The sequence below is a fragment of the Flavihumibacter solisilvae genome (assembly GCF_000814475.1).
GTDB classification, from domain to species: Bacteria; Bacteroidota; Bacteroidia; order Chitinophagales; family Chitinophagaceae; genus Flavihumibacter; species Flavihumibacter solisilvae.
Map to the genome: position 1 here is coordinate 57,672 of NZ_JSVC01000019.1, position 56,610 is coordinate 114,281.

Annotated in this window: 63 protein-coding genes and 1 other RNA gene (2 of these 64 running past the window's edge); 17 read left to right on the top strand and 47 right to left on the bottom strand. The window is 48.0% G+C overall.

Annotated features, from left to right (window positions below):
• The 3 genes from OI18_RS16625 to OI18_RS16635 all read right to left on the bottom strand — a co-directional run.
• Positions 1–749 carry the 5' portion of a Y-family DNA polymerase gene (locus OI18_RS16625; RefSeq protein ID WP_039141854.1) on the bottom strand. Its footprint begins 754 nt before the window's first position, so the window shows 749 of its 1,503 coding nt (coding positions 1–749); its start codon is at positions 747–749; its stop codon lies off the left edge, out of view.
• Positions 750–751: 2 nt separating this feature from the next.
• The gene (locus OI18_RS16630; RefSeq protein WP_039141856.1) at positions 752–1,480 is read right to left on the bottom strand and encodes an ImuA family protein; all 729 of its coding nucleotides are present in this window, start codon (positions 1,478–1,480) and stop codon (positions 752–754) included.
• A gap of 138 nt (positions 1,481–1,618) precedes the next feature.
• The gene (locus tag OI18_RS16635) at positions 1,619–2,197 is read right to left on the bottom strand and encodes a Crp/Fnr family transcriptional regulator (RefSeq protein ID WP_039141858.1); all 579 of its coding nucleotides are present in this window, start codon (positions 2,195–2,197) and stop codon (positions 1,619–1,621) included.
• 82 nt (positions 2,198–2,279) lie between these two features.
• On the opposite strand from OI18_RS16635, the gene OI18_RS16640 reads away from it, so the two are divergent.
• Positions 2,280–2,984, top strand: a complete 705-nt coding sequence (locus tag OI18_RS16640; RefSeq protein ID WP_039141859.1) for an HAD family hydrolase — start codon at positions 2,280–2,282, stop codon at positions 2,982–2,984.
• Here OI18_RS16640 and OI18_RS16645 read toward each other — a convergent pair.
• Both OI18_RS16645 and OI18_RS16650 read right to left on the bottom strand, forming a co-directional pair.
• Positions 2,981–4,699, bottom strand: coding sequence for a CocE/NonD family hydrolase (locus tag OI18_RS16645; protein ID WP_039141861.1), 1,719 nt, complete (start codon positions 4,697–4,699; stop codon positions 2,981–2,983). The two genes, OI18_RS16640 and OI18_RS16645, sit on opposite strands and share 4 nt — an antisense overlap.
• Before the next feature lie 3 nt (positions 4,700–4,702).
• Positions 4,703–5,083, bottom strand: coding sequence for an EthD family reductase (locus OI18_RS16650; protein WP_052273316.1), 381 nt, complete (start codon positions 5,081–5,083; stop codon positions 4,703–4,705).
• Between the two features lie 72 nt (positions 5,084–5,155).
• Here OI18_RS16650 and corA point away from each other — a divergent pair, with 72 nt between their 5' ends.
• The gene (gene corA / locus OI18_RS16655; RefSeq protein ID WP_039141862.1) at positions 5,156–6,130 is read left to right on the top strand and encodes a magnesium/cobalt transporter CorA; all 975 of its coding nucleotides are present in this window, start codon (positions 5,156–5,158) and stop codon (positions 6,128–6,130) included.
• Here corA and OI18_RS16660 read toward each other — a convergent pair whose 3' ends face one another.
• The 21 genes from OI18_RS16660 to OI18_RS16760 all read right to left on the bottom strand — a co-directional run bounded on the left by OI18_RS16660 (position 6,131) and on the right by OI18_RS16760 (position 23,691).
• Positions 6,131–7,198 (bottom strand): linear amide C-N hydrolase, encoded by a 1,068-nt coding sequence (locus OI18_RS16660; protein ID WP_082038013.1) that lies wholly within the window; start codon positions 7,196–7,198, stop codon positions 6,131–6,133. It lies immediately after the preceding gene.
• An 11-nt stretch (positions 7,199–7,209) separates the two neighbouring features.
• Positions 7,210–7,707, bottom strand: coding sequence for a VOC family protein (locus OI18_RS16665; RefSeq protein ID WP_039141866.1), 498 nt, complete (start codon positions 7,705–7,707; stop codon positions 7,210–7,212).
• A gap of 27 nt (positions 7,708–7,734) precedes the next feature.
• The gene (locus OI18_RS16670) at positions 7,735–8,214 is read right to left on the bottom strand and encodes an SRPBCC family protein (RefSeq protein WP_039141867.1); all 480 of its coding nucleotides are present in this window, start codon (positions 8,212–8,214) and stop codon (positions 7,735–7,737) included.
• A gap of 17 nt (positions 8,215–8,231) precedes the next feature.
• Complete coding sequence (locus OI18_RS16675; protein WP_039141869.1) at positions 8,232–8,690, bottom strand: YciI family protein; 459 nt, start codon at positions 8,688–8,690, stop codon at positions 8,232–8,234.
• A gap of 18 nt (positions 8,691–8,708) precedes the next feature.
• Positions 8,709–9,281: a pentapeptide repeat-containing protein gene (locus tag OI18_RS16680; RefSeq protein ID WP_039141871.1), complete on the bottom strand. Its 573-nt coding sequence runs from the start codon at positions 9,279–9,281 to the stop codon at positions 8,709–8,711.
• 4 nt (positions 9,282–9,285) lie between these two features.
• Positions 9,286–10,851 carry a carboxylesterase/lipase family protein gene (locus OI18_RS16685; protein ID WP_039141872.1) on the bottom strand — a complete coding sequence of 522 codons (1,566 nt, stop codon included), beginning with the start codon at positions 10,849–10,851 and terminating at the stop codon, positions 9,286–9,288.
• A 41-nt stretch (positions 10,852–10,892) separates the two neighbouring features.
• Positions 10,893–11,975: a TlpA disulfide reductase family protein gene (locus OI18_RS24290; protein WP_072039034.1), complete on the bottom strand. Its 1,083-nt coding sequence runs from the start codon at positions 11,973–11,975 to the stop codon at positions 10,893–10,895.
• 13 nt (positions 11,976–11,988) lie between these two features.
• Entirely contained in the window at positions 11,989–12,585 is a 597-nt protein-coding gene (gene hisIE, locus OI18_RS16695; RefSeq protein WP_039141873.1) for a bifunctional phosphoribosyl-AMP cyclohydrolase/phosphoribosyl-ATP diphosphatase HisIE, read from the bottom strand.
• 26 nt (positions 12,586–12,611) lie between these two features.
• Complete coding sequence (gene hisF, locus OI18_RS16700) at positions 12,612–13,379, bottom strand: imidazole glycerol phosphate synthase subunit HisF (protein ID WP_039141874.1); 768 nt, start codon at positions 13,377–13,379, stop codon at positions 12,612–12,614.
• A 10-nt stretch (positions 13,380–13,389) separates the two neighbouring features.
• Entirely contained in the window at positions 13,390–14,115 is a 726-nt protein-coding gene (hisA, locus tag OI18_RS16705) for a 1-(5-phosphoribosyl)-5-[(5-phosphoribosylamino)methylideneamino]imidazole-4-carboxamide isomerase (RefSeq protein WP_039141875.1), read from the bottom strand.
• Between the two features lies 1 nt (position 14,116).
• Positions 14,117–14,548 carry a GNAT family N-acetyltransferase gene (locus OI18_RS16710; RefSeq protein WP_082038014.1) on the bottom strand — a complete coding sequence of 144 codons (432 nt, stop codon included), beginning with the start codon at positions 14,546–14,548 and terminating at the stop codon, positions 14,117–14,119.
• Entirely contained in the window at positions 14,545–15,978 is a 1,434-nt protein-coding gene (locus tag OI18_RS16715; protein ID WP_039141876.1) for a pyridoxal phosphate-dependent decarboxylase family protein, read from the bottom strand. The genes OI18_RS16710 and OI18_RS16715 overlap by 4 nt, the downstream gene beginning before the upstream one ends.
• A gap of 12 nt (positions 15,979–15,990) precedes the next feature.
• Positions 15,991–16,581, bottom strand: coding sequence for an imidazole glycerol phosphate synthase subunit HisH (gene hisH / locus OI18_RS16720; protein WP_039141877.1), 591 nt, complete (start codon positions 16,579–16,581; stop codon positions 15,991–15,993).
• Positions 16,582–16,604: 23 nt separating this feature from the next.
• Positions 16,605–17,387: a tryptophan synthase subunit alpha gene (gene trpA / locus OI18_RS16725; protein WP_052273317.1), complete on the bottom strand. Its 783-nt coding sequence runs from the start codon at positions 17,385–17,387 to the stop codon at positions 16,605–16,607.
• A 23-nt stretch (positions 17,388–17,410) separates the two neighbouring features.
• Positions 17,411–18,616, bottom strand: coding sequence for a tryptophan synthase subunit beta (gene trpB / locus OI18_RS16730; protein ID WP_039141879.1), 1,206 nt, complete (start codon positions 18,614–18,616; stop codon positions 17,411–17,413).
• A gap of 3 nt (positions 18,617–18,619) precedes the next feature.
• Positions 18,620–19,138: a GNAT family N-acetyltransferase gene (locus tag OI18_RS16735; RefSeq protein WP_039141881.1), complete on the bottom strand. Its 519-nt coding sequence runs from the start codon at positions 19,136–19,138 to the stop codon at positions 18,620–18,622.
• Positions 19,139–19,774, bottom strand: coding sequence for a phosphoribosylanthranilate isomerase (locus OI18_RS16740; protein ID WP_039141882.1), 636 nt, complete (start codon positions 19,772–19,774; stop codon positions 19,139–19,141).
• Positions 19,775–19,857: 83 nt separating this feature from the next.
• Positions 19,858–20,649, bottom strand: coding sequence for an indole-3-glycerol phosphate synthase TrpC (gene trpC, locus OI18_RS16745; RefSeq protein ID WP_039141884.1), 792 nt, complete (start codon positions 20,647–20,649; stop codon positions 19,858–19,860).
• A gap of 12 nt (positions 20,650–20,661) precedes the next feature.
• Complete coding sequence (trpD, locus tag OI18_RS16750) at positions 20,662–21,654, bottom strand: anthranilate phosphoribosyltransferase (RefSeq protein ID WP_039141885.1); 993 nt, start codon at positions 21,652–21,654, stop codon at positions 20,662–20,664.
• A 5-nt stretch (positions 21,655–21,659) separates the two neighbouring features.
• Entirely contained in the window at positions 21,660–22,244 is a 585-nt protein-coding gene (locus OI18_RS16755) for an anthranilate synthase component II (protein WP_039141886.1), read from the bottom strand.
• Between the two features lie 10 nt (positions 22,245–22,254).
• Positions 22,255–23,691 (bottom strand): anthranilate synthase component I family protein, encoded by a 1,437-nt coding sequence (locus OI18_RS16760; RefSeq protein ID WP_039141887.1) that lies wholly within the window; start codon positions 23,689–23,691, stop codon positions 22,255–22,257.
• Positions 23,692–23,912: 221 nt separating this feature from the next.
• Between OI18_RS16760 and OI18_RS16765 the strand changes: the two genes are divergently transcribed.
• On the top strand, positions 23,913–24,206 hold the full coding sequence (locus OI18_RS16765; protein ID WP_039142231.1) for a GNAT family N-acetyltransferase: 294 nt from the start codon (positions 23,913–23,915) through the stop codon (positions 24,204–24,206).
• Positions 24,207–24,229: 23 nt separating this feature from the next.
• Positions 24,230–24,859, top strand: a complete 630-nt coding sequence (locus tag OI18_RS23895) for an NAD(P)-dependent oxidoreductase (RefSeq protein WP_052273318.1) — start codon at positions 24,230–24,232, stop codon at positions 24,857–24,859.
• Between the two features lie 8 nt (positions 24,860–24,867).
• On the opposite strand, the gene hisB is transcribed toward OI18_RS23895, so the two are convergent.
• The 4 genes from hisB to hisG are packed head-to-tail and all read right to left on the bottom strand — an operon-like array spanning position 24,868 to position 29,209.
• Positions 24,868–26,013, bottom strand: coding sequence for a bifunctional histidinol-phosphatase/imidazoleglycerol-phosphate dehydratase HisB (gene hisB / locus OI18_RS16775; protein WP_039141888.1), 1,146 nt, complete (start codon positions 26,011–26,013; stop codon positions 24,868–24,870).
• Positions 26,014–26,018: 5 nt separating this feature from the next.
• Complete coding sequence (hisC, locus tag OI18_RS16780; protein ID WP_039141889.1) at positions 26,019–27,056, bottom strand: histidinol-phosphate transaminase; 1,038 nt, start codon at positions 27,054–27,056, stop codon at positions 26,019–26,021.
• 13 nt (positions 27,057–27,069) lie between these two features.
• Positions 27,070–28,347, bottom strand: a complete 1,278-nt coding sequence (hisD, locus tag OI18_RS16785) for a histidinol dehydrogenase (protein WP_039141890.1) — start codon at positions 28,345–28,347, stop codon at positions 27,070–27,072.
• A 1-nt stretch (position 28,348) separates the two neighbouring features.
• Complete coding sequence (hisG, locus tag OI18_RS16790; RefSeq protein WP_039141891.1) at positions 28,349–29,209, bottom strand: ATP phosphoribosyltransferase; 861 nt, start codon at positions 29,207–29,209, stop codon at positions 28,349–28,351.
• Positions 29,210–29,412: 203 nt separating this feature from the next.
• Here hisG and OI18_RS16795 point away from each other — a divergent pair, with 203 nt between their 5' ends.
• Both OI18_RS16795 and OI18_RS16800 read left to right on the top strand, forming a co-directional pair.
• Positions 29,413–30,390 (top strand): L-threonylcarbamoyladenylate synthase, encoded by a 978-nt coding sequence (locus tag OI18_RS16795; RefSeq protein ID WP_205410066.1) that lies wholly within the window; start codon positions 29,413–29,415, stop codon positions 30,388–30,390.
• A 58-nt stretch (positions 30,391–30,448) separates the two neighbouring features.
• Complete coding sequence (locus tag OI18_RS16800) at positions 30,449–30,898, top strand: hypothetical protein (RefSeq protein WP_052273319.1); 450 nt, start codon at positions 30,449–30,451, stop codon at positions 30,896–30,898.
• A gap of 38 nt (positions 30,899–30,936) precedes the next feature.
• On the opposite strand, the gene fsa is transcribed toward OI18_RS16800, so the two are convergent.
• The 3 genes from fsa to OI18_RS16810 form a co-directional block, all read right to left on the bottom strand.
• On the bottom strand, positions 30,937–31,587 hold the full coding sequence (gene fsa, locus OI18_RS16805) for a fructose-6-phosphate aldolase (RefSeq protein ID WP_039141892.1): 651 nt from the start codon (positions 31,585–31,587) through the stop codon (positions 30,937–30,939).
• A gap of 74 nt (positions 31,588–31,661) precedes the next feature.
• An RNA gene (ffs, locus tag OI18_RS24295) (signal recognition particle sRNA small type) lies at positions 31,662–31,761 on the bottom strand.
• A 52-nt stretch (positions 31,762–31,813) separates the two neighbouring features.
• Complete coding sequence (locus tag OI18_RS16810; RefSeq protein ID WP_052273320.1) at positions 31,814–33,106, bottom strand: type IX secretion system plug protein; 1,293 nt, start codon at positions 33,104–33,106, stop codon at positions 31,814–31,816.
• A 73-nt stretch (positions 33,107–33,179) separates the two neighbouring features.
• Between OI18_RS16810 and OI18_RS16815 the strand changes: the two genes are divergently transcribed.
• Complete coding sequence (locus OI18_RS16815) at positions 33,180–34,412, top strand: ABC transporter permease (protein WP_039141893.1); 1,233 nt, start codon at positions 33,180–33,182, stop codon at positions 34,410–34,412.
• Between the two features lie 45 nt (positions 34,413–34,457).
• Here OI18_RS16815 and OI18_RS16820 read toward each other — a convergent pair whose 3' ends face one another.
• Positions 34,458–35,186, bottom strand: coding sequence for an RNA methyltransferase (locus OI18_RS16820; RefSeq protein WP_039141895.1), 729 nt, complete (start codon positions 35,184–35,186; stop codon positions 34,458–34,460).
• Between the two features lie 29 nt (positions 35,187–35,215).
• Here OI18_RS16820 and OI18_RS16825 point away from each other — a divergent pair, with 29 nt between their 5' ends.
• On the top strand, positions 35,216–37,585 hold the full coding sequence (locus OI18_RS16825; protein ID WP_039141896.1) for a BamA/TamA family outer membrane protein: 2,370 nt from the start codon (positions 35,216–35,218) through the stop codon (positions 37,583–37,585).
• Here the strand turns inward: OI18_RS16825 and truB are convergent.
• From truB to proS, 3 genes are read right to left on the bottom strand one after another with little or no spacing between them, the layout of a single operon-like run.
• The gene (gene truB, locus OI18_RS16830) at positions 37,573–38,277 is read right to left on the bottom strand and encodes a tRNA pseudouridine(55) synthase TruB (RefSeq protein ID WP_039141898.1); all 705 of its coding nucleotides are present in this window, start codon (positions 38,275–38,277) and stop codon (positions 37,573–37,575) included. The two genes, OI18_RS16825 and truB, sit on opposite strands and share 13 nt — an antisense overlap.
• 31 nt (positions 38,278–38,308) lie before the next feature.
• Complete coding sequence (locus tag OI18_RS16835; RefSeq protein WP_039141900.1) at positions 38,309–39,391, bottom strand: M48 family metallopeptidase; 1,083 nt, start codon at positions 39,389–39,391, stop codon at positions 38,309–38,311.
• A 17-nt stretch (positions 39,392–39,408) separates the two neighbouring features.
• The gene (gene proS / locus OI18_RS16840; protein ID WP_039141901.1) at positions 39,409–40,884 is read right to left on the bottom strand and encodes a proline--tRNA ligase; all 1,476 of its coding nucleotides are present in this window, start codon (positions 40,882–40,884) and stop codon (positions 39,409–39,411) included.
• Positions 40,885–41,004: 120 nt separating this feature from the next.
• Between proS and OI18_RS16845 the strand changes: the two genes are divergently transcribed.
• Entirely contained in the window at positions 41,005–41,820 is an 816-nt protein-coding gene (locus OI18_RS16845; RefSeq protein WP_039141903.1) for a hypothetical protein, read from the top strand.
• A gap of 95 nt (positions 41,821–41,915) precedes the next feature.
• Positions 41,916–43,472, top strand: a complete 1,557-nt coding sequence (locus OI18_RS16850; protein ID WP_039141905.1) for an OmpP1/FadL family transporter — start codon at positions 41,916–41,918, stop codon at positions 43,470–43,472.
• Here the strand turns inward: OI18_RS16850 and OI18_RS16855 are convergent.
• From OI18_RS16855 to OI18_RS16880, 6 genes are read right to left on the bottom strand one after another with little or no spacing between them, the layout of a single operon-like run.
• Positions 43,462–44,844, bottom strand: coding sequence for a GH1 family beta-glucosidase (locus OI18_RS16855; protein WP_052273321.1), 1,383 nt, complete (start codon positions 44,842–44,844; stop codon positions 43,462–43,464). The two genes, OI18_RS16850 and OI18_RS16855, sit on opposite strands and share 11 nt — an antisense overlap.
• A 55-nt stretch (positions 44,845–44,899) precedes the next feature.
• Positions 44,900–45,793, bottom strand: coding sequence for a tRNA (adenosine(37)-N6)-dimethylallyltransferase MiaA (miaA, locus tag OI18_RS16860; protein ID WP_039141906.1), 894 nt, complete (start codon positions 45,791–45,793; stop codon positions 44,900–44,902).
• 23 nt (positions 45,794–45,816) lie between these two features.
• A complete protein-coding gene (locus OI18_RS16865; protein WP_039141907.1) occupies positions 45,817–46,395 on the bottom strand; it encodes an IS1096 element passenger TnpR family protein in 579 nt (192 codons plus the stop codon).
• 38 nt (positions 46,396–46,433) lie between these two features.
• Complete coding sequence (locus tag OI18_RS16870) at positions 46,434–47,852, bottom strand: CCA tRNA nucleotidyltransferase (protein ID WP_039142242.1); 1,419 nt, start codon at positions 47,850–47,852, stop codon at positions 46,434–46,436.
• Positions 47,853–47,884: 32 nt separating this feature from the next.
• Positions 47,885–48,883: a glycosyltransferase family 9 protein gene (locus OI18_RS16875; protein ID WP_039141908.1), complete on the bottom strand. Its 999-nt coding sequence runs from the start codon at positions 48,881–48,883 to the stop codon at positions 47,885–47,887.
• A 19-nt stretch (positions 48,884–48,902) separates the two neighbouring features.
• Positions 48,903–49,391, bottom strand: coding sequence for a hypothetical protein (locus tag OI18_RS16880; RefSeq protein ID WP_039141910.1), 489 nt, complete (start codon positions 49,389–49,391; stop codon positions 48,903–48,905).
• Positions 49,392–49,456: 65 nt separating this feature from the next.
• Here OI18_RS16880 and sucC point away from each other — a divergent pair, with 65 nt between their 5' ends.
• Positions 49,457–50,671 (top strand): ADP-forming succinate--CoA ligase subunit beta, encoded by a 1,215-nt coding sequence (sucC, locus tag OI18_RS16885; protein WP_039141912.1) that lies wholly within the window; start codon positions 49,457–49,459, stop codon positions 50,669–50,671.
• A gap of 60 nt (positions 50,672–50,731) precedes the next feature.
• Here sucC and OI18_RS16890 read toward each other — a convergent pair whose 3' ends face one another.
• Together OI18_RS16890 and OI18_RS16895 are read right to left on the bottom strand one after the other, a co-directional pair.
• The gene (locus OI18_RS16890; protein WP_039141914.1) at positions 50,732–51,004 is read right to left on the bottom strand and encodes a DUF4242 domain-containing protein; all 273 of its coding nucleotides are present in this window, start codon (positions 51,002–51,004) and stop codon (positions 50,732–50,734) included.
• A gap of 35 nt (positions 51,005–51,039) precedes the next feature.
• Entirely contained in the window at positions 51,040–51,945 is a 906-nt protein-coding gene (locus tag OI18_RS16895) for a sugar phosphate isomerase/epimerase family protein (protein WP_039141916.1), read from the bottom strand.
• Between the two features lie 66 nt (positions 51,946–52,011).
• On the opposite strand from OI18_RS16895, the gene OI18_RS16900 reads away from it, so the two are divergent.
• Entirely contained in the window at positions 52,012–52,779 is a 768-nt protein-coding gene (locus OI18_RS16900; protein WP_039141917.1) for a glycoside hydrolase family 16 protein, read from the top strand.
• 19 nt (positions 52,780–52,798) lie between these two features.
• On the opposite strand, the gene OI18_RS16905 is transcribed toward OI18_RS16900, so the two are convergent.
• Positions 52,799–53,023 (bottom strand): SDR family oxidoreductase, encoded by a 225-nt coding sequence (locus OI18_RS16905; RefSeq protein WP_240312789.1) that lies wholly within the window; start codon positions 53,021–53,023, stop codon positions 52,799–52,801.
• A 117-nt stretch (positions 53,024–53,140) separates the two neighbouring features.
• On the opposite strand from OI18_RS16905, the gene OI18_RS16910 reads away from it, so the two are divergent.
• Positions 53,141–54,391, top strand: a complete 1,251-nt coding sequence (locus tag OI18_RS16910; RefSeq protein ID WP_052273322.1) for a S8 family serine peptidase — start codon at positions 53,141–53,143, stop codon at positions 54,389–54,391.
• Positions 54,388–54,630 carry a hypothetical protein gene (locus OI18_RS16915; protein ID WP_039141920.1) on the top strand — a complete coding sequence of 81 codons (243 nt, stop codon included), beginning with the start codon at positions 54,388–54,390 and terminating at the stop codon, positions 54,628–54,630. The genes OI18_RS16910 and OI18_RS16915 overlap by 4 nt, the downstream gene beginning before the upstream one ends.
• A gap of 1 nt (position 54,631) precedes the next feature.
• Here OI18_RS16915 and OI18_RS16920 read toward each other — a convergent pair whose 3' ends face one another.
• A complete protein-coding gene (locus OI18_RS16920) occupies positions 54,632–54,859 on the bottom strand; it encodes a CDGSH iron-sulfur domain-containing protein (RefSeq protein WP_039141921.1) in 228 nt (75 codons plus the stop codon).
• Between the two features lie 51 nt (positions 54,860–54,910).
• Here OI18_RS16920 and OI18_RS16925 point away from each other — a divergent pair, with 51 nt between their 5' ends.
• The 3 genes from OI18_RS16925 to OI18_RS16935 form a co-directional block, all read left to right on the top strand.
• On the top strand, positions 54,911–55,456 hold the full coding sequence (locus tag OI18_RS16925) for a DUF1415 domain-containing protein (RefSeq protein ID WP_039141922.1): 546 nt from the start codon (positions 54,911–54,913) through the stop codon (positions 55,454–55,456).
• Positions 55,457–55,564: 108 nt separating this feature from the next.
• Positions 55,565–56,137: an RNA polymerase sigma-70 factor gene (locus tag OI18_RS16930; RefSeq protein WP_039141924.1), complete on the top strand. Its 573-nt coding sequence runs from the start codon at positions 55,565–55,567 to the stop codon at positions 56,135–56,137.
• A 4-nt stretch (positions 56,138–56,141) separates the two neighbouring features.
• A protein-coding gene (locus OI18_RS16935) for a FecR domain-containing protein (RefSeq protein WP_039141925.1) crosses the window boundary here: on the top strand, positions 56,142–56,610 show its start. Its footprint extends 491 nt past the window's final position; only the first 469 of its 960 coding nucleotides appear in the window; it begins with the start codon at positions 56,142–56,144; its stop codon lies beyond the right edge, outside the window.

The window sequence follows — 56,610 nt, forward strand, 5'->3', positions numbered from 1 at the left end:
ATAGGATCAAGGCTGTAGAGGCGTTCTTGCCATGGCTCTGCGGGCACAACCGGAATGAGATTTTCCTCCTGGTTCCCTAAGGCCATGTCGAGCCTGTCGAGGAGTAACTGACCAAACCTCCGTCGCAGTGAGGCACGTGGAATCCCCAATACCTGGCTGACCTGGCGAAGTCCAAGCTGCTGCAATAAAAGCGTATCTTCTGCCGGTAATCGCAGCGCTTCAGGAGGAAGAGGCAAAAGCGCATCAAGCTGCCTGCCCTTTTCAATGACCCGGGATCCTGATCCAAATCTTGCCATTGCCCAGGCACACCCGATGGTATCAGCCATGGCTATACGAACATCATAACCGAAATCAGAAAGCCGGCCTGCAATTGCATCGACATACCCCTGGTCGCTATTCCAGAGATGAGGGCAACCAGTTGCATCCAATAATATTCCACCAGGTAAATCAACTGCTACAAGTGGTGAAAACCGTATGCACCAAATCGCAATCCTTTTTAAGAGTTTTTCGGTGAAACCAGGTTTATCAATCAGCACTTCGAGATCCGGAACTATCGCTTTTGCATCAGCTACAACCATTCCCGCAAAAACGCCATTGCTTTCTGCAGTGAGATTGCTGGCCGTTATAACCATTCGTCCACCCGAAGCAGCACTTAAAACAAATGGCTTTATTTCAAGTTCCCGCCTGCTTCTCGTAACCCAGTCAGTTGCCAGGTGCGGAAACCATATCGCCACAAATCGCTTCTCCATAATCAACCAATTTTCCGATGAACCTCCTGTATATTTTGCGAAGACTGGGGAACAACCTTAATACCACCATCAACAAATTTCAATTGCCAGTTAAGCGGCTTACCATTCCGGATTTTCAACAGCTGAACATTCCAATGGGGAAAACCGATTCCCGGCAAACCATCTTCCGAATCTGTTGGTAAATGAGTAATCTTCCACCTGGTCACACATGCCGTTGTATTCAGGTTACGGATATTCCGCCTGATTACAAAACCGGTAACCCGGCTATCTTCAACTGCAAGCTGAAGCCGGCGTGAAGCGGTAAAACTCAGTTCCTTTACGTCCCCGATTACAGCCGCAAGTCCATCACATTTTAATGCCTCTTCCATCGCCCATAACACATCATTCTCCTTTTTCAACCGGATAAATATGATTCTTTCGGATGCAACTCCATATGTCGTGAAAGCCGGGGGAAAAAGATGACTGTTTGTACTGATCCAGACCGCAAACCTGCCACCCTGCATCAGCGATGCAAGTACTCCGGCAGTAAATCCGGTAGTAGCAGCATAGTCTTCACTTCCTGCACAAACGAATTCATGTATTACACCCAACGGGAATGACCTGCTTAATAAAGGGTCTGTGAAAGGTTTTGGAAGCACCCCGCAGTCTTTTCCATGAAAGGTCTTATACCCATTCATTGAAAAGATCTGTTCCTTTAAAGCTGCAATAATATCATCGTTAAGATCTGGCATAAGCCCGGTTTCACAATGCAATTTTACTAATTTATTTAGTATTATAAGCACATAATTATACTAAATTAATTAGATTCATAAACTGCAACTTAACGCAATGAAAGTCAAACAATTGAGTTTTCCGGACCTTGGCCAGGGTTAGGAACCATTATCTTTCCTCAGGTTCTTCAGGGCGCGGTTAAGGCTCCTCGGGGTTACACCGAGGTAGGCGGCCATATCATCCTTTGACAGGTCAATTCCGAGCCGGGACTGCAACCCAAGTATTTTCCTCAGGCCAATCTCAATTGTAAATAATTGTTGCGCTGAGGATCGGGTGCTTGTATTTACCAGACGTTCCGCAAGTTCATTTATCAACAATCTGCTGAAGGAGGTATTATTGTCGAGTAATGAGCGGAAATAAGGAACCCTTAAAGCATATACTTCCACATCTGTAACGGCTTCCACACTGCATAAGCAGGGTATATCCCTGATCACTTCAAGCTCACCGGCTACTTCTCCGGAACCAAGGAATTCAACTATGAAATCCTTTCCATTTTCTTCGCTGAGGAAACATTTTACTATACCCGTTTTAATAAACAGTACTCTTGGCAATATCATCCCCTGCTTCAATAACAGGTTTCCCTTCGTGTATGTCTTTAAGGTAATTTCTTCTTTACGATCCTGCTCATCATAAAGCTGAGTGATTAACGCCAGGAAATTCAGGTTGGTTCTTAGCATAGATTATAAGTGCCGGGACAAATGTCCTTTTCAGGGAGATGCTGAAATGCGATTTTTGCTTTGTAAAAAGTACAAAATAACAATGAGGGACAAAATAAAAGTCATTGCTTTTGACGCAGATGACACGCTATGGGTAAATGAGCCTTTTTTCCATGAAACAGAAGAGAAGTTCTGTGCGCTGCTCGAAGATTACCTGCCACATCACAGCATTTCGCAGGAGCTCTTCAAAACGGAAATGCAGAATCTTCATTTATATGGTTATGGTGTAAAAGGATTCATGTTATGTATGATTGAGACCATCAATCGGGTGTCCAACGGCACCGCATCGATCCGGCTTGTAACTGAAGCCATTCAACTGGGCAAGGAACTGCTGGAGAAACCTATTGAGTTGCTCGACGGTGTGCAGGAAGTACTTTCAGCATTGCAAGGCCAATACAGGCTGGTAGTCGCCACCAAAGGTGACCTCCTCGACCAGGAAAGGAAGCTGAAAAAATCCAACCTGCAGAATTATTTCCATCACATTGAAATAATGAGCGACAAACAGGCTGGCGATTACAGGAAGTTGTTGCGCCACCTGGATTGTGAGCCGGCAAATTTCCTGATGCTGGGGAATTCTATAAAGTCAGATATTTTGCCGGTACTGGAACTGGAAGGATTTGCAGGTCATATCCCCTATCATACCACCTGGGCACATGAACGGTATGACAATGAGCTTGAGCACCCGAATCTTCTCCGGTTAAACACATTGTCTGATATCCTGCAATTTGTTGACCGTTCCCTAGATTAGTTTCCACCCGGGACAATCCCGGTTTGCACAGGTACCTTTATGAAGCTTTCACTTGACCAGTGGATCTGCATTGGCACACCTGCATCGAGGACACTTTCATCATTTACGTCTTTTCCGCTACCGTAATTAACCACCTCAAATGGATGCTTGTTCACGTTGAGCACAATGACAAGCCTGCTGCCCTTACTGAATTTCCGGCTGGTGATCCGCGTATTGCTGATTGGTATATTTACTTCCTTACCTGGAACAAGCAATTGTCTCCTGCTGTTTTGTCCCGCATAACTCGCCCTCCCAAGGTAACGGGTGAGATAGAAATACCGGCCATCCGGCATCTGCTCGTAGAAGGCGATGGAAATATCCATATCCTTTTTGTTCACCATTACTTTCAACCGGCCGGAAAAAGCACCGTTGAGCAATACCGGTTCCCGGAAGGCAGGTGATACAAACACGAGACCGCCACCTGGTTCAAGTGTTTCGTTGATGATGAGTGGCGTAAAATAATTATTATGATTCACCCGGTCGCGGAAATCAACCTGCTGGTCGAATGTAAGTGCAGGTAACGGCTTCGATTGTTCGAGGCTGTTAAAACGTCCTTCCTGCGAGCTTCCGAGATAATAAGTCAGGGTATCGTTGCTCATCGCTTCCAGTGTGGGTGCGTGTCCCCATTGGTTCGCTCCCATGATCTCGTAGTTAATACGGTCTTTCAGGATGGATGGTCGCGGCGCACCCTTCAGGATATGATCGAGCCAATCAAACGCTATATCTACCATATTCAGGCGGGCGGCACTGTCAACGGCATAACCCATCAGCGTATCCGCAAACCGTCTTTGACCGCCCCAATGATCATAGGGACCGATCACAAGGTAATGTTCAGCATGGCTGTTGAACTGGTTGTGCCGTTTATAGTATTCCAGCGCACTGATGGCGCAGCCATCATAATACCCGGTTGTGGTTAGGACTGGGATATTGATTTGTCCGTATTGAGACGGGGAAGGCGCGAATGACTGCCAGTATTGATCATATGCTGGATGACGCAACCATTGTTGAAAAATAGGATTCTTTCTTCCGGCGAGACTATCTAGCCGCCGGTATGGAATTCCCTTTTCAAACCATGTAAAAAGAAGATCCCCGTTCAGGCGCGGCAATTTGTAAATGTTGTCGTGGGACCAGCTTAAAATATGTCCAAGCGGAATGTTGTTTTCCATTGGAAAATCGAAACCGGGCATTACCGGCACTTGTGGTACAATCGTTTTGAGGGCCGGATGAAAACGGCTTGCTGCTGCCCATTGAACGTAGCCGGTATAACTGCCACCATACATTCCTATCTTCCCGTTACACCATTTCTGCCTGCTGATCCAGTCTATTACGTCGTAAGCATCATTCCCGTCATTTACGAATGGTATATAATCCGCCAGGTCTGAGCGGATTCCCCTGCAATAAGCAAGCACGCCAACATATCCCTTCAATGCTGCACGACGGGCTACATTGGTATCACCCGGTCCCATGTAGTAGGTGGTATAAAACAATACTGCGGGAAGTGGCTCCCTTATAGCCGGGTCCGTTACAATAATGGCTGAAACATATTTACCATTACGAAGCGGGATCCGAACCGAATCACGAACCAACAACTCGCGGTCCTGGGCAAAACATGGAAAGCTATTAATAACGGAAGCGAATAGTATTGACTGAAAAAGAAGGGAAAACAGTGACTTCATGTTTTAAAATACTCTATCCGTATCAAATTCCACGGACAATTCTTCGACACTGCCAAAAATCATCTGCACGCCGCCGGGTGCGAACTTACTAAAATCAGTGACCATAGCCTTTCCTTCCGGCGAATCCAATGAATGCTGCAGGGAGTGCTGATCAACGAAATAAAGTTCAGACATCCTGTAAAAGGGAGGCTTTTCGCCTGATGGATTACTTACAAAGTTGGTCAGCTCCATTTTCAGGTATCCCTCGAGCCTTTCGGCAAGGGGTAAGTGCGTTTCGAGGAAATACTTGTCAAACGCGGCTGCATCGGCAGGCTGGCTGTACAAAAGAGTTACTTTATACATGGCAATTCCCTCCGTTGGTGTTGTTATATAATTTACGTTCATTTATCGGAAAAATCAATAAAATTTGAGTCCACGGCTTTGTAGATTATAACTTTGTACCAATAACTTCCAGCTATGAAGGAGGTAATTAACTGTGCTGCTTATTCCAATGGCATCAGGGTACCTGATTTCGATATTAATCACCTGGATGATCCCATTTTTGAAACGCAATTTGTATGGGTCGGACTACATGAACCGGGCGAAAAAACCCTTGAACTTTTCCAGAGACACTTCGATCTCCACGATCTTGCGGTGGAAGATGCGCACAACGCCCACCAACGGCCAAAGATCGAACGATACGGTGAAACTCTTTTCATTGTCCTCCGAACAGCCCAGGTCAATCAATTGCAGCACAAGATCGATTTTGGCGAAACGCATTTCTTTATCGGGAGCCATTTTTTACTTACAGTACGCCATGGCTCATCAATTTCCTATTCGGATGTCCGCAGCCGCTGTGAAAGCATGCCATCACAACTTCGCATAGGCCAGGGGTTTGCGCTTTATGCAGTCATGGATGCGATCGTTGACCAGTATTTCCCGGTAGTGGAAGCACTTGAAGAAGAACTGTTGTCGATCGAGGATAAAGTGTTTGCAGATAAGCCATCCCGGGAAACGACACACGATATATATGTGCTGAAAAGACAGATGCTGGAAGTGAAAAGAGCAGTCTCCCCGCTTGTCGACATTTGCAACCGGCTGATGCGATATGACAACTCATTTATTTCCGCTGATACGCAACCATATTTCCGGGACATTTATGATCATGCCCTCCGGATCAATGAGATGGTTGACCATGCGCGTGAACTGCTCAACACTGCGTTAGAAGCCAACTTCTCCCTCATTTCTATTTCGCAGAACGATATTTCCAAAAAGTTTGCGGGCTGGGCCGCCATCATCGCTGTTCCTACGATGGTAGCAGGTTTTTATGGCATGAACTTCAAATTCATGCCGGAGCTGACCTGGCAATATGGATACCCGGTTGTGGTAACCGGCACTATTGTAGCATGCCTGCTTATCTACCTTTTATTCCGGCGTTCCGGCTGGTTGTAATTATTTGCAATGAAATGCAGCCGGAAGTGCAAGGTGTTCATCAACCGATTTCCTGCTGATTTCGATCTGCGGTTTACTTTCCGCAACAGAAACTTCCAATACTTTACGATTGAATGAATCAGTAAAAGGAACAAAACGCGAAGCCACATTACCCTGGAGATGCTGATTCATATCAAGCACTTTTGAACCGGAATTACAATCAAAGCGAAAACTCTCGAAAGGCAAATTCTTGATCTCCTGGTAACCATCAGTTCTGAATGAGATCCGCCTGTTGGCAATATCATAAACGATACTCCACTTCGTAAACCCTTGCTGGGAAACATTCTCCAGTATACTGAATGCATAGTCTACAGGAGCCACATCTATTCTCCGGACATTGTAATCACGGATCATTGAACATGCTTTGGCAAAACGCTGCAAAGAATTATCCTGGAAGTCAAAGCTTGAATTTCCCTGTTGAATATTTGCCGTGGTAACTGATTTGGCAGATTGCTCATAGGTACTGTTGGTCAATACAGGGAAAGGAAGATCTTTTCCGGTGTGAACGGTCAGCCTTCCACCATAAAATTCAATAGTTGCGGCATTTCCCTGTGCGTCGGCTACCAGGTAGTGCAGTGGAGGATTATCCTGTGAAATCCGGATCAATCTGTCTGAAGACAGAACTTCTGCCACGGTGGAATAGTTGTCCAGCTGGAACTGGATCCACTGCAACACACCAAGCGCAGGTCGTTCGTCTGCTTCAGGATATTGCGTTCCGTCGGCCCACATCAGTTCAACAACCAATCCTGTTTCATTCATCCCACCGGTGGGAAATTCTTTTCCATACTGGTTGAAAGTGATGCTCCCGTATTTCGAAGTCCATTTTAAGGGTGATTTATCTGTAGACAGCAGGGACGATTTCGACAATCCGCTCAGGTTAGTTGTAACAAATCCCGATCCCGTTACCCAGTCATAATTGCGGCCAAAAACCAGTTGACCATTCCTTTTTATGAGAAATGTTGTACAAGCTATTGATTGTGTACTTTGGAGTAACATCCAGCAGATGCAAAAAATGATTACCCTTTTCATGTTTCCGCTTTTTAAGGTTTATCCAGTTCTCCAAGCAGGTTATCAATATCCAGCGCCATCGTATACATGTACAAAGATCCATCTTCTTTTTTAGGCCACTGATCCTTAGGCCGGTCCCAATATAATTCTACGCCGTTATCATCCGGGTCATTAAGGTAAAGGGCTTCAGAAACTCCATGATCAGCTGCACCTGTGAGCGTAATTCCTGCAAGGTTCAGGCGATTAAGCGCCACGGCAAGATCCCGCCGGTTGGGATAAAGTATGGCTACGTGAAAGAGGCCGGCATTATGAAGCGGCGCGGGCTTTGCGTCTTTGCTATACCAGGTATTCAGCCCGATGTGATGGTGATACCCACCGGCTGAAATAAATGCTGCCTGGTCGCCATACATAGTAGTGAGCTCAAACCCAAGTACATCGCAATAAAATTTCAACGACCTGGGCAGGTCGGCTACTTTCAGGTGTACGTGTCCGATGGTCGTACGCGCAGGAACTTTATACTGATTATCCATACCTGAATTTACCAAATTACCCACAGATCAACCCCTGGTCCCGGTTTCGGGATAGGTTTCATTCAGCAGCGCTTCAAGCCGGTCAAAGTTCTGTTCATTTGCGTCAACTGCATATTTGCTCACCTTATCCCTTTCCTGGGCAGTATTGAATATCATCCTGAAGGTCAGCAGCGTATCCTCATGGTGGTGATCAAAGCTGGCAATCACGCGGAACGGGGGATTGGAAATATGATCGAGGACTATTCTCTCCGGAACAATGATCTCAATAAACCTGCTGTGGTTGGAATAATTTCCACCTTCCGGGCCATGCATGATAAACTTCCAGTCCCCACCCTGCCTGAAATCAAATTCATGAAATGTGTTGGTAAACCCTTTGGGGCCCCACCACCGCGCAAGCAAATGCGGATCGGACCAGGCAGTGAACAGCAGGTCACGGCCGATTCTGAAAATCCTTGAAGAAACAATCTCCCTGTCGGCAGTTGTTTCATGATCATTCAGGCTATTCATACTAAAAGATTATAGTTTCAGAACGACTTCTTTTCAATTTTTTCGTGCTGCTTCAGGTAAACCGGCAAAGCTGCAGACCCATACCATTCAAACAGCTCGGCATCCAGCAGCTTCTGTTCAACAGCGGGATCGGTCTTCAGTAATTCTTTCGCTTCAGCGATTGACCTGACGTCAAGAATAAAAATTCCGCGATATGCTTTTTCATTTTTTTTGAGCGGACCGGCTACTACAAGTTTATTTTCTGCAGCGAGCCTGTTGATATTTTCGAGGTGACCCCTGAACAGGCTGTCAGTAAGTTGTTTTGATGCGCTGGTATTTGTCCCGGTTTTCAGGATGACGAGCACATATAATTTCATCCCGTAATCATCGCCGCCCAATGAATCGGCAAGTTGCTTATCATATTTGGGGTTCGTGGATTGTGCCTGGGCATTGATGAAAAACAGTGCAGCAGCGAATATTAAAAGCATTTGTCTCATACAGCAGTACAGGTTTTATTATTTGATTACAATATCGAACTTCTCCAACAGAGCGAGAACACCAGGCACAGAAAATACAGCTTTCTTTATTTTATTTTTTTCCGGATCAATTGAAAAGTTGAAGGAAGTACGCAAGTCAGCTTTCTCCAGTAAGGTGTTCTCAAATCGGGTGTTATGCAGGTCACAGCTCTCAAAAACGGAACCACTAAGATCAGCTTCTGTAAAATCTGCTTCATGAATGGTGCAAACTGAAAACCGCGCCTTCTTTAAACTTCGCTTGTAAAAGGAAGAATAATTCAGGATACACTTTTCAAAACTGACGGAAAACAGGACCGTGTTGCATGGTTCGAAATTAGCGCCCTGGAGTTTGCAATCAACAAACTTAATATCATTAAAAGCGGTGTTGTTAAGTTTTACCATGCTCATGTTACAACCGCTGAACTCACATTCTGTAAACTGTAGTCCGGACAGGTCAGCTTCAGAAAAATCACAGTCTACAAACCTGCACAACTCATATGAACCAGCCGGAATCCGCTTTTCTTTATAGTTGATCGATTCAAAAGTTTCGTCTTCAAAATATCCGTTACCCATAGTATTATTTTTTCAGCATCCTGTCCAATAGGTTATAGCGGGCTGCATTTTTATCCTGTATGAGCTTAGTATCGGAATCAATTACCATTAAGTTGACATTTTCCGAAGTACCTACATCGGGCCATAAGGGTAGCCCGAAACCGTTTGGATCACCCGTACTGATGAAATTGACGAAATAGGTCTGCAGGATCACTGAAACTTTATAATCCTCCGGCTGCCAGTCGAACACATTGTTTAGCGGAAGATTTCCCATTGCATATTCAATTTCAGCTGAGTGAACTGCTCCTTTATCAGTCGCGTCTGGCTTCCCCTTGCGCAGAGCAGGACGGGGCCTGGCATACAGGTACCGATATACCTGTTTCGACCCGGCTTTACGATGCATACTGATCCATTTCCAGGTACTGAAACCAATGAACCTGTCACCGGCAAGATCCGTGGCAACCTGTTCTACCTGCTGGTCGGAAGCAGCCTGGTACACCTGTAAAACTTCTGTTGCATTTTCACCATATGCTTTTTGAACTGCTTTCTTATAGGATTCGACGGTTGGCTTCTCATTTCCGACTAAAGCCTGGTAACTCATTTCCTGCGAATTCCATCCCGCGAGTAATGGTACTTTAGCCTGCTCTCCCTGTCGAAAGATCTCAAACGGGTCTTTGGGAAAAAAACGTCCATCTACCGTTATAGGAAACCGGAAAGGGTTGAATGTTGCAGCAAGGGCAAGCAATTTGTCAGCCGGGATTTTCCTGAGGTCTTCCAGGGCAGACACGCCAGTTGTTTTAGCAAACTCCACTCCCCTTTGTTCCCCAACTGAAAGCGGAACAGCAGACAGTGTTCCCAGGACCGATCCGCTCTCCCCGATTGCCCGGGCGAATAAGCCCTTTGATAGCGGGGAGGCCATTTGTGCACTAACCGAAATAGAGCCGGCAGATTCACCTGCGATGGTCACCTTTGAAGGATCGCCACCAAAGGCTGCTATGTTTTTGTTGACCCATTGTAACGCAGCAGCCTGGTCCATCAGGCCATAGTTACCTGAACCCTGGTGGGTTGATTCTTTGCTTAATCCGGGGTGCGCATAGAAACCGAATATGCCTAACCGGTAATTGACAGTGACTGAAACAATACCTTTCCGGGCCATGTTTTCCCCGTCGTATCGCGGCTCGGAACCATCTCCTGCCACAAAACCACCACCATAAAAATACACGAGCACAGGAAGCCGGTCTGAAGGAGATTTTGCCGGAGTCCAGACATTGAGGTAGAGACAATCTTCGCTTATTGAGTCAGAACGGAACACCATGTCACCGAATACCTGTGTCTGCATGGCACGGGATCCAAACCTGTCCGCTTTTCGGATTCCAGTCCAGCTTTTTACAGCCTGCGGTTCGCGCCAGCGAAGTGGACCGACTGGCGGAGCAGCATAAGGCATTCCTTTGAATATACTTATACCGGAACTGTTTACACCTTCTACAATACCATTGGCCGTTTTTACCCGGGGTTCGGAATCGGAAAAGCCCTGCGCAATTGCAGCATTACATACAATTACACAGGCGATCAATGCAGGAATTAGTTTCATGTCAACAAATTAACGCAAAGAAGCGAATGTTGACTTGGGGGTCATTCCTTGCAGCCAAATAACTCACAGAGTTTTTGCTGCAATTCTTCTCCCCTTAAATTCTTTCCAATGATCTTACCATCAGGATCAATCAGGAAGTTCTGCGGAATAGACTGGATGCGATACATAACGGCAACTTCATTTTGCCAGTATTTCAGGTCACTGACATGGGTCCAGGTCAACTGGTCGTCAGCAATTGCCCTGAGCCATTTTTCGCGATTATTGTCGAGGGATACACCGAGGATGGTAAAATTTTTGGAACGGAATTTATCAAATGCTGCCACGATGTTCGGATTTTCTTTCCGGCAGGGACCACACCAGCTTGCCCAAAAATCAACAAGCACGTACTTACCCCGGAATGAAGACAATGTAACAGGTTTGCCGGTCGTATCTGCCTGCACAAAATCCATTGCCGGTAAACCTACTTTCCCAATCTTGCTTACTGCAACCCTTTCAGCAACAAATTTGCCGTAAAAGCTATTCTGTACTTCGGGCGTCATTGCATTCAGGCTCTTTTCAACGACGTCATAATTTTCGATTACCTGGGCTATTGTAGCCCACATAAACGGGGCGATATTCTGGTCGCGGTGGTCGGCTGCAAATTTTTCACCAGCTGCGGAAATCTGTCCAACCAGGGTTTTATATTCAGCCATGAGGCTGTCATTTATACCAAGCCTGTTGACAGTTTCGCTAAGTTTTGCATACCGGCGGAAATATGGTTCAAACACCTGTTGCAGTTTCCTGAATGAATCGTTGGAAGGCGAGCCGTTAAGCTGAATCATTTGCAGGTTAGCAAGATCACCCGACAGCGTCATCTGCGTATTATCGAGAAATAACATGCTTTTTTTCTCCCCGGGCAGGAAGGCAAGGTTATACAGTTTGCATTCCGGTAAACTGCCTTTCATGAGGAAGGTATTGTTCCGGGAAATTGCAGAAGCTATTGTGTCACCAGGTACATCAGGATTTACCAGCACCACGCGGGATTTATCGGCAAGACCGGTGATGGTACCCTTTATTTCGAATGTTTTTTCCTGGGCAGATGCAAGTACAGGCAAAAAAGCAATAAGGATGTATAGTATTTTCATATCGGAGCCGAATTTATTTGGAATGCCTGTCTTTCAGGATTTCAATCACATCCTGCAAGCTAAAACCTTTGGCGTTAAGCAAAAGCAAATAGTGGAATAGCAGGTCAGCCGATTCATTGAGGAAAAGCTGATCGTTATTATCTTTTGCTTCTATCACCATTTCCACAGCTTCCTCGCCAACTTTCTGGGCAATCTTATTCAGGCCTTTGGAGAAGAGGTTCGCGACATAACTCTGAGTGGGACTGGCCTGTTTCCGGAGGTCAATTATATCTTGCAGGTAGAACAGGAAATCTTCGGAATGATTCCGTTCGCTCCAGCAGGTATCGGCCCCGGTATGGCAGGTGGGTCCGAGGGGGTGGGCCTTGATAAGCAGCGTATCGTGGTCACAATCGACAGCTATGCTCTTGAGTTCCAGGAAATTACCACTTTCCTCCCCTTTCGTCCAGAGTCGCTGCTTTGACCTGCTGTAGAAAGTTACTTTACCCGTAGATTCTGTCCGGTGAAGGGCTTCCTCGTTCATAAAACCCAGCATCAGTACTTTCTGGGTCTGATTATCCTGTACAATGGCTGGAACCAGCCCGTCCGCATATTTTCCAAATTCAACTTTCATGGTCCAAAATTAAAAGCCTGGGTGATTTAAAGTTCAGCTCTCCTTACCTGGATGCCTTTTTGGTATAATTCTGATTTCAGGTCCGGAATCGAGATCTCCTTAAAATGAAAAATACTGGCTGCGAGGGCGGCATCGGCGTGAGCTGTTTCAAAAACGTCTACAAAATGACTGATGGTTCCGCCTCCGCCACTGGCAATTACCGGAACCTGGAGTGAATTGGCCAGTTCACTGGTAATGTCAAGGGCAAATCCCTGTTTTGTTCCATCGTGATTCATGGAAGTGAGAAGGATCTCGCCGGCGCCCCGGCTTACTGCCTCACGGGCCCAGTCGATACATTTCATGTCCGTTTTTGTCCGGCCACCGTTAAGGTACACGTACCATTGCCCATCGTCTTCGAGCCGGGTATCGATGGCCAGGACAACGCACTGGCTCCCGAATTCCTTTTCGAGCTCCGATATCAATTCAGGCCTTTTGAAAGCTGCGGTATTTACCGAGATCTTATCCGCACCATTCTGAAGCAATACTCGAACATCATCCACGCTGCTGATACCGCCGCCAACCGTAAACGGGATATTGATCTGCTGACTGATCCTGTTCACCAATTCACTGAGTGTCCGGCGTTTTTCCACTGTAGCAGTAATATCGAGGAATACCAGCTCGTCCGCTCCCTGTTCGGCGTAATGCCGCCCCAGATCCACCGGGTCGCCTGCATCCCGCAGTTCAACAAAATTTGTTCCTTTAACTGTCCGGCCATCCTTTATGTCCAGGCAGGGTATGATTCTCTTTGTAAGCAAGATTATTATTTTAAATCTGTGTCTTCAACAGGGTTAATTCTTTAAGCGAAATACGGCCTTCATAAATCGCTTTACCTACAATTACACCAGAACACCCGGTTTCTGCAAGACGATAAAGGTCGTCAACATTGCTGACTCCGCCGCTGGCTATGAAATGCAGGCCGGGAAATTCTTTCAGTATATTTTTATAAAGGTCAAGCGATGGTCCTTCAAGCTTGCCATCTTTGCTTACATCGGTGCAAAATATTTGCTCCACACCATGTTCCAGGTATTTTCGGATGAAGTCATAAACCCAAACGTCTGTCGTTTCCAACCAGCCGCTTATGGCAATCTTTTCATCTTTCACATCTGCGCCAAGAAGAAATTTATCAGCACCATATTTTTCCAGCCACGATACAAAAACCGCTTCTGATTTTACCGCCAGGCTCCCAATAGTGGCCATTGCTGCGCCGGAGTTCAGCACAATATCCAGGTCAGCTTCCTGCTTGATGCCACCGCCAAAATCGATTACAAGTGAAGTTTTTCCCGCTATCTTTTCCAGTATCTTCCAGTTCTTCACGGCTCCTGCCTTAGCTCCGTCAAGATCCACGAGGTGCAGCCTGCTGAGACCCGCATCTTCAAATTGTTTAGCGACTTCGAGCGGGTTTTCGTTGTAAATGGTTTTTTGGGAATAGTCCCCCTGCGTGAGCCGCACGCATTTTCCATCAATTATATCTATCGCGGGAATAATTACCATCCTATATTTTTTTTGCCATTTTCGTATAAGTAATTCCGTTATCCTGCCATGTTTCGCCTTCCGGCTCCAGGCCATAGCGGCGGTATAGTTCGATTGCCTCCTCCCGGGCATTGCACCAGATGCGTTTCAGGCCCTTTTCGGTGGCATAATCAATTACTTTTTCAAGCAGCCGGCCACCATAACCTTTGCCCTGTTCATCTTTCAGTGTCGCAAATTTCCTGAACTGCAGTTCATTTTCCTTTTCGAAAAGGGATATTACGCTAACCAGTTTGTCATTCACGCACCAGCCCCAGTGTATAGCATCCTCATCCTGTGGTAATTCAACAAAAGAAATATCCCTGTCAGGATACAGTACTTCGTGCCTGATCCGGTAAACCTCCTGGAGAGAGGGAAACATGACCGTTTCACCCGGCGGGGTTTCAGCTTCTTTCAATTTCGGATGTTTTTAGTTTTTGCTTTCAGGAATGATTCCGCTACTTCCTTCATATCATTCAATACCTGTTCCACATCCAGTTCAGAAGTGCGGTAATTCACGAAAGCAGCACGGATACAGGCCCTTCCGAGATATGTCGAAGGTGTCATAAACACAGTGCCTTTTTTATGTAGTTCCCTCAGGAAGCCCGTAATATTCAATTCCCCTGCATGATCAGGGTGAATGTTGAAGCAAACGGTATTCAGCCGCACCGGTGCTACCAGTTCAAAGTAGCCCGATTCCACCAGTCCTTCTGCGAGCAGGTTTGCCAGCCTGATATCATTCTCAACCAGCCACCGGTAACCTTCCTTACCATAAGCCATTAGTGTGAACCACACAGTTAACGCCCTGAACCGCCGGGAATTTTCCGGCACAAAATTCAGGAAACTGAAATTTTCCGATAAGATGCCCAGGTATGGTGCGGATGAATTATGGAAAGTTTGTGTCTGCAGTTCTGCATGTTCCTTGCGGGTCAGGATGATTGCATTGTCATAAGGAACGTTTAACCATTTATGGAAGTCGACCGTGATGCTGTCTGCATGCTCCCAGCCGTGCACAAGCTGTGCATGACCGGTGGTACAGGCTGCAAATGCGCCAAATGCGGCATCAACATGCAGCCAGCAGTTATATTTCCGTTTCAGCAATGCAAGTTTAGCGATGTCATCAAAGTCCACGCTGTTCACGGTTCCGGCACTTGCAAGTAATATAAATGGTTCCTCGCCGTTTTCATCCAGCACTTGTTGCAGTGCGTCAATATCCATTGCTTCCCTGTCCGGCAGGCATGGAATGGCGATGGTGTTATTGCTCCCGATGCCAAGCATGGCAAGTGCTTTAAGGGAGCTGGAGTGAGCCATTGCCGTATAAATTTTGATATTGCTGCGCAAACCTTCGCGCGCTACATCCACGCCTAATTGCTTCCCGTGCCATTGCCTGGCAACTGCAAGACCGGAAAAGTTTGACATTGTTGCCCCGGTTACAAATCCACCATTAAAATCGTGGGGCAGGCGGAGCAGATCAAGTACCATTTTAACTGTCTGGAGCTCCAGCAGGGCAGAGCAATCGCCAGGACCGCCGACACTCTGGCTGTTCTGATCAAACACACTTACGAGCCAGTCTGCGGCAATTGCGGCGGGCGTAGTACCGCCGGTCACGAATCCCCAGTACCGCGGGCCGGATGATGCTACGATATGAGGCAGGAAAATCTCATCAAAAACATTCTGCGTAGCGTGTGCTCCCATCCCCTCATCGGGAAGTGCCGGCCAGTTTACTACAGGCGCCGGGGCTGTGGACTGGTGCGAGTTCAGATGCTCGAGGTATTCGATACTCATCTGCCACACACCTGCAAGCAGCTCAGGCAATTGATCAATGTCGTCTTTTAGTACAGTATACATAACATGAATTGATCAGAGTGCGAGAAAGTTCCGAAGAATCTGTTCTCCTGTTGCTGCGGATTTTTCCGGGTGAAACTGTACACCATAAAAATTCCCTGACTGCAATGCCGAACTGTACTCCTCAACATAATCTGTAACCGCTATGGTGTGTTCCCCCAGCGCCGCATAATATCCGTGTACAAAATAACAATAAGAGTCGTTGGATATATTGTTAAATAACGGTGATTTTAGCTGTGAAATATTATTCCAGCCAATTTGCGGCACTTTCTCCTTCCCGGTTCCGGGGCGGAATTGCCTGACCTTTTCATTAAAAATCCCCAGGCATTCGGTGTTATTTTCTTCTGAACTGGCACACATCAGTTGCATACCGAGGCAGATACCCAATACAGGCTGCTTCAGATCCACGATTACCTTGTCGAGACCTTTTTCCCTCAGGTAGCGCATGGCACTGCTGGCCTCACCTACGCCCGGGAAAATAACTTTGTCAGCGGATCGCAATAGTCCGGGGTCATCCGTAACTGTCGCTGTGGCCCCGATCCTTTCCAGTGCATACAGGACACTCTGAACATTTCCTGCGTTATATTGAACAATAGCTATCGACATAATGAGAAGATGTAAATAAAAAATCAATCCGTTTGTTTCACCAGGATGGAATCCAGGAAGGACTTTGTACTTGTCCTTACATCATCCGCCCCTTCAAGTGCTTTTATATAGGCAGACCCAATGATAGCTCCATTCGCATATTTCCCCGCTGTTTCGAATGACTGCCGGTCCTTAATCCCAAAACCTACCAGCACGGGATTTTTCAGGCCATAACCTTTCAGTCTTTGCAGGTAGCGGCTGACATCTTCCATCTGTTTGTCACTCCCCGTCGTGGAAGATGAAGAGACAGCGTAAAGGAATCCACTGCTCAACTGGTCCAGCTTCCTAATGCGCTCTTCAGATGTTTCCGGCGTTACGAGGAATATAAAGTCAAGCCCGTATTTACTGACCACCGCGCCATACTCATGTTCAAACTCATAACCGGGAAGGTCGGGCAAAATCAGCCCGCTGATCCCAGCCCGGGCTGCGTCGGAGCAAAATCTTTCAAAACCATATTGTAGCACCGGGTTCATATATCCCATCAGTATAACAGGGATATATATCCGGTCTTTCATCTCAGCCAGTTGCTCAAACAGCCTGCTTATGCTCATTCCGTTCAATAGCGCAATACTGCTGCTGGCCTGGATTACCGGCCCATCAGCCAGGGGGTCGCTGTAAGGCATCCCAAGTTCGATTATATCAGCACCATTCTCCTGTAATGCTTCCATTACTTCCATGGTACTTTCTGCACCCGGATAACCTGCGGTGCAATACACATTCAGGACACCGCTCTGTTTACGGTCAAAGAGATCTTTTAGTTTGCTCATAATTCAATTCCTAAATAAATTAATTAGCTACCTGTCATATCCATTTGCTTCATGTAGGTGGCAAGGTCCTTGTCGCCCCTTCCGCTGAGGCAGATCACAACCTGGTCAGATTCCGTAAGTGACAACTGGTCTATCGCGGCGAAGGCATGTGCGGTTTCCAGTGCGGGAATGATTCCCTCGAGTTTGGCTACTTCAAAAGCAGACCGGATCGCCTCTTCATCAGTGGCGCTGAGGAATTTACCACGGCCGCTTTTAAAAAGATTTGCATGAAGAGGACCAATACCGGGATAGTCGAGACCTGCAGAAATACTGTGAGGCTCTACAACCTGGCCATCGTCAGTTTGCATCAGCAGGCTTTTACTTCCATGCAGGATACCCGGACGACCGAGCGCAGTGGTAGCAGCAGTCATACCACTGTTTATTCCAAGGCCGGCGGCCTCAACAGCTACCAATTCAACACCAGGTTCATCGAGGAAATGGTAGAAAGCCCCCGCGGCATTACTGCCACCACCTACACAGGCCACGACATGTGTCGGCAATTCACTTCCGGTCTTCTCCTTCAGCTGCCACCTGGTTTCCTCGCTGATCACACTCTGCAGCCTGGCAACCATGTCGGGGTAAGGATGAGGGCCAACCACGCTTCCGATGATATAATGTGTGTCCGTCGGGTTATTGATCCAGTCGCGGATGGCTTCATTGGTAGCATCTTTCAGGGTCTTGCTTCCGCTGGTTGCCGGGATTACTTTTGCACCCAGCATCCGCATGCGGGCGACATTGGGCGCCTGGCGTTCAATATCCTTCTCTCCCATATATACTATGCAGGAAAGTCCCATCAGCGCACAAACCGTTGCTGTTGCAACACCATGCTGACCGGCACCGGTCTCTGCAATGATGCGTTGCTTACCGAGCCTTTGTGCAAGCAGGATCTGCCCGATGGTATTGTTGATCTTATGCGCGCCGGTATGACACAGATCTTCGCGCTTGAGATAGATATTGGTCTGGAATCGCTGGCTTAATCTTTTCGCAAAATATAAGGGCGTCGGACGACCGACATAATCACGCAAAAGATCCCGGAACGCTCGCTGAAAGCCCGGTTCGTCGAGGATCTCAAGGTATCGCAATTGTAATTCTTCCACATTAGGATACAGCATTTCGGGGATGTAAGCGCCACCGAAATCACCATAATATCCCTGCGCCGTCGGTAGCCGGAAACTTGAATTGCCTTGCATAATTTATTGTTTCAATTTATCAGTTTGGGGAATGATCAGCTGCAAAAACTTAAGGTCGAGCCAGCGGTCGAACTTAAACCCTACCTGCCGGAAATGAGCCACTTCTTCGAACCCGAAGTATTGGTGCAGCCTGATACTTGCATCGTTGCTGGCATCAATACCTGCAACGATCGTATGAAGGTTCAAATGCCGTGCCGCCTGGATCAGGGGTGGCATCAACAGTTTACCAATTCCTTTTCCGCGCTGATCAGAAGCTACATACACTGAATTCTCGACTGTGTATTTGTAAGCGGCCCAGGCCCTGAATGGCCCGATGGAACTGAACCCTACAATCTTGTCCGCCTCTTCGGCAACAAAAACCGGGAATCCCTGTTCCTGTTTTGTTTCAAACCATTTGCGGCGCATTTCAAGGGTATGCGGATCATAGTCGTATACCGCGGTGGTATTGGCAATGATCTCGTTATAAATCCCGAGTAACTGGGGCAGATCCTGCTCCGCTGCGTTCCTGATTTTTATTTCCATTTATTGTCCGTTAAGCCGGGTGATGAATTGTTTTACCTGCTTAAGATCTTTTACACCCGGACTGGATTCAAACCTGCTGTTTATGTCGATCGCGAATAACCCGTTGGCCTCCGGCTGCTTTTCGAATTCCTTTAAGGCAGTATCATCACCGGGTTCGATTCCGCCACTCAGAAAAAACGGTTTGCCGATATTCTGGCCCTTCAGAAGCTGCCAGTCAAACTTCTTTCCTGTACCTCCATAACCAACTCCCATTGTATCAAACAGGAACATATCACACACTTCCATATAAGGTTTCACCATCCATTCAATACTATCGTTATCGCTTAACCGAAAAGCTTTAACCACCGATACATAATCTGCTATCCGTTCGCAGTATTTCGGAGTTTCATCACCGTGCAGCTGAACCATGTGCAGCCTGCATTCATCCACCATCTGTAAAACCTCATCTGCACCTGCATTCACGAACACACCGACCTTATTGATATTGTTCTCCTTTTTCAGCTGCGATGTATTCAGGTACCGTAATACATAGCGTGGACTTTTCGGGTAGAAGATAAATCCTGCGAAAGTGGCTCCCAGTTCTTCCAGTTTTTCCACCTGGTCCATCTGGGTCATACCGCAAACTTTTACTCTCATAAAGATCTCGGGCTTTTAAGTGTTAATGATGATGGCGCAATCGTAGGTCTGTCACGTACCGGTCATTGTCAGCTGACCGGGAGTCAGGCAAGTGCCTTTTTCATTGACGAAACAAATTGGCGGAAAGCCTCTCCCGGATCCGGGGAACGCATGAAATGCTCACCCACCAGGAAGCCCCTGTAACCATGATCCCTGAAGATCCTGATCTGTTCAATGTCGTCAATCCCGCTTTCCGCAACTTTTATCGTTGAAGCCGGGAGTTTGCCTGCGAGTGCCAGGCTCCTGCCGGTATCAACGGTAAAGGTCTTTAAATTCCGGTTATTGATCCCCACAATGGGTGTAAATTCACTTACATGCTGCAGCTCATCCTCATCATGCAGTTCGAGCAGCACTTCCAAACCCAGATCATTAGCCGCTTTAGCCAGCTGTTGCGTCCGTTCGGGCGACAGGCAGGCGGCAATGAGAAGAATCACATCGGCTCCCATCGCACGTGCTTCCGTCAGCTGGTATTCATCGATGATAAAGTCTTTCCTGAGGATCGGTACCTGGTTGATCCGCGCAGCTTCAAGGTCTGCGGTGCTCCCGCCAAAAAAATGCTCATCTGTTAAAACGGAAAGTGCAGCTGCGCCGTTCTGCGCATAGGCTGATGTCACCTGTACTACATCAGCTGTGGCATTGATAACTCCTTTTGACGGAGATCTGCGTTTAAATTCCGCTATAATCCCTGTCAGCTGATCATCCAGGAGGAAAGCGGAAAGAGATAATGGCTTCCTGACAAAGGCCGGCGACTGCTCCAGTTTTTTAATCGGGCAGGCGGACTTCCTTTCCTCCACTTCCAGTCTTTTGCGTGCAATGATGGTATCGAGAATATTCATTTTCCCTGTTTCTTATTGTAATGCGATCAGATTATCGAGGCTTTGTTTCGCTTTCCCGCTTTCCAGGCTGTCCACTGCTGCCAGGTAAGCATCCTCATATGAAGCATATCGTTTTGTGCTGAAGAGGGCCATTGCCGCATTGGCTATCACCACTGCATTCTGCGCCCATGTACCGTTGCCTTCCAGGATTCTCCTGAAGAGCTTTGCGGCTTCTTCGACGGTATTTCCACCGTAAATATCGGACTGTTGCACCATTCTCTTGCCCAGTTGCTGCGGAGTGAAAAGCTGTTCACCGTCATTCGTGATCACTTTGGTATCGGATGTCAGTGAAATTTCATCATATCCATCCAGGCTGTGAATAATAGTGAACTGGCCGCCTGTCTGCTGCAGCAGGTAATTATAGATCCGGGCCATTTCAAGGTTGTATACTCCAACGAGCTGGTAAGCAGGATCAGCAGGGTTCACCATCGGGCCAAGCATATTAAAAAAAGTACGCATCCCCAGGTTCTTACGGATATGACCAACCGCTTTCAATGCAGGGTGGAAAAGCGGGGCATGTAAGAAGCAGATATTTGCTTTATCGATTTCTTTGCGAAGGGAATCATTTTCATTCTTGAACCTGTATCCCAGCTGCTCCATCACGTTTGACGCACCGCTTATGGAAGATGCACCATAGTTCCCATGCTTTGCCACTTTCTGTCCTGCCCCTGCCACGATAAAACAAGCCAGCGTGGAAATATTGAATGTGTTCTTTCCATCACCACCGGTTCCGACAATATCCAGCACTTTATCGCCATTGAGTTTTACCGGTACGCAAAGTTCGAGCAGGGCATCGCGGAATCCCTGCAACTCTTCAATGGTCACGCTGCGCATCAGGAATACGGTCATAAATGCCGTGATCTCATGTTCATTAAACTGCTGCCGCCCAATTCCCAGCAGCGCATCTTTAGCCATCTGCCTGCTAAGCGATTTATGTTCAAATAAAAACTGTAAGATTTTTTTCATGTTCTTCACTTAAGCTGTAACCAGTTACGCAATATTTTTTCGCCGTCGGGTGTAAGGACACTTTCCGGATGGAACTGAACGCCCTGTACATCATATGTTTTATGACGCATAGCCATGATCTGGCCATTCGCGTCCACGGCTGTCACTTCAAGTTCTTCAGGTAAATTGTCAGCGTTCACCACCCAGGAGTGGTATCGCCCGACTTCAATTGTCTGCGGAAGACCGTCAAACAGGTCATTCGAAGTTTTTTTGCGCTCCTGCCCCACTTCAATGGGTGTTGCCACACCATGGTAAACATCTGCAAGGTTCAGCAGTTGCCCGCCGAAGGCTTCGCCGATCGCCTGGTGTCCCAGGCAAACGCCAAGGATTGATTTGGTGGAAGCGTAGCGGCGGATTAGCGGAAGCAGCAAACCCGCTTCCTCGGGAATACCCGGACCTGGAGAAAGTATTATGCGGTCGAACCGGTCCACCTCATCGAGTGAGATCTGGTCATTCCGGTATACCTCAACTTTTTCCTTAGTGATCTTTTCAACGAGGTGCACCAGGTTGTAGGTAAATGAATCGTAGTTATCAAAAACGAGGATCTTCATAAGGCGTTATTTAACCGATTGTACCGGCGAGTTCGAGAGCTTTTTTAAGGGCACCAAGTTTATTGTTTACTTCTGCGAGTTCGCTGTCCGGGTTGCTCGCAGCTACCACGCCTGCACCGGCCTGGTAGGTAAGGGTATTGTTCCTGCTGAGAAATGTCCTGATCATTATCGCATGATTGCAGCTGCCATCAAACCCCATGAATCCTATGGCGCCGCCATAATAACCACGGTCGGTGGGTTCAAACTCATTGATCAGCTGCATAGCCCTGATCTTGGGAGCACCACTCAGTGTGCCCGCAGGAAAGGTTTTGGCTATGAGTAAAAAAGGATTGGTACCGGGGCGTACACTGCCCGTGACTTCACTTACGAGGTGAATGACATGCGAGAAATATTGCACCTGGCGGTAATGGGTCACCACCACATCATCGCAGAGTCGGCTCAGATCGTTACGGGCAAGATCTACCAGCATCACATGTTCTGCATTTTCCTTCGCATCTGCTAATAATCTTTCAGTTTCCTGCCGGTCCTTTTCTTCATCACCACTTCTTCTGTAAGTTCCGGCAATGGGGTGAACCACTGCCTTACCGTTGGAAATAATGAGTTGTGCCTCGGGGGATGATCCCATCAGTTTATAGTCACCATAGTCAAAGAAGAACAGGTATGGTGAAGGATTGATACTTCGCAGTGCCCGGTACACATTGAACTCATCTCCTGTGAACGATTGCTGGAACCTGCGGCTGAGTACGATCTGGAAAACGTCGCCACGATGACAGCTACGGATCCCCTTTCTTACCATTTCCAGGTAATCACCATCAGGCATGTTTACTTTTTCCACGCCGTTAACGGAGAAAGGATATACCGGAACATCTTTGCTCCTGATCAGGGATTCCACAACAGCCAGTTCAGATTCTAACCCATTGATCCGGTTTTCACAGAGATACAGTTCATCCTTGAAATGATTGATCGCTATCACATACTGGTATAAGCGGTATCGCATCAGCGGAATGGCAGTCGACAGGGTGCCATTTGTGTGTTGAGGAAGTGTGACAGTATCGAAAAACTGCACGGCATCGTATGTGGTATAACCGTAAAGGCCCTGAGCGTAACGTGCTGCCTTATGCGAAGAAGGCATAAGCTCAAATCGTTGCATAAAACCCCAGAGTTGACCGGGCACTTCAGCGGGATCTTTGATTCCTGCATTCTCCGGTTGCTGCCCGGGGAATTTGTATTCGATACTTTCGAGTGAGCTGATTTCCATTCCTGCAATTGCATTGATGCAGATAAAGGAATAGCTGTTGTCTGACGCATGGTGGTCTGTGCTTTCCAACAGGATGGTATCCCGGAACCTGTCCCTTAACCGGAGGTAAATACCTACGGGAGTATATACATCTGCCAGCATTTGCTTAACGACCGTCTCAATCCTGATCTTTTTCGATTCGCCTGCCATATTTAAGTTTTCTCTTTTCGGCAATAAAAAAGCCCCGATGTAGTATCGGGGCCTGTTAATATGTTTAAAATAAACAAAGTAATGACATTACAGCACCCCTGAAGAGTTTGTATGCCACCACCACTGAATATTTTGAATGTTTTTAATCATGCATTACAAATATGCAGCAGCAAATCGAAATGAACAAAATTATTTTAGGTAGCTTACTGAAAATTTCAATTATGCTCATCCAACATACACACAATGAAAGCAAAGGGGTTTTCTTCGTGGGACAGGATGGTGCAATCCTTGCAGAATTGGTTTACACCATGCCCTCTTTCGATAAAATGATCATTGAACATACTGAAGTCTCCGAAGAGCTGAAAGGCGAAGACGTGGGTTACCACCTGGTGGAAACGGCAGTGGAATATGCCCGAACGCACCATCTGCATATCATCCCTTTATGCCCGTTTGCCAACGCGGTGTTCAAAAAAAAAGCAGATTACCGGGATGTGCTTTTTGAGTTCGGGACCTGATTGAATGTCAAAAAAACTTATTCATGGAAATAGTCATTTTTGGAGCCACCGGCAAGGTGGGAAGACACCTGGTAAGCCAGGCGTTACTCAGGGAAATGAAAGTAAGGGCATTTGGTCGTAATGTTCACCAGTTGCCGGACAAGGATCCCAAGCTGGAACTGGTGAAGGGAGGTGTTTTTGATGAGTCGGAAGTAAGGGATGTAATAAGCGGCTGCAATGGCGTTTTAACTGCCTACTCAGGAAATTCCGATAACAATGACAAAACCCTCACGGTCGGGATAAAAAATGTCATTGCCCAGATGAAAAAGACCGGGGTAACCCGGATAATCGCGCTCGGCGACCATTCCATCCTCAATGCCCCTGAAGGAGGACTTTTTCTTGAGCGGGAAGATTTTCCGGAAGAGGACATGCATCTTGCCCTGGAAAACCAGCAGGCCTGGCAGTATCTCAAGACCTCCGGACTGACCTGGACGATCATTTGCGCACCAAAGATCGAGGAAGGTGATCCTACGGGAAAATATATCACCGAAGCTGATTTTTTCCCGGAGGACGCCCGTTCAAAGATCTATTCCGGAGATCTCGCCCTGTTCATGCTGGAAGAACTGGAAAAGAACCGCTTCCCCAACCAGCGGGTCGGAATCGGATTAGTCTGATCCAAAAATTACAACACTCCTTTTGTCGACGGCAGGTAATTGCTGACGGGGTCACGTTTTACTGCCATGCGGATCGCTTTTGCAAATGCCTTGAAGATCGCTTCTATTTTGTGATGTTCGTTGTCTCCCCTGCATTCAATGTTCAGGTTGCATTTTGCCGCATCACTGAATGATTTGAAAAAATGGAAGAACATCTCTGTGGGCATCTCGCCTATTTTTTCCCGCTGAAAGCTAGCGTTCCATACAAGCCAGTTGCGACCGCCAAAATCAATGAGCACTTTTGCTTCTGCATCATCCATGGGTAATGCAAAGCCGTATCTTTCCATACCACGTTTATCTGCAAGTGCTTTTGCAAAAGCTTCGCCAAGTGCAAGGCCTGTATCTTCAATAGTATGGTGTTCATCTATATGCAGGTCTCCACGGGTATGCACAGTCATGTCGATCTTGCCATGCCTTGCGATCTGGTCGAGCATATGGTCGAAAAAACCCAGACCTGTGGAAATGTCTGACTTACCACTTCCATCCATATTCAATTCAACCCGGATCTTTGTCTCATTGGTATTGCGCTCATGCGTCACCTGGCGAAGTCCAAGCTTCAGGAAGGAATAGATCTGCGACCAGTCTGTTGTTTCCAAAGCAACAACGGAAGACCTTAATGCGTCTGCTTTATCACTGATCTCTGTACCGCCGAGCTGCTGGTCAAGGTTCAGCCAGATGGCCCTGCAGCCGAGATTTTTTGCAAGCTGTACATCAGTGATCCTGTCGCCGATCACAAATGAATTTTCCATATCGTAATCCGGATTTCCAATGTACCTGGTAAGCATTCCGGTACCGGGCTTCCGGGTGGGAAGCTCTTCATGGGGAAAACTGCGATCGATCAGTACATCGCTGAAGTGAATGCCTTCACCTTCGAGACTCTTCATCACCAGGTTGTGAAGCGGCCAGAAGGTGTTTTCAGGGAAACTGTCTGTTCCAAGCCCATCCTGGTTGGTAACCATCACCAGCTCATAGTCAAGTTCACGTGCGATCCTGCCCATATACTCAAACATACCGGGGTAAAAGGTCAGTTTATCAAATGAATCCAATTGATAGGTAGGCGGTGCTTCATTGATCAGGGTGCCATCGCGGTCAATAAATAAAACTCGTTTAGCCATCGGGGTTATTTTAATGCATTCAATAATTCATCATTTTCTTTTTCTGTTCCAACAGTAATGCGAAGACAGTCGTCGCACAATACCACGTTACTCCGATCACGGACAACAATGCCTTTATCCAGTAAACTTCGGTAAATACCTTTTGCATCGTCAACTCTCACCAGCAGGAAATTAGCATCTGATTCAAATACATGCTTAACTACCGGCAATGCAGCAAGCGCGGTTTCCAGTCTCTCCCGTTCGCGGACGATCACCCGGATCATATCATTCACCTGCCCTACTTCCTCAAGAGCCTTCAGTGCAAGCTCCTGGGACGCCTGGTTGATATTGTATGGAGGCTTGATCCTGTTCATGACCTGAACTATTGCTTCGGATGCAAAAGCCATCCCGATCCTGAGCGCCGCAAGGCCCCAGGCTTTGGACAGTGTCTGGAGAATGACCAGGTTGGGATATTCAGGAAGTTCTGAAGTGAGGGAACGCTGGCGGGAAAAATTAATGTAGGCTTCATCAACCACAACAATTCCGAAGTAGTTGTTCAGCAGGATCTCAATGTCTTCCCGGACTAGGGAGTTCCCGGTCGGGTTATTTGGAGAACACAGGAAGATCATTTTCGTATGTTCATCAATGGCTTCTTCGAGTGCAGGAAGGTCGAGTTGAAAAGCCGGGGTAAGCGGTACTTTCTTCACCTTCACGTTATTGATACCGGCACTGACTTCATACATGCCATATGTCGGGGGAACAATAACTATGTTATCCAGGGCCGGCTCACAAAATGCACGGATCAGGATATCGATACATTCATCACTTCCATTCCCCAGGAAAATCTGCTGCGCAGGAATTCCCTTTACGGAAGACAATTTCTCTTTCACCGCCAGTTGTAACGGATCGGGATAGCGGTTGTACCATTTGGGAAGTGGCGATCCCAGTGAGTTTTCATTGGCATCGAGGAAGATCCTGGCCTCACCTTTAAATTCATCACGTGCTGAAGAGTAAGGAACCAGTGACCTGATATTGGGACGGATCAGTTCATCAAGATTGAACATGACTACAATTTTTTTAGTTATTAATTCTTACTTCCACGGCTCTCGCGTGTGCCGCAAGTCCTTCTTCATAGGCCATAACTGTTACAGTTTTGGCTATGTTCTTCAATCCATCATCACTGAGCTGTTGAAAGGTTATCTTTTTAACGAAGCTGTCAAGGCTAACCCCACTGTAAGCCGTTGCATATCCATTGGTCGGCAGGGTATGATTGGTGCCACTTGCATAATCACCGGCACTTTCAGGCGAATAGTGCCCGATAAAAACAGACCCGGCATTGATCACTTTAGCAGCAAGACTTTCAGCCCTTTCGCAACTGAGTATGAGGTGCTCTGCAGCATACCTGTTGAGCAGGTCCATCGCCTCGGCTTCATGCCTGACAAGAATGATACTGCTGTTTGCAAGTGCACCTGCAGCTATGTCTTTGCGTGGAAGTGAATTCAGCTGGTTGCTGATCGACTCCTGAACGCGTCCGATCAGTTGTTCACTTGTTGTAACCAGGATCACCTGGCTGTCAATCCCATGTTCGGCCTGGCTAAGAAGGTCTGCAGCAACAAAGTCCGGGTTGGCTGTGTCATCAGCGAACACGGCAACTTCACTTGGACCGGCAGGCATATCGATCGCAACACCGGATTGCTGCGCCAGTTGTTTCGCAGCCGTCACAAACTGGTTACCGGGACCGAAGATCTTGAAGACAGCAGGAATGGAAGCGGTGCCATAGGTCATTGCTGCAATAGCCTGCACGCCGCCCACTTTAAAGATCCGATTGATCCCCGTAAGCTGTGCTGCATAGATCACTGCGGGGTGAAGATTGCCCTGTTTGTCCGGTGGCGAACAGAGGATTATTTCCCTGCAACCCGCGATCATGGCGGGAATTCCCAGCATCAGCACTGTTGAGAAAAGCGGCGCGCTGCCACCAGGTATATAGAGGCCGACTTTTTCAATACCCACAGCAGACCGCCAGCAACGGATACCCGGCATTGTTTCTATGACTTCCGGTTGTTGCACCTGCGCTTCATGGAATCTGCGGATATTTGCCGCAGCCTGTTGCATGGCTGTTTTCAGCTCTGCAGAAACTTTTTGTACAGCAGCATTTATTTCATCACCGGTGATTTCGAAATGATCGACAGTTATGCCGTCAAATCTTAGGGTATAGTCCCGCAGCGCATCGTCGCCCCGCTGCTTTACCTGGTCCATAATTTCCTGTACGGTTCCCCTAAGACTGGAGTGATCCAGGACAGGCCTGCGCAAAATACTTTCCCACTCCGGCTCCGTGGGATATTTAAATACTTTCATGTCAGATGATCATTTTTTCGATGGGAACAACCAGGATGCCCTGTGCACCTGCGGCTTTGAGCTGTTCAATGATATCCCAGAACTGGTTTTCGCTAAGAACGCTGTGAACACTGCTCCACCCGGGTTCAGCAAGCGGCAGAACGGTCGGGCTCTTCATTCCCGGTAATAATGCGATGATCTCGGACAGTTTATCATTTGGCGCATTCAGCAATACATACTTATTGTTCTTGGCCTTTTTTACTGCGCGGATCCGGAACAAAAGCCTTTCGAGGATCTGGAGTTTATTTTCATCGAGCCCCTGGTTGCGGATCAGCACCGCCTGGCTCCGCAGAACAGTATCAACTTCTTTCAGGCCATTCATGAACAGGGTGGAACCACTGCTTACCAGGTCAACGATAGCATCGGCAAGCCCGATCCCGGGGGCAATCTCCACTGATCCACTGATCTCATGCAGTTCTGCCTGTACACCGTTTTCAGCCAGGAACTTCTGCACCAGCACAGGATAGCTGGTCGCAATACGTCTGCCGTTCAGATATCCGACACCGTTATAGTCGTCTTTCCTTCCGACAGCGATACTCAGGCGGCATTTGCCGAACCCGAGCTGCTCAACGATGGACACCTTTTTATTCTTTTCAAAAACCACATTCTCTCCTACTATGCCGATGTCAGCTACAGCGTCCTCTACATACTGCGGGATATCATCGTCGCGCAGGAAATAAATTTCGAGCGGAAAATTCTCCGCTTCCGTTTTAAGTTTATTGATGCCGTTCTTAACATCAATTCCACAGTCTTTCAGCAGTTTCACCGAATCTTCATAGAGACGGCCGCTTTTCTGGATGGCGATCTTCAGTTTCTGTTCCATATCAGGCTTATAAAAGAAAAAGGGCTTACCTGTGGTAAGCCCTCAAATGTTTTTATTTATGTACGCAAAACATCATCCGCTTACCGCGATTGCAGCAAATGATGATGATGGTGTTTTTGCGTGATTTGTTTCATATTGGTTGCAAAAATATACGTGTAGCAGGTAAACAACAAAAAAAGTTTGCGGCAGCTTATTTTTGCAGCATGATGACTACTATCGGTACTGATATACGAATGGCGGCTGAACTCCTGAATGCAGGTAACCTGGTAGCTATTCCAACCGAAACAGTATATGGGCTCGCAGCAAATGCGCTGGATGAATCCGCAGTGGTAAGGATCTATTCTGTAAAGAACAGGCCACAATTCAACCCGCTGATCCTGCATGTGGCAAACATCGGGCAACTGGAAAAACTGCAGCTCCGGTTACCCGCAGCAGCACAGCAACTGGCGGAAAGGTTCAGCCCGGGCCCGCTGACCTATGTCATTCCCACCTCCCCGCTGATTCCCGGAATCGTTACCGCGGGCACACCTGCGGTTGCGATCCGCATTCCCCAGCACCCGCTCACGCTTGAGTTGCTGCGCCAGCTCGATTTCCCGCTCGCTGCTCCCAGTGCAAACCCTTCGGGGTACGTGAGCCCGACTACTGCGCAGCATGTGGCCGAACAGCTGGCGGGTAAGGTATCCTATATCCTGGACGGAGGTACCTGTGAAGTTGGACTTGAATCCACCATCATCTCATTCCTGGAAGAGAAGCCCAGGTTATTGCGTTTCGGCGGAATGCCTGTTGAAGCGATCGAAGCGGTAATAGGAAAAGTTGACTTGCCTGAAAGTGGGTTTGTAGATAACCCGGTTGCACCCGGGATGCTTGCGCGACACTATGCCACGAGGCATCCCCTTTTACTCGGCGACGCTGCAGACCTGGTCAGCAGGGCCCGGTCGCAGAACCCTGGAACGCGCATCGCTACCATTTCACTGAGCAGGACTTTTAATGCAATTCCGGCCACACACCAGTTTATCCTGGCTGAGGATGGCAATCTTGAAGAGGCTGCGAGAAAACTGTTTCATGCCATGCGACTGGCTGATACGATGGACATAGACCTCATCATCGCCGACAAATTCCCAGATTCGGGGTTGGGAAAAGCCATCAACGACAGGTTGAGAAGAGCATCCACACCTGACTGACCAGAATTAACAGGTCACTTAGAAACAATAGAAATATATTGAGAAAAAATATCCGTTCATGCCCCTGCGTTCAAGCATATTGATGTTGTTGCTATCGTTTTACTTCTACCACAGTATTGCCCAACAAAAGCATGCGGGCCAGGCGGACAACAATACCCAAAAGATCGACAGCATTGCCTTTCACCTATATACCGACAGCCTGAAAAAAGGGGTGTACAATTACATAAATGTAGATGGGCTGCAGTCATCGGGCAGATGGATACCGCTTACTGCCCAGGATATCCGGCTCTCCTGTGATTACGGCCGCTTTGAAGGCAATAACCTGATCATTGATTCTTCATGCGGCCGGAAGATGGTGAATATAACAGCAGTGTATAACCGCAATCCTTCGCTCAGCAAATCCATTACAGTTTATATCAAAACGCTTCCGGACAATGAGCAGTTAAAGACGAAGGAGCAGATCCTTGAAGAAATGAGTGGAAAGAAAAAGAAGAGAAAGAAGGGCTGACCATTCAGTGGGCGCCTCCCTTCCCTTCCTTTAAATTATCAGAGTTTTTTTGCGTCTTCGAGGAATTTCGCCAGTCCGATATCTGTCAGCGGGTGTTTCAGCAGACCGAGGATCGAATCGAGGGGGCAGGTACATACATCAGCTCCCAGTTCAGCACATTTGATAATGTGGTTGGGATTGCGGATGGAAGCCGCAAGGATCTCGGTTTTATATCCCTGGATCCCGAAGATGTTGGCAATTTGCCCGATGAGTTCAGTTCCTTCCCAGCCGCTGTCATCAACACGGCCAATAAAAGGGGAAACATAGGCTGCGCCGGCTTTTGCAGCCAGGATTGCCTGTCCCGCAGAAAATACAAGCGTACAGTTCGTACGGATGCCGTTATCGGTGAACCACTTGATCGCTTTTACCCCATCCTTGATCATCGGAACTTTCACAACGATATTTGGGTGAATGGCGGCAAGCTTCTTGCCTTCTTCCACGATACCGTTAAATTCTGTTGAAATCACTTCGGCGCTGATGTCGCCATCCACCATTTCACAAATGGCTTTATAATGATTTACAATATTCTCTTCTCCACGAATTCCTTCTTTTGCCATCAGGGAAGGATTGGTTGTAACCCCGTCCAGGATGCCCAGTTCATTCGCTTCCTTGATCTGAGCCAGGTTGGCGGTATCAATAAAAAATTTCATGTTAAAAATTTTGACGCTGACGAAGATATGAAAAAGGAAAACGGGAAAATTAAAAACGAAGAAAGGGGGGAAAAAAATGGCAGGCTGATTACATCGCACCGCTACAACCGCTTACCCTTGCTGTCTTCCGACCCTGGGGGAGTTCAGCAGGAGCTGGCCGTGTAAGACCTGCCGGGCGCAAAGATAAGGTGCGGAGAAAACCCGGCAAAAATAAATCTGATATTTTTCATCTTGGCCTTCCTGCGAGTGAATTGATCCTGCTGTATGCTACGAGTTCATCAGCCCTGCCGCCGATTGAGCGGTAATAGACGAGCACCGTGTAACTGTTTTCGGTTTCCCAGTAATTTCCTTCGGTGAGATCCATTGAAAACCATGCTTTATTCCCCTCTCCTTCCAACAGCGCATAGCCGTAATCGTAATATCCCTGTTTCAGCCAAAGTGAAGTTTCATATACATTAAGTTCCTTATTGAAGATCATTTTAGCCTGCGGATCCTTCCCGTAATTAGTGAGTTCGCCGAACAGGTAAAGATCTTTGCGGAAAGGCATTCCGCCTGGTGGCCGGTAACGGAAATATACAGTTGCGTAATCGCCCTGCCAGTAAGGATTCATTCCATCGAGCGTTTCATTATAATACATGCCGTTGGCGTCACGAAAAAATACAAATCGCTGTGAGGCACGGTCCGCATCCGTTTTTACGTAAACATCAGTGTGATCCTTTCCGTAAGATGCGCTGTCAACCCGGTCGCTTTGCAACCTGAAGCTGCGGAGATCCAGCCACCGCCACTCCTTCCCTGCCGGAAATACTGCATCCTGTTCGGTATTATATTCCAGGATCTGCTGACGGATGAATGTTGGCCGGAGTGCTGTTTTTTTGTTATCCCAGCGGTTATTCTGCAAAATGAAAACAGAGATCTGCTGCATAGCATTAACCAGATTCAGCTTTTGTGCATTCACGGTAAAGACGATTTTCTGGTGGGTCTGGAAAAGCTGGTTATTGTACGGTTGCTGCACCTGTACGCCAATAGATGCCTTTTCATCCACAACAAGTACCCTGCGCGTGAACGCCAGTTGATTGGGATCACCATTAAGGAAGACCTTCAACAGGTAGTTGCCGGATCTTGAAGGACCGCTGCTGCGGTCAGGCAGTATCTGCGTATAGTGCGTGTAGCGGGTCAGTGCAACAGAAGAACTCCTGTATGTAATAATACGTTGCTGGGTAAATCCGCGGATATAGTCCATCGGGCTGAGATTGGCAACGCTCCAGTCGGCATTGCAGAGCTGCCAGGTATAGGAGTACGCTTTTGTGCCGGCTTCACGGTCATCGAAGTGAAGCTCCAGCTGGTCTGAACTTCCAAGCCGGATCACGGGATAACCCAATGGGTTGCCCACAGTATGCAGTTTAACGTTCTGGATATTGTTCAGGTAAATGACATCTGCTTCCTGGGCCAGCACCATGGTGACGGGCAACAGGAAAATGAGGGCCGGCAGCAGGATCAGGCGTATATGCTTTCCTATCATAATACAATGCTACAAATTGCCGGCGGTTTTAACCACGATTCTGGTTTATATTTGCCCATTAAAATCATCTTGATTGAAGATCGCCGGATACATTGCCCGCAGGGTGGCCTTTAACCCGCAGAAATCCTTTTCCCGATTTATCATCCGGCTCGCGATTGCCGCCACTACCATCAGTGTAACGGCAATGATCATTGCACTGGCATTCACAAACGGATTCCAGCATGCGATCAGCCAGAAAATTTTCAGTTTCTGGGGTCATATCCGCGTCCAGCATTATGAACCGGAAAAGGTAATCATCGCCGAAGAGTTTCCCATTGCAAAAAATGACACGGTTCAGCAACTTGTAAATACCGTCAGTGGCATAGAGCATATCCAGGCCTATGCAACGAAAAACGCGATCCTGAAAACCGCTGAAAGCATTGAAGGAATCCTGTTCAAGGGCGTGGAAAAAGACTATGATACAGACAGGCTGAAAAGTTTCCTGAAAGAAGGACGCTGGATGCAATTCCCTGACAGTGGTTACAGCAACGATATTGTATTGTCAACCTACACAGCAAGCCAGCTGAACTTAAAAGTAAATGACCCCATTCTTATTTACTTCATCCAGAATGACGGTTCAGCGCCAAGGGTACGAAAGCTGAATGTTTCCGGAATTTATAAAACGGGAATAGAAGACTACGATAAACTTATTGCACTAGGCGATATCAGGCTGATCCAGCGGCTGAACAACTGGAGCCCTGACCAGATAGGCGGATATGAGATCTTCCTCAAAGATTACAGGAAAATGGATACTTTGAATGAAACGATCTTCAACCACCTTCCCGCATTGTGGAACAGCCGCACAATCCGGGAAATCTATCCCAACATCTTTGACTGGCTGGCATTGCAGGACAAAACAATCTTAATAGTACTGATCATCATGATCATTGTTGCCGTGCTGAATCTCATTACCTGCCTCATTATCCTGGTGCTGGAAAGAACGAGGATGGTCGGTGTTCTTAAAGCGCTGGGAGCATTTAACGGAACCATCCAACAGATCTTTCTCTATCATGGTGCAGTGATCACGCTGACAGGTATACTCATGGGAAATATCCTTGCATTCCTGCTGATGTTTTTCCAGGACAGGTATGGTTTCATCAATCTTCCCGAGGACATGTATTACATCTCGAAGGCAGAGGTCAGGATAGTCCCCTGGCATATTTTAGCTGTAAATGCCGGCACTTTCCTTATCTGTATACTCGTGTTACTAATTCCCACATTGATCATCCGGCGGATCCAGCCGGTAAAAGCGATTCAATTTAAGTAAGACCGGAAGTTGGTCGATAAGTGAATAAGTCAATAAGTGAACGAACTACCTGGCGAGGTGAGATAATAAAATGCCAGTGGCTACTGCGGCATTGAGGGATTCGGCTTCACCAATACGCGGGATGGTGACGAAACTTTTTAACGCAGCCATCAGGTCAGCCCTGATACCTTTGGACTCATTTCCGATGACCAATGCCGACGGACCATGCGGCTTAACTTCCTGCATCGGCAGACCCCCGAGCGTGGCCGCATAAAAAGTACGGTGCGCATGCTGCTTCACATATTGCAGGAGGTTAGTATACGTCACTTCTACCCTGCCGATACTTGCCATGGTACTCTGGATGACCTTGGGATTGAAAGCATCTGCGCAATCCTCGCTGCAAACAACCTGTGTTATGCCATACCAATCTGCGATCCGGATAATGGTTCCGAGATTCCCCGGATCCTGGATCCCATCAAGCAGCAATTGCCAGCCGCCAGTATTCGTAACAACATGCGGTTTATAAAATATTCCCAAAACCTGGTTTGGTGTCTTCTGGAATGAAAGCCTTTCAAGGTCTGCTTCATCGATAGTAACGGACCATGGTTCATCCTTCCATTTGTCTGCAAATGCCCACCACTCCGAAGTCCCATACACCTGCTTAACCCTGATATGACTCATCCCGATCAATTCTCCAACGATCTTTGGTCCTTCAGCAACAAAGACATCTTCTTCATCCCTGAATTTTTTGTGGCTCAAACTTTGGATATATTTGACCTGATTTTTTGTAACCATCACCAATTTTATATTTTCCCGGGCAGCCTATGCGAGCAAGTATAACCAACACGTACATCCGTAATTATTATTACCGGATGCTCATTTGGTTACCGATGCTGCTGGCTTCCGGATGCAAGGTTATAAAAAATTACAACCCTGATAAACCTTTTGTTTATAAAACCGACATCAGGCTGGTTACCAAAATGCCGCTGACTGACAAGGCAAACCTTCTCAGCAGGATGGAAAACCAGCTTGACGACAGCATCCGTGTGCCCTGGACGCGGAAAGCGTTTTTGAAAAGGGTACTGGATAAACCCCATGTTTTCGACACCAGTTTTGCCGTGAAGTCTGTGCAGTATCTCAATGACCTGCTTCGGTCTAACGGGTTCATGTATGGGGCGGTTACGTGGGACAGCAGCATGCGGGTGGTTCGGGACCGCAAGCAATCCCGCAAGAAAAAAACCGGCATTTACCAACACCGGGTCACGGTTAATTTCCATGTCGAAACCGGCAAACAGTTAAAGTTTGATTCGGTAAGTTATGTCTTCAGGGACTCAAACCTGCAGGCACTTGCACTGGTAAACATCCAGGAATCGCTGATCAAAAAAGGCGAGCCTTTTACCAAGGAAAAAATTGCCCGGGAGCTTGACAGGCTGCTCCTGATTTACCGCAACAACGGCTACCTCAAGATCAGCAGGGAAGATATTTACGCGGAAGTAGATACGGTGGTGGCCGGACTCATAGACCCGGGACTAGACCCTTTTGAGCAGATCCGCCTGCTGGAAGAAGTGCGGCTCAGGCGGGAAAATCCACAGATCGATGTCAGCTTCCGGCAACGGGGAACCGAAAACCCGGTCCACCTGCACCAGTTCAGGATCCGCAACGTCCAGATTTACCCCGACCGTTCACTCGTACTGGATACCATACCGGTGTATAAGGACACGATTATAAGGAATGGCATTACGATCCTCCGGAACAGCAGGGTCTTCAAATCCAGCTTCCTTACAAGGAATAATACTCTTATACCGGGCAGGATTTACAAACTCAATGACGAGATCCGGACAAAAAACAACTTCGGGCAAATGAGCGCGCTGCAAACACTGGATTTGCAGCTCTTCCCGGTTGACAGCATTTCCGTTGTGGACGCCAGAATAAACCTGTACCCGGCAAAAAAGCAAAACGTCAATGTTGATCTCGAAGCCAGCAGGAACGCGTCTGATGTGGTGACTACCAGTAACCTTTTTGGCCTCGGTGTCACTTTCGGCTACCGGAATAAGAATGTGGACAAACAATCCATCCTCTCCAATACAAATCTTAGGTTCGGTATAGAACTGGGTAACCAGGGACAGTTCATCCAGACCTTCCAGACCAGCCTGAGCCAGAGTTTCGCGATCCCGAAATTCGTGGCGCCCTTCCGCATCAAGGCTGAGAAGAACCTGGTTTCTGCCAAAACCATCCTTAACGCGAACGGTTCTTTTACAGACCGACGCGATTTTTATGCGGTACAGTCGATCAATACTTCCATCGGCTACGACTGGATAAATAAAAAGAACCGCAACTGGTTTTACAGCCCCCTGAATATTGAGTTTGTGCGGGTATTCTCAACTGACAGCCTCGAAAACCTGTTCGACAGTATCCCGAACCTGCGCAATTCATTTAACGACGGGCTCATCATCAGCCAGTATCTCATCCTGCGGAATTCATGGACAAAAGGGAACAAACTTTTTACCTTAAAGATCCAGACGGAAGAGAGCGGTGCGCTATTCGGACTTGTGAAATCATTTGACCTGCAGGGTCGGCTATCAAGGTATGTAAAAGCGGATGTGGATTTCCGTTATTATGTTACGCACCCGAGAAGTTCCTGGGCGTTCAGGATCTTTACCGGTGTTGGTGTTCCCTATGGCCAGCAGGTAGATACACTCGGTGTCGTCTCGAAGGAGACCAATTTGCCATTCTTCAAATCGTATTTTGCCGGTGGCCCCAGCAGTATGCGTGCGTGGCAGGTCAGGCAGCTGGGACCAGGTTCTTCGCAGATCTTCGAAAACACGAATGCAGACCGTTTTGCCGATGTACAGTTTGAAGCAAATGCCGAATACCGGTTCAATATTGGTGTGTTGTTCGGCATCAATGTAAAGAGTGCATTGTTTACCGATATCGGGAATATCTGGTACAGGAATAACCAGGGGGATCCGGAACTTGATAATGCGGTATTCAAATTCAATACCTTCTACCGGGATCTTGCCGTTGCCGGTGGTACCAGTCTTCGTTTTGACTTCTCGTACTTCCTGATCCGCTTCGACTGGGCGTACAAGCTGAAAGATCCTTTTTTCTCCTATAATAACAACGGGTGGTTCTATGGCGACAATATGAAAATCGGGAAGGGCCAGTTCCAGCTCGGGATCAATTACCCGTTCTGATACTGTTTCCTGGTATCGCCAATCATTTTCTCAGCCTTTTCAATGGTCAAGGCATCGCTAACCAGGAATTCACCGATGCGTGTACGCCTGAGACTGCTCAGGTATCCACCGCAACCTAATGCGGCGCCGAAATCATTTGCAAGACTACGGATATAAGTGCCGGTTGAACAAACTACACGGAAGGAAACAACAGGCAGCGATATATCGGTGAGTTCAAAAGTGCTGATGGTAACCTGCCGCGGTTCCAGTTGTACGTCCTGCCCTTTCCGGGCAAGTTCATAAACCCGTTTGCCATTGATCTTGATCGCGGAATGAATGGGAGGAACCTGCAGTATGGTTCCGGTGAACTGTTGCGTTGCAGCTTCAAGTATGGCCTTATCGATACCGGAATAATCCATGGAATTCACCGGCTCGCTTTCGAGGTCAAACGTAGGTGTAACCGCACCGATTGTAATGGTGCCTGTATACTCCTTCTCCCGGGCCATATATTCATTGATCCTTTTAGTAAACTTTCCTGTGCAGATGATCAGGAGCCCCGTTGCGAGCGGATCCAGGGTGCCGGCATGGCCCACCTTTTTTATTCCCACCATATTCCTGATCTTCCTGACTGCGTCGAATGAAGTCCAGTCCAACGGTTTGTCAATCAATAAAACCTGTCCTTCCGCAAATGGATTGTTTGGAGCCTGCTGCACAAAAAAATTTTGGCAAAGGTACGTATCGGAATTAAGGGGCGGGGGAAGTTTCAATCGCTTTTTTCAACTGCTCCCAGTTGCTTTCCAGTTTCGGGGTCATATCGGCTTCACCAGGATGTTCCGCTACAAATTTAAGGGCATGGACGCGCCTCTCTTCGGTGAGCGGGTGCGTGCTCAAAAAGCCGGGAAGATGCACGTCTTTTTCTGCTGCCTTCAGCCGGTCCATCAGCATTACCATGCCTTGCGGGTCTATGCGGTTGCTTAACATCCGGTGCATTCCCTGTTCATCAGCTTCTTTTTCGAGCGACCGGGAATAGGAAAGGCTGCGTAAGGCATTTGCCCTTCCGGCGATAACGCCACCAATAGATCCCAGGTCCCCGAAGACCATGCTCAACACAAAATTCCCCGTAAGCTCCTGCAACATATTGCGCAGGCTGTGGCGTTCATTAATATGAGATGATTCATGCCCGATCAATGCTACCAGTTCTTCAGGCCTGGTCATCTGCTGAAGTATTCCTTTATACACGACGATATGACCGCCCGGAATTGCAAAGGCATTTACATCCTTATCATCCACTACCGTAAACTTCAGGTTATACTTTTCGCTCATCCGTAACTGGGCGGCAAAATCAGTCAGCAGGCCGGATGCCACGGTATCGATAGTGGCATCCTTCAGCATCGCATCAAAAATCATCTGGCCGAGCTGCGCTTCTTTCTTTGGAGAGATGAGCCTGATGCCGATTCCCGAAATCCCACTCACCACCACGTAATACATGGTGATGGCAAATAACAGGAATCCAGTCAGCAGCAGTGGCACTTTCAGCCGGCTGAGGCTTACCGACCACCTGCTTTTTCCATAGCCGGAAAGCTTAAGCAGTTCCGGCAGCGAAAAATGTTCAGCAGGCACTTCGATCTCACTGCCATCGCCAACCGAAAAAAGTGCCGACTCCGCATTTTTTTCAAGCACACTGAATTCCTTGTAAGGGTAAGCTGCTATGAAGGCATTCGAACCCGCATCGTATAAGTGTACAGCATTGTTGAACAGCAGGATCCTCACTTCCCGTGATGATTCCGGACCAGGGGGACTGTATCTGACAATGGTGGTATCTGGCATCACAACAAAGTTAAACCTTAGTACGCTCTCGCAAACAATACGCGCTGGATGCTCGGGTTACCCGTCAGGATACACTTACCCGGTTCCTGTACATTATTCAGTGGGATACACCTGATGGTGGCTTTGGTCTTTTCCTTGATCGCTTCTTCAGTTTCCGGTGTACCATCCCAATGTGCGGACAGGAAGCCTCCTTTTTCGTCCAGCAACCGCTCGAACTCGGCCCATTCGTTTACTTCCGTGATATGACTGTCGCGATATTCCTTTGCCCTGTTATACATATTTTCCTGGATCTCATCTAGCAGCGAGCTCACATAATCCGTCAGCCCTTCCATACTCACGCTCGTTTTCTCGCGGGTATCCCTGCGGGCAATTTCCACCACGTTATTTTCGATATCGCGCGCGCCGATGGCGATCCTGACCGGAACCCCTTTCAATTCATACTCTGCAAATTTCCAGCCTGGTCTTGAATTGTCATTGTCATCGAATTTTACGGAGATCCCTTTTGCTTTGAGCGCAGCAATTATCGGCGCAACCTTTTCACTGATTTGCGCTTTCTGCTCTTCGCCTTTGAAAATCGGGACGATAACCACCTGCAACGGTGCGATTTTGGGCGGCAGTACGAGGCCCTGGTCATCGCTATGTGCCATTACGAGTGCGCCAATAAGCCTGGTACTTACGCCCCAGCTTGTTGCCCACACGTATTCCAGCTTGTTTTCTTTACTCAGGAATTTTACATCGAAGGCTTTGGCAAAATTCTGACCCAGGAAGTGGGAGGTTCCGGCCTGCAGTGCTTTTCCATCCTGCATGAGGGCTTCGATGCAATAGGTTTCTTCAGCACCTGCGAAGCGTTCACTTTCCGTTTTCACCCCTTTGATGACAGGAAGGGCCATGAATTCTTCCACGAAGCTCGCATACACTTCCAGCATTTTCGTGGTCTCGTCCACAGCTTCCTGGCTGGTCGCGTGGGCGGTATGCCCCTCCTGCCAGAGAAATTCAGCCGTCCGCAGGAAAAGCCTGGTCCGCATTTCCCATCTTACCACGTTAGCCCACTGGTTAACCAGGATGGGTAGGTCGCGGTAACTCTGGATCCAGTCCTTGTAAGTATTCCAGATGATGGTTTCGGAAGTGGGACGAACAATCAGTTCTTCCTCAAGTTTTGCTTCAGGATCAACCACTACCCCACCGCCGTTGGGGTCATTTTTCAGCCGGTAGTGTGTCACAACGGCACACTCCTTGGCAAAGCCCTCCACATGTGCTGCTTCTTTTGAAAGGAAACTTTTAGGGATGAAAAGCGGGAAATAGGCGTTTACGTGTCCTGTTTCTTTGAACATCCTGTCGAGCTGGTCACGCATGTTTTCCCACAGCGTAAATCCATATGGTTTTATTACCATACATCCGCGAACTGCCGAGTAGTCCGCCAATCCTCCTTTCAATACCAGGTCATTGTACCATTGCGCATAATCCTCCTGCCGGCTGGTGATCTCTTTGCTCATTATAACTTATTGAGTTTTAACAATGTGCTTGCAACATTTGAATTTGAAACGCTGTCTTATATTTGTAAATTAGTACAGCGGAACGCAAAAGTAATTTTTTCAACCATTAATAGCTGAGCCATGATCCCCAAATTTTCCGGACTCCTAGCAGGAATTGCAGTTGTTGCATTGAGCAGCTGCTCTTCAGTATATAAATCCGGCCAGACTCCGGATGACGTTTACTACTCACCAGGTAAACCTGTTGCTGCTGTTGCAAAGGGTGACAATGACACGGAAGACCGCGGTGAATACGTGGAAACGAATAAGCGCAGGTCCTACAACCGCAATAACGAATATGATAGCTATAATTATCGCGATGACCAGTACATGAGGATGATGATCAGCAGCGGCCGCAGACCATACGGGTATGGGTATTATGATGATTTTGCGATGATGGATCCGATGATGTACAACAACTGGAGGTGGAACAGCTACATGACATGGAACAGTCCATGGAATAGTCCGTATAACTCCATGTGGTACTGGAACAGCTTCTACAATCCATACTGCCGCCCGGTATATGTTATCCCGTCAGGTGGTTATATAGGCAAGCCTGGATATGGGTATGGCAACGTGGTTGCACGTCCCAGCCGCCCGGCATCCGCATTCGGCATGAGCAGCTACCTGAACACCAGTTCCAACAATAATCGTACATACAAACCCTACTCTTATTACAGGGGTGGTTCGTATAACAATTCCAATAGCCGTGAATACAATTCCGGTACCAGCAGACGCTCCTTATTCGGTGGAAATAGCAATAACAACAACAATTCATCTTATGACCGACCTTCCCGTAGCTACTCGCCATCATCAAACACCGGTAGTAGTAGTGGTTCCAGGCCTAGTTCCGGAAGCAGCGGAGGTGGTGTGAGTCGCCCTGCCCGTACAGGAAACTAATCGGACGGTTCCCATATGAATGGAGGAAACAACCTGCCTACTACTGCATTTGTTTCCTCTTTTTTTATACCTATACTTATTTCAATCATTCGTACATGCGGAAAAGCATTCTCTTTTTATTCGGAAGTCTCGCTACCCTTGGCGCCTGGTCGCAGGTGCCCGAAGACGCACTCAGGATGTCGTGGTCCACACCCAGCGGAACCGCCAGGAACCAGGCAATTGGCGGAGTAATGACATCATTAGGCGGCGACATCACTGCCAACTTTATTAACCCGGCCGGTATCGCGATGTACAAAACCAGCGAGATCGTTTTATCACCCGGCTACAATTTCTTCAATAATAAGTCGACATACAGGGGCAGCGCGGAAACAAATGCCAAATCCAGCAGCTTTATCCTCGGAACATCAGGTCTCGTGTTCGGTATCTCCGACAGGTATAAAGCCAATAAAAGCAGCGCTTTCAGTATTGCGGTAAACCGTTCTGCCGATTTCAACAATAAGATCGCTTATAGTGGCACCAATAATTTCAGTTCTTTTTCTGAAGCTTACGCGGTAGAAGTAGCAAGTTCGGGCCTGTCCATAGATGATGCATTGAACAGCAGCAGTATCTCCTTCCCTTCGAGAATGGCATTATATACCTACCTCGTTGATACGCTTACTACTGAAGGCTTCGGCACCGAGGTTGTTGGTACACCGATGAGATACGCACTGCAACATGATACCGCCTTTTTACTGAACCAGTCGAACACTATTGAAACCAGTGGTGGAATTACAGAAGTGGCGATCAGCTTCGCAGGAAACAGCAACGACAAATTCTATTTCGGCGGAAGCCTTGGTGTTCCTATCCTCAATTATGAGCGGAACAGTGTATATACGGAAACAGATGCAACCAACCAAAGCAACAACTATTTTAATTCCGCCACCCTGCGGGAAAGATATACAAGCAAAGGAGTTGGTGTGAACCTGAAATTGGGTGCGATTTTCAAACCGGTTAATTTCATTCGCGTGGGCGCGGCTATTCATACACCGACCCTGTATGGACTGAAGGATTCCTATGATGCGACGATGGAAACAGACCTGGATAATTACAACGAACCCACATCGGTAACTATCCGGGAACTGAATGACGGTTATATTCCTGAGTACAAGTATGACCTGACATCACCATGGCGTTTCCTGGTGGGCGGTTCTTATGTGTTCCATGGTGTTGAAGATATCAAGCAACAACGCGGATTTATTTCGGCCGACCTTGAGTATGTAACATATTCTTCCAACAGGTTCAAGAACGGCGAGGAAAATACTATTGACAACCAGGAATATTATGACGCCGTGAATGGCGTGATCAAACAGATCTACAAAGGCGCCCTGAATGCAAAGATCGGGGGCGAGCTGAAGTTCAACACAACTATGGCAAGAGCAGGTTTTGCCTATTATGGCAACCCTTACGAGGATAAGGATCTTGATGGAAAGCGCATGTATATCAGCGGTGGTGTAGGATATCGTGATAAAGGCTTTTTTATTGACCTGGCGTATGTACATCGGTTAACCGACGACGTTAATTTTCCGTACAGGTTACCTGACAAGGCTAATACCTATGCTGAAACGAAAGGCTCTGGCGGAAATGTGATCGTAACGGCAGGGATTAAATTCTGACAGCATGTTGCCCTTTTCCCTGGTACTCAAGGAAAGCGCGCCACCAGTAGCCTGAATCCTTGATCGTGCGTACCTGTGTGGCATGATCAACATGAACAAGGCCGAACCTGGCTTCATAACCTTCAGCCCATTCAAAATTATCCATCAGCGTCCACGCGAAATAACCTGTAATATTCATTCCTTCCTGTTTCAATTGCAATAAGGCAGTAAGGTGATCGCGATAATACGCGATGCGTGCATCGTCCTGCACCCTGCCCCTGTTCAGCGAATCTTTGAATGCAGCGCCGTTCTCCGTGATCATTAATTCTTTTATACCGTCATACTGACTGAAGCGGCGGATAATATTCTTAAATGCCCCCGGATTTATCTCCCATCCAAGAGATGTATGAGGTACCTTCCGGTCGCTGGCTTTTACGGGAGATGCCTGCACGAGTGGAATGAATGGGTTGTGTTTTATGACAACAGGAAAATAGTTCTGCAGCCCGATAAAATCCATCCCGAACTGCATCTTTTCCGCATGCTTCCAGGTCAGGTTCCGGCGGTTCATTTTTTCCATCAGTCCCCTGTCATCTTCCGGGAATCCCATACCCAGCAAAGGTTCGATGAAGATCCGGTTCATCAGGAGGTCAACACGACTGGCTGCAGCAAGATCTTCCTCCCGTGACGAAAACGGAATGACCTCTGAGCAGGAGAATGTTGTTCCGATCCGGGCGCCGGGAACCTGTGCACGGATCATTGCTGCACCTTCTGACTGTGCAAGTACAGCATGCTGCACGGACTTCAGGTAGGCATCAAGACTTCTCTTTCCAGGGGCATGTTTTCCCACCAGGTAACCGAGTGTGGTAAATGCTGCAGGCTCGTTCAGGATAAGCCAGTTCTTTACCCGGTCGCCGAATGCTTTTGCACAGATCCTGGCAAAATGCCTGAACCAGCGATTGATCAACGGGCTCACCCAACCGCCCTCCTGCTGCAATACCTGCGGCAGGTCCCAGTGATAGATTGTAACAAAGGGTGTGAGCCCCAATCGCAGGCATTCATTGATTACGTCATTGTAATAAGCTATGCCTGCAGGATTGGCTTTGCCTGAACCATCGGGAAGGATCCTTGACCAGGAAATGGAAAAGCGGAAACTGTTAAAGCCAAGGGCCTTAACAAGCAGGAGATCTTCCTTGTAACGGTGGTAGAAGTCACAGGCGGGATAAGGACCGGCACCTTTACGGGTGGCTGTTTTTTTACGGCTGAAAACATCCCAGACAGAATGACTCCTGCCGTCTTCGAGAATTGCACCTTCGTTCTGTGCCGCCGAAATGGCAACTCCAAAATGGAAGTCATCACCAAACATCTGGGCACTTAACGGGTGTTCAACAGGCATGTGCTGCAAAGATCGCAGTGATACAGAATCGGCAGATTAACTTTCTGTGAACTTGTCATCCGGGCAGCAGGTTCATGATTTTATCGAAATCCCCGGGATGAAACCAATGCATCTCCGCATCGCGGCGGAACCATGTCAGCTGGCGTTTTGCATAATGGCGGGTATGTTGTTTGATCAGCGATACTGCTGATTCGAGTGAAGTCTTGCCTTGCAGGTAATCAAAGAGTTCAGCATAGCCCACAGTCTGCAGGGCATTGAGGTGTTGCCATGAGGTAAGTCCCTCAACTTCCTTCAGCAGGCCCTGGTGCATCATCTGGTCGACGCGGTGATTGATCCGGTCGTACAATTCTGCCCGCTCCAGGTCGAGCCCGATTTTAATTGTGCGGAAAGGCCGTTCCTGCTTTTGGCCTGTCTGGAAATGTCGGATACTCCTGCCGGTTGACTGCATCACTTCAAGTGCGCGCATCATGCGTTGCGGGTTCTTCATTTCACCTGTTGCATAAAAAAGCGGGTCCTGCTGCTGAAGCTGTTCACGCAGCCATTCGGTACCATGCTGGTCATAAGCTGCGATTATAGATGAGCGGATGGCGGGATCAATTCCCGGCAAGTCATCAAGTCCCTCCGTAAATGCTTTTATGTACAGGCCGGTACCGCCGACCATTACAACAGTGTTGTGGTGTTTGAATATGGAAGCTGCAGTTTCAAGCGCATAGGTTTCAAAGGTAGCAGCGCTTACTTCTTCGGCAATGGAATGCGAGGCGATGAAATGATGTTTTACCTGGCCCAGTTCCACCGGCGAGGGCCGTGCAACCCCAATATCAAGTTCCTGATAACATTGCCTGGAATCTGCGGAAATAATCTCTGTTCCCAGGGCCTTTGCCACCCGGATGGCGAGGGCGGTTTTACCAACTGCGGTTGGCCCGGCTATGATGATGCATGTTTTATGCAAGGGTGATGCGCTGGTTGATAAAATCAGATTTCTTCTTCGCTTTCACCGGCACCGAACTCATCCGTTTCAAGATCGGAATCTCCATCAGACTCCCCGTCCTCACCTTCCGTTCCGAAACCTTCTGCACCTGATTGCAGGTCATACTTTTCTTCCATTTCGGCGAGCTTGTCACCTACGAGCCCCTTGGTTCCATATTGTGACGGTGCGATTCCTTCCACCCTGACAGTTGCCGGGTAGTCGATTTTCGGATTTTCCTCTTTTGAAACATTGATCAGCTCAACGAGGAAAGTCCACACCCGGTTGAAATCATATACATACACGAATTTCTGGTTGGGATCGAAGATCTCTGCACTTATCGGGGTATCGGACATCAGCAGGGGTTCCACCGGGTAAGAGCGGTTATATTTTTCCAGGGTAATCTCGCGTCCCCGCTGCCAGCTGTCATTGCTGCGGTAGAACGTTGCTCCATGCTTCGAATCAAATTCATAGGCTTTCAGGATCGCCTGGTGGAGATCCCGGAAATTCTGTTTGTGCCGGATTGCCACGTCCCTGTAAACACTGTCATCTTCTTCGAAATAGATCCTGAACTTGAGAATAGCCATAAATATATCTGCGATTTGTGCGTAAAATACAAATTCTTTTATTGCGCGGGCTGCAGGTTAAATTCAGCCGCTTTTTTCATCATCAGTCCATAAGCTGAGTCATAATTATTCTCAATCTCCCCGTCAAGTATCGCTTCACGTATGGCATTTTTAATTTCACCTACCAGTCTTCCCGGGGGCAGGTTAAAGGCTTCCATTATCATTTCGCCCGTGATCGGCGGCTGCCAGTTCCGGATCCTGTCCTTTTCCTCCACTTCATGAAGCCGCTCCCTTACCAGGTTAAAGTTCTCGAGGTACCGCTTTACCTTGAATTTATTCTTTGAGGTAATGTCGGCCGAGCAGAGGCTCATGAGGTCATCAATGTCGTCGCCCGCATCAAAAAGTAACCGCCTGATCGCACTGTCGGTAATATTTTCTTTGGTCAGGCTGATGGGGCGAAGGTGAAGCTCCACCAGTTTGCGGACATATTTCATTTTCTCGTTCTGCGGAAGCTTCAGGCGGGTAAAGATCCTCGGCACCATCCTTCCTCCCACCACTTCATGACCATGGAAGGTCCAGCCATGACCCTTCTCAAATTTTTTGGTTGCAGGCTTGCCAATATCATGCAAAACTGCTGCCCATCGCAACCACAGGTCGTTGGTATGCTGGGAAATATTGTCCACCACCTGGAGTGTGTGGTAAAAATTATCCTTGTGCCCCTTCCCGTCAATGTATTCTGCGCCTGCCAGGTCTACCATTTGCGGAAAGATGATGTGCATCAGGCCCGAGGTGTAGAGAAGGTCGAGACCAACCGACGGCTTTTTGCTTAACAGGATCTTGTTGAACTCTTCGGTTATCCGTTCCTGTGAAATGATCTTGATGCGTTCCACATTGAGGCAAATACCTTCCCAGGTCTTCTCTTCAATAGTGAATCCAAGCTGGGCGGCAAAACGGATGGCGCGAAGCATGCGAAGCGGATCATCGGAAAAAGTTTGTGCCGGTTCAAGTGGCGTCCGGATGATCCCGTGTTGCAAGTCGCCCAACCCGTCGAAGGGATCTATCAGTTTCCCGTACTGGTCACCGTTGAGGCTGATGGCCATGGCGTTTATGGTAAAGTCGCGCCGCAGCTGGTCCTCTTCAAGTGTACCAGGCTCCACCTCGGGATTCCTGCTATGGTAACGGTAACTTTCCTTCCTCGCTCCCACGAATTCAATTTCAAACTCGTCGATCTTTATAGATGCGGTACCGAAGGTTTTATAAAAGGCAACCGACGGTTTTGGCTGGAAGCGCTCAGCCACCCTATGGGCCAGTGTTATTCCGTCACCCACGCAAACGATGTCAGCATCCTTGGTTGCACGTGAAAGCAGTTTGTCACGCACGAAACCGCCGATCACATAACAAGGCATCTGGAGATCGGACGCTGCATGTGCTATTTTCTTCAACAGAAACAATTCCTTTTCTGTGCAATTGATGTCCATGGGGCAGCAAAGATAGGTGAGTTTGCCCTGCATTAAAAGCCACCGGCTGCCAGTAACTGGTCCTCCCGGATATCGAGTGCACAGCGGAAATGCCCTTCAGGGCATTCGCGACGCCCATGAAGTCCACATGGCCTGCAATACAACGCAGTTTCAATTTCTATTACTGACGACACGTCAGACAGCGGGCCAAACCCGAATGAAGGAACTGTGGAGCAATAAACTGCAGCCGTTGGCGCATTCACTGCGCTGGCGAAATGCATGGGCGCTGAATCGTTGACGTAATTCATGACAGCTGATTGCATCAGGGCGGCTGATTGCAGGAAACTCAGCTGGCCGCAGAGTGACTGCACCTGACCATGGCCTGACCCTGAAATGATCTGCTGTGCCAATGGTTCGTCGCCCGGTGCGCCAATAAGGAAAATATTGAGGGAAGCCGGTAACCTGTTGATAAATGCGATCCATTTTCCCGCCGGGTATTGTTTGGTGAACCATACAGATGCGGGGGCGATCACGATGTAGGGATCACGCCGGAACGCTGCTGCTTTTTCATAATCCGCGGCCGTGGGATATAATTTAGGCCGGAAAGGTTTATCATCGGTGAAATGCCTGACAAGATCGTTGCATCTTTCGATTTCATGCTTTGGGTGCTCTTTGCTGCTCAGCACATGCGGAACACGGCGCGTGAAAAACCTGCTTAGCGGGTTCTTATCATACCCGATGGTCTCCACTGCTCCTGACAATGCTGTCAGCAGGCCGGTAGCCGCAAAGCGTTGCACATTGATTACCTTATCGTATTTGTTATTACGGATAACGCGGTTGAGGCGGAACAGCTCCTGGTATTTGCCAGCTTTCTTGTCCCAGATCAGCAACTCATTCAAAAAAGGATGGTCTTTCAGTAGTCCTTCATTTCCCTTACGAAGCAGGAAATCTATTTTGGCCTCAGGAAACCAGTGATGAAGTTTTTCCAGGATCCCGGTTGCGAGCACTACATCACCAATGAAAGCAGTCTGTATAATAAGAAATCGGGGCATTCTCTCTGAGTTGACGTGATTATACGAATTTTTCAAATATGAAACCGTTCCGGACCGGACTGGTATGATTCCCTGCACGGTATGCGGCTAATGCAGTAGTTTCTGCCGGATCAACAGGAACAACGGCAATGGGTTTGCGGAACCGTTTAAGCAGGTGAATTCCGAACACGTCTTCAGAAAGCGAAATATATGCCGATCCATCGGGTGATAACAGTTGACCGGCAATGGCCAGTACCCCGGGAAAGCGGACAGCCAAAGGCTTCTTCTGCCCCGCCATCCAGTCAAAAACGGCCAGGTCGAGTGCGCTCACATGAATTAACAGGTCCCGCTCATCAGCAAGCAGTACAACCGGCTGGCAACCAGGTGCAGAGGCAAGTAAACGGTCAGCAGCGATCTCGGACGCGGCATCCGCTGCAAGCATCCAGCCGGCTTCTGTCGGGATGATCACGAGCCCGTCATTTTCCAACACATTAAGACACTGTACAATATCATTATTGAAATCATCCATTCCGCAAATATAACTGCAGGGCACATTTGCGCAATTCCTCTATCTTCGCTGCAAATTTTTGCTATATGAACTTGCACGAATACCAAGCAAAGGAATTATTGAAACGTTACAGTGTTCCGGTTCAGGAAGGCATAGCCTGCAGCACACCCGGAGAAGCAGAAGAAGCATATCGCCAGATCCATACCCAGTACGGCAGCAAATTCGCGGTTGTGAAAGCCCAGATCCATGCGGGTGGTCGTGGTAAAGGAAAGATCGTAGGAAAAGAACAGCGTGGTGTTGCAGTAGGAAAGAATGCGACTGAAGTGAAAGATATCGCTCAGAACCTGCTTGGCGGTACACTGGTTACCATCCAGACCGGTGAGGCTGGCAAGGTTGTCAATAAAGTACTCGTTGCTCAGGATGTATATTACGATGGACCAAACCCCGTAAAGGAGTTCTATCTCTCTATATTGCTTGATCGTGCAAAGGGTCAGAATGTAATTATGTACAGCACTGAAGGTGGTATGGACATTGAAGAGGTGGCACATAACACTCCCGAGAAGATCTTCAAAGAGTGGGTACATCCAGGTGGTCCGCTCCAGCCATTCCAGGCGAGGAAGATCGCTTTCAACCTCGGACTGTCGGGCGAAGCAAACAAGAACTGTGTAAAGTTCGTTACCAGCCTTTATAATGCTTACTCTGGACTGGACTGCGGCATGCTGGAGATCAACCCGCTTTTCAAAACTTCCGACGACAAGATCATTGCCGTGGATTGCAAAATGAACGTGGATGACAGCTCACTTACCCGTCACCCGGATGTTGCTACCATGAGGGACCTGGCAGAAGAAGATCCGACTGAAGTTGAAGCGGGAAAGTTCAACCTGAACTTTGTTAAACTTGATGGCAACGTAGGTTGTATGGTAAATGGTGCAGGCCTGGCAATGGCTACTATGGATATGATCCAACTCAGTGGCGGTTCACCTGCAAACTTCCTTGACGTGGGTGGTTCTGCAAGTGCAAAAACCGTTGAAGCCGGTTTCCGCATCATCCTGCAGGATCCCAAAGTAAAAGCTATCCTGATCAATATCTTCGGTGGTATCGTTCGTGGTGACCGGGTTGCGCAAGGCATTATCGATGCTTACAATTCAATCGGTGACATCAAGATCCCAATCATTGTTCGTCTGCAGGGAACAAATGCAGAGGAAGGAAAGCAATTGCTTGATGAAAGCGGCCTGAAAGTACAGAGCGCCATCAAGCTCAGTGAAGCTGCCGACCTCGTAGCGAAAGCTGTTAAGGCGTAACAATCAAAAAGTAAAATAAATCAAAAGGCCCTCTTTCGGGGGCCTTTTTCAATTCCTGATCTATTCCGCGGTGGTGGGATCAATCATCTCAACCACCTCACTTATTTTGTTGGCAGGGAAACCGCCGATAGTAGCATGCTGGCGCACCGTTTCAATATCGGGAGCGATATACACACAATACAATTTGTCACCAGTTACAAAACTCTGGTTCCATTGGATCTGTGGTCCCATCCGGTGCAACACGCCACATGAGCTTGCCGCAAGGTCCTTTAATTGTGCGCTGGTAAAATTGCCAATTCCCGGCACTTCCCGCTCTATAATATACTTCGGCATACAGGGAGATTTAAAGGTGAGTCGTCTGATTAAATTTACGAAAAATATCGTTTAAACTCTCCCGGGAAAGCAGGCAGCGCAACCTCCGGTTCTTCGATTTCCGGGTGCCAGCGTTTCTCCCATTCAAAACTGTAAAAACCTTTGTAACCACCCTGCTGCAATGCCTTAACGGCTTCCTTTACCGGTGCTTCTCCCTTGCCCATCAATACGTACCTGATCTTTCCATCCACGCGTTTTCCGTCCTTTACATGAATGTGCCGGATATGCGATTTTATTTGCTCATACACTTTTGCCGGCGGCTCTTTGGTAATGCTCCACATATTGTAGATGTCCCAGATCAATCCGGCATTTTTTCCTGCATGCTGCATGATGTAAGCGATATCTTCTGCATGCACCACATCACCATGTGTTTCCATCAATACAGTAACACCCGAGTTAGCGGCGAAAGCTGAAAGATCGTTGAGTCGCCCGGCTATCAGGTCGAGCGTGGCTTTCTTATCCTGGTTTGCAGGCAGCGCATTGGGGAACACCCTGATGTAGCGACAATCAAGCCCGTCGGCCAGTTCGATATACCGTTTGGCCTCATCCATGGCGGACTGGTTACGGGCATTGTCCGTATGATGTAACTCTGCAGAGGAGCCCAGTGAAACGATCTGCAGCCCCGCAGCCGCCATCGATCTTTTCACGTTTTCCACACTCCCCTTCGATCCGAACTCTTGGCTTTTTGTAAGATCCATTTCACCATGAATACCGCGGAATTCAAGCCCATTATAACCATTGGCGGATGCAAACTGGATTGCCTGGGGTAATGTCCAGGCCGGGCAGCCAAGCGTAGAAAAAGAAAGCAGCGGTTTATGTGGAGCTGCAGCAAGCGAATTGCCCAGCAGCACTGCCCCTGCCGCCATCGATCCATGTCTTAAAAATTCTCTTCGGTTAAGCATAATGATCGTAATGTACCACAAAGAACCATTATTTTTAAGTTCCAACTTGCCTGAAAACTAAAACACATGCGCTCATTATTTGTATCCCTGTTTTTTTGTGCAACTGCACTCAGCGTAAACGGCCAGCAAAAACTGGTGTGGGCCGACGAATTCGACAAACCCGGTGTCCCCGACAGTAAAAAATGGGGCTATGATGTCGGTGATCACGGCTGGGGAAACCAGGAAAAACAAAACTATACGGATGCCGACACAAATAATGCGGTTATCCGGAATGGCTCACTGTTCATCACTGCACGCAGAACGGCTGACGGCAAATACAGTTCGGCCAGGCTGATCACAAAGAATAAAGGTGACTGGAAATACGGGCGGATCGAAATCCGGGCAAAATTGCCAAAGGGCCTCGGGTTATGGCCTGCCATCTGGATGCTGCCGACAGACTGGAAATATGGCGACTGGCCGAACAGCGGCGAGATCGATATTATGGAACATGTGGGTCACATGCCGGATTCAGTGTTTACCAGTATCCATACCGAGTCATACAATCATATGATCGGAACACAGAAAACAAAGGGAATGTATGTTCCGGATACGCACGAAAACTTCCATGTTTATGGAATAAACTGGACGAAGGACAAAATTGATTTCCTGCTCGACGGCAAAACTGTTTTTTCATTCAAAAATGAAAAGACCGGTCCAAAAGTGTGGCCGTTCGACCAGCGCTTCCACCTGCTGCTCAATATCGCAGTTGGTGGCACCTGGGGCGGCCAGAAAGGACTGGACGACAGTGTCTTTCCACAACACATGGAAGTGGATTATGTGAGGGTGTACCAGTGAGCTGTGACGAATTACCCCGTTAACCGTTAATGATCTCACCACCGTTGGGATGTAAAACCTGCCCGGTCATGTAGCTGCTGTCATCACATGCCAGGAACAGGTATGAAGGCGCCACTTCAGCCGGCTCTCCTGCCCTTCCCAGGGGCGCATCACTACCATGCTTAGCTGCTTTTTTTGCTTTGAAGCTCGAGGGAATGAGCGCGGCCGATTCCACCAACGGTCTTGTTGATTGTCCTTTTTGCACGTGAGATAAATTATCAGGTGATGGAATAATTGTTCACTGGCTGATTCATACAACAACTATTCCAGCATATGCAGTCGGTTCGGCAGGGTTCTTGCACGAAACCCGAAACTGATCCCGATGCCTTCTAAACTGCTCGACATTCCTGCCCGGACCATCAGGCTGGAAAATGAAAAACCAAAATTCACCGGTCGCTCTCTCGTACTGCTCAACAATTCAGTAAAACCTGTAACAGTAACTAACCAGGCGAAAAGGGCATCCCTCCGACTTGCCAGTTCACTTGATTATGCAAAGTCCGCATCACCGGACATCCTTGAAGAAGCGCTTAGTGAAGCGGATGGAATTGTCTTCGACAAAATCAGGGTGGCGGTACTTAACGAAGGGAAGGTGGAAGAAATCGATAACAGGCGATCGGACAAATCCATTGCCCGCACATTTTTAAACAGCGAACCGGAACGCTATGTATATGCCATCCAGGCAAGAGGAAAAAAGAAACAACAAATAGGATTTGCCGACAACAAAGCAGCGAGCTGGGGCATGCATGCCATAAATGTATTGTCGAGCCGATTCACCGGGAAAGGAATTCCCGTTGCAGTACTTGATACCGGTATTGACACCGCGCACCCCGACCTGCAGTCGCGCATCAAAAGAAAGCGGACATTTATCAGCGGGCAACAGGTGATGGACCTGAATGGCCATGGAACGCATTGTGCCGGACTCGTTGCCGGGTTTCAGCATGTTGCGAAAAAATTCCGGTATGGAACAGCGCCCGGTGTACAACTGTATATCGCCAAAGTATTATCCAACCAGGGGGTCGGAACAGATGGTTCCATACTTGCGGGGATCGATTGGGCACTTGAGAATAAGTGCCGGATCATTTCCATGTCGCTTGGTGGTGAAGCCGAACCAGGAGAAGCCTATTCAGCAGTATATGAATCCGTGGCAAAAGAAGCACTCGCCAGCAACTGCCTGATCATAGCGGCGGCAGGGAATGAAAGTGAAAGGAGTAACGGGCTGATCGCTCCTGTGGGACATCCAGCCAATTGTCCGTCAATTATGGCAGTAGGCGCTTTGGACCAGCAACTGGCCATTGCAGATTTTTCCTGCGGCGGATTGAATCCCGATGGCGGACAGGTAGACATTGCCGCCCCCGGTGTCAATATCTGGAGCACCTGGAAGAACAAGGGATACAGGAGGGAATCCGGAACCTCGATGGCCGCGCCGATAGTTGCAGGCCTTGCGGCTTTACTCACAGAAAGTGATCCCAGAGCCAGTGCTGCCAGCACCTGGATGCAGCTGATCCAGCAGGCGAGGCGACTGGATCTACCGGCAACGGATACCGGTGCAGGACTGGCCTACTGCAGGAAATGACAGATTATTTTTTCTACTTTTATGCAGGAATGGAGACCATGAAATTCATAGCAGTAGTAGAAAACAAGCAGGAAATTGACCGTATTGCGGAAGCCCTTCGGAATATGGGCTGCACTATTGAGCGGATCCTGAAGCGGACCGGGGTAATTTCAGGACAATCCGGCTCCAGGTCCCTCCGCGATCTTGCGATCAAGGGCATCAGGTCCGTGGAGCCGGAAAGGAATGTGAAAAAACTGTAGCTTAAACCGTTTTCTTTGGGGGAAGCGCGAAGGCCTTCGCTTCATGTTCGAAATGACCTTTATGTGAACCATCGCAGAAGGGCTTGTTCTGTGACATCCCGCACCTGCAGATGCTGATGATCTCTCTTCCGCCGAGGTCATAAACATTGCCTTCTTTATCCCTGATCTCAAAATCTCCTTCGATCTTTAATGAACCATTCGTGTTCACTGTAATAATTGTAGTTGCCATAGTCGGCAAAAATAATCCAAAACCTGTCTTCGCCGCTCACTAAATTGCAGCATGACTATCAATGAGCAGGCAGTGGCGCAGACCCGGAAATGGATCAGTGAAGTAGTGATCGGATGTAATTTCTGCCCGTTTGCCGCAAGGGAATTCCAGCGCAACAGCATCCGCTATACAGTGCCTGCCAGCCAGGAGACAGAGGCAATACTTCATACCATACTGGAAGAATGCACTTACATGGATGAAAATCCGGGAATCGAAACAACACTGGTGATTGTGCCCGAAGCGCTCGAAGACTTCAGGGAATACCTTGATGTGTTATTCCTGGCCGAGGATGCCATGACGGGGGCAGGTTACGAAGGCGTTTACCAGCTGGCAAGTTTCCACCCCGATTACCGCTTTGAAGGGGCACCCACCGATGATCCCGCCAATTATACCAACCGTTCGCCATTTCCCGTATTCCACCTGCTTCGGGAAGACAGTATTGAAAAAGCACTGGAATATTACAAAGGGAATGCAGACGAGATCCCGGAAAAAAATATCGAATTCGCCCGGACAAAAGGGCTGGCATACATGAAAATGCTGCTGGAAAGCTGCCGCTGAAAAAAAAATCCGGTCACCATAGGGGTAAATGATCTGCCGGTTGTCGTATTCTGAAAAGGGATTTTGACAGAAGCGGTTATATTTGAAAGCAGATACCAATCCATAAGCATGGCCATTCCTTCAGCAGGGAACCTTATTCTGAGCACTGACCATGGTCCACTTGAGTTTGAAGCGGTTTTTAAAACACATTTTAAGAACCTGCATGCCTATGCATTCACTATGGTGAAGGATGAATCGACGGCGGAAGAGATGGTCCAGAATGTGTTCTGCAAACTCTGGGAAAAGCGTGAAAAGCTGGATATCCGGAATTCAGCGACTGCCTACCTGTATCGCGCTGTTTATAATGAGTGCCTGAATCACCTGAAGCACCGGAAAGTTAAGGCCGCCTATGTGGCCTATGCTTCCACGCGACCAGCTTCTGACAACAATCCGGCATCCGGGAAAATCCAGTTAAACGAACTCGAGTCCAGGTTAAATGCAGCCATCAATGAGCTGCCCGAACAATGCCGGACGATCTTCCAGATGAGCCGGTTCCAGGAACTGCGTTACCAGGAGATCGCCGACAGCCTGGGACTATCCATAAAAACCGTAGAGAACCAGATGGGAAAGGCGTTGAGGGTGTTACGGGAAAAACTAGTCGAATACCTGCCATTATTACTGTTAACACTGCTTAATCTTTGACTAATTGCAACAATTCCCACCATATGTAAATGATGAACTGCTGGTAAAACACCTGCTGGGCGAAACAAGCCCGGAGGAAAATGCCGCAGTTGAAAAATGGATTACGGAATCTCCATCTAACCGGGCCTATTATGATCATTTCAAACTGATCTGGGATAAGAGCAAACAATTTGCCGCAACCAGTACAGTAGATGAAGACGCTGCCTGGCAAAGATTCAGGGCGCGTGTTGACAAGGAACAAGGTTTTGATTTCAGTGCATTGCGGATTGCTGCAACCTTGCTGATCGCGGTTTGTACAATTGCCCTGGCGTATATGGGTTACCGGCAGTTCAGGGCTGGAGATAAAGTACAATTAGCGGCTGCAAATGAAACCAAAACGGCGACACTACCCGATGGATCTGAAATTGTACTGAACAAAAATTCCTCGATCAGTTATTCATCCGGCTTCACGGGAAAATCACGGAACGTTAAAC

Bases quoted from the DNA above. Each gene is read 5' to 3' on its own strand.
- OI18_RS16630 (WP_039141856.1), bottom strand. From the start codon at position 1,480: ATGCCAGATCTTAACGATGATATTATTGCAGCTTTAAAGGAACAGATC.
- OI18_RS16635 (WP_039141858.1), bottom strand. From the start codon at position 2,197: ATGCTAAGAACCAACCTGAATTTCCTGGCGTTAATCACTCAGCTTTAT.
- OI18_RS16640 (WP_039141859.1), top strand. From the start codon at position 2,280: ATGAGGGACAAAATAAAAGTCATTGCTTTTGACGCAGATGACACGCTA.
- OI18_RS16645 (WP_039141861.1), bottom strand. From the start codon at position 4,699: ATGAAGTCACTGTTTTCCCTTCTTTTTCAGTCAATACTATTCGCTTCC.
- OI18_RS16650 (WP_052273316.1), bottom strand. From the start codon at position 5,083: ATGAACGTAAATTATATAACAACACCAACGGAGGGAATTGCCATGTAT.
- corA (WP_039141862.1), top strand. From the start codon at position 5,156: ATGAAGGAGGTAATTAACTGTGCTGCTTATTCCAATGGCATCAGGGTA.
- OI18_RS16660 (WP_082038013.1), bottom strand. From the start codon at position 7,198: ATGAAAAGGGTAATCATTTTTTGCATCTGCTGGATGTTACTCCAAAGT.
- OI18_RS16665 (WP_039141866.1), bottom strand. From the start codon at position 7,707: ATGGATAATCAGTATAAAGTTCCTGCGCGTACGACCATCGGACACGTA.
- OI18_RS16670 (WP_039141867.1), bottom strand. From the start codon at position 8,214: ATGAATAGCCTGAATGATCATGAAACAACTGCCGACAGGGAGATTGTT.
- OI18_RS16675 (WP_039141869.1), bottom strand. From the start codon at position 8,690: ATGAGACAAATGCTTTTAATATTCGCTGCTGCACTGTTTTTCATCAAT.
- OI18_RS16680 (WP_039141871.1), bottom strand. From the start codon at position 9,281: ATGGGTAACGGATATTTTGAAGACGAAACTTTTGAATCGATCAACTAT.
- OI18_RS16685 (WP_039141872.1), bottom strand. From the start codon at position 10,851: ATGAAACTAATTCCTGCATTGATCGCCTGTGTAATTGTATGTAATGCT.
- OI18_RS24290 (WP_072039034.1), bottom strand. From the start codon at position 11,975: ATGAAAATACTATACATCCTTATTGCTTTTTTGCCTGTACTTGCATCT.
- hisIE (WP_039141873.1), bottom strand. From the start codon at position 12,585: ATGAAAGTTGAATTTGGAAAATATGCGGACGGGCTGGTTCCAGCCATT.
- hisA (WP_039141875.1), bottom strand. From the start codon at position 14,115: ATGGTAATTATTCCCGCGATAGATATAATTGATGGAAAATGCGTGCGG.
- OI18_RS16715 (WP_039141876.1), bottom strand. From the start codon at position 15,978: ATGTATACTGTACTAAAAGACGACATTGATCAATTGCCTGAGCTGCTT.
- hisH (WP_039141877.1), bottom strand. From the start codon at position 16,581: ATGTCGATAGCTATTGTTCAATATAACGCAGGAAATGTTCAGAGTGTC.
- trpA (WP_052273317.1), bottom strand. From the start codon at position 17,387: ATGAGCAAACTAAAAGATCTCTTTGACCGTAAACAGAGCGGTGTCCTG.
- trpB (WP_039141879.1), bottom strand. From the start codon at position 18,616: ATGCAAGGCAATTCAAGTTTCCGGCTACCGACGGCGCAGGGATATTAT.
- OI18_RS16735 (WP_039141881.1), bottom strand. From the start codon at position 19,138: ATGGAAATAAAAATCAGGAACGCAGCGGAGCAGGATCTGCCCCAGTTA.
- OI18_RS16740 (WP_039141882.1), bottom strand. From the start codon at position 19,774: ATGAGAGTAAAAGTTTGCGGTATGACCCAGATGGACCAGGTGGAAAAA.
- trpC (WP_039141884.1), bottom strand. From the start codon at position 20,649: ATGAATATTCTCGATACCATCATTGCACGCAAAAGACTGGAAGTGGAG.
- trpD (WP_039141885.1), bottom strand. From the start codon at position 21,654: ATGAAAAAAATCTTACAGTTTTTATTTGAACATAAATCGCTTAGCAGG.
- OI18_RS16755 (WP_039141886.1), bottom strand. From the start codon at position 22,244: ATGAAGATCCTCGTTTTTGATAACTACGATTCATTTACCTACAACCTG.
- OI18_RS16760 (WP_039141887.1), bottom strand. From the start codon at position 23,691: ATGGCAGGCGAATCGAAAAAGATCAGGATTGAGACGGTCGTTAAGCAA.
- OI18_RS16765 (WP_039142231.1), top strand. From the start codon at position 23,913: ATGCTCATCCAACATACACACAATGAAAGCAAAGGGGTTTTCTTCGTG.
- OI18_RS23895 (WP_052273318.1), top strand. From the start codon at position 24,230: ATGGAAATAGTCATTTTTGGAGCCACCGGCAAGGTGGGAAGACACCTG.
- hisB (WP_039141888.1), bottom strand. From the start codon at position 26,013: ATGGCTAAACGAGTTTTATTTATTGACCGCGATGGCACCCTGATCAAT.
- hisC (WP_039141889.1), bottom strand. From the start codon at position 27,056: ATGTTCAATCTTGATGAACTGATCCGTCCCAATATCAGGTCACTGGTT.
- hisD (WP_039141890.1), bottom strand. From the start codon at position 28,347: ATGAAAGTATTTAAATATCCCACGGAGCCGGAGTGGGAAAGTATTTTG.
- hisG (WP_039141891.1), bottom strand. From the start codon at position 29,209: ATGGAACAGAAACTGAAGATCGCCATCCAGAAAAGCGGCCGTCTCTAT.
- OI18_RS16795 (WP_205410066.1), top strand. From the start codon at position 29,413: ATGATGACTACTATCGGTACTGATATACGAATGGCGGCTGAACTCCTG.
- OI18_RS16800 (WP_052273319.1), top strand. From the start codon at position 30,449: ATGCCCCTGCGTTCAAGCATATTGATGTTGTTGCTATCGTTTTACTTC.
- fsa (WP_039141892.1), bottom strand. From the start codon at position 31,587: ATGAAATTTTTTATTGATACCGCCAACCTGGCTCAGATCAAGGAAGCG.
- OI18_RS16810 (WP_052273320.1), bottom strand. From the start codon at position 33,106: ATGATAGGAAAGCATATACGCCTGATCCTGCTGCCGGCCCTCATTTTC.
- OI18_RS16820 (WP_039141895.1), bottom strand. From the start codon at position 35,186: ATGGTTACAAAAAATCAGGTCAAATATATCCAAAGTTTGAGCCACAAA.
- OI18_RS16825 (WP_039141896.1), top strand. From the start codon at position 35,216: ATGCGAGCAAGTATAACCAACACGTACATCCGTAATTATTATTACCGG.
- OI18_RS16835 (WP_039141900.1), bottom strand. From the start codon at position 39,391: ATGCCAGATACCACCATTGTCAGATACAGTCCCCCTGGTCCGGAATCA.
- proS (WP_039141901.1), bottom strand. From the start codon at position 40,884: ATGAGCAAAGAGATCACCAGCCGGCAGGAGGATTATGCGCAATGGTAC.
- OI18_RS16845 (WP_039141903.1), top strand. From the start codon at position 41,005: ATGATCCCCAAATTTTCCGGACTCCTAGCAGGAATTGCAGTTGTTGCA.
- OI18_RS16850 (WP_039141905.1), top strand. From the start codon at position 41,916: ATGCGGAAAAGCATTCTCTTTTTATTCGGAAGTCTCGCTACCCTTGGC.
- OI18_RS16855 (WP_052273321.1), bottom strand. From the start codon at position 44,844: ATGCCTGTTGAACACCCGTTAAGTGCCCAGATGTTTGGTGATGACTTC.
- OI18_RS16865 (WP_039141907.1), bottom strand. From the start codon at position 46,395: ATGGCTATTCTCAAGTTCAGGATCTATTTCGAAGAAGATGACAGTGTT.
- OI18_RS16870 (WP_039142242.1), bottom strand. From the start codon at position 47,852: ATGGACATCAATTGCACAGAAAAGGAATTGTTTCTGTTGAAGAAAATA.
- OI18_RS16875 (WP_039141908.1), bottom strand. From the start codon at position 48,883: ATGCCCCGATTTCTTATTATACAGACTGCTTTCATTGGTGATGTAGTG.
- OI18_RS16880 (WP_039141910.1), bottom strand. From the start codon at position 49,391: ATGGATGATTTCAATAATGATATTGTACAGTGTCTTAATGTGTTGGAA.
- sucC (WP_039141912.1), top strand. From the start codon at position 49,457: ATGAACTTGCACGAATACCAAGCAAAGGAATTATTGAAACGTTACAGT.
- OI18_RS16890 (WP_039141914.1), bottom strand. From the start codon at position 51,004: ATGCCGAAGTATATTATAGAGCGGGAAGTGCCGGGAATTGGCAATTTT.
- OI18_RS16895 (WP_039141916.1), bottom strand. From the start codon at position 51,945: ATGCTTAACCGAAGAGAATTTTTAAGACATGGATCGATGGCGGCAGGG.
- OI18_RS16900 (WP_039141917.1), top strand. From the start codon at position 52,012: ATGCGCTCATTATTTGTATCCCTGTTTTTTTGTGCAACTGCACTCAGC.
- OI18_RS16910 (WP_052273322.1), top strand. From the start codon at position 53,141: ATGCCTTCTAAACTGCTCGACATTCCTGCCCGGACCATCAGGCTGGAA.
- OI18_RS16915 (WP_039141920.1), top strand. From the start codon at position 54,388: ATGACAGATTATTTTTTCTACTTTTATGCAGGAATGGAGACCATGAAA.
- OI18_RS16920 (WP_039141921.1), bottom strand. From the start codon at position 54,859: ATGGCAACTACAATTATTACAGTGAACACGAATGGTTCATTAAAGATC.
- OI18_RS16925 (WP_039141922.1), top strand. From the start codon at position 54,911: ATGACTATCAATGAGCAGGCAGTGGCGCAGACCCGGAAATGGATCAGT.
- OI18_RS16930 (WP_039141924.1), top strand. From the start codon at position 55,565: ATGGCCATTCCTTCAGCAGGGAACCTTATTCTGAGCACTGACCATGGT.